50 protein-coding genes, 1 tRNA gene and 1 pseudogene (1 of these 52 running past the window's edge) are annotated in these 56,858 nt (G+C 58.1%); 20 read left to right on the top strand and 32 right to left on the bottom strand.

From position 1 onward, the window contains the following. The 4 genes from secD to queA all read right to left on the bottom strand — a co-directional run. A protein-coding gene (gene secD / locus AB7M32_RS09330; RefSeq protein ID WP_072408078.1) for a protein translocase subunit SecD crosses the window boundary here: on the bottom strand, window positions 1-1,771 show its 5' portion. Its footprint begins 98 nt before the window's first position; the window shows 1,771 of its 1,869 coding nt (coding positions 1-1,771); it begins with the start codon at window positions 1,769-1,771; the stop codon falls past the left edge of the window. A 65-nt stretch (window positions 1,772-1,836) separates the two neighbouring features. Beyond that, window positions 1,837-2,175 (bottom strand): preprotein translocase subunit YajC, encoded by a 339-nt coding sequence (gene yajC / locus AB7M32_RS09325; protein WP_007916913.1) that lies wholly within the window; start codon window positions 2,173-2,175, stop codon window positions 1,837-1,839. 43 nt (window positions 2,176-2,218) lie between these two features. Beyond that, window positions 2,219-3,334 (bottom strand): tRNA guanosine(34) transglycosylase Tgt, encoded by a 1,116-nt coding sequence (tgt, locus tag AB7M32_RS09320; RefSeq protein ID WP_161951757.1) that lies wholly within the window; start codon window positions 3,332-3,334, stop codon window positions 2,219-2,221. A 14-nt stretch (window positions 3,335-3,348) separates the two neighbouring features. Then, window positions 3,349-4,398, bottom strand: a complete 1,050-nt coding sequence (gene queA / locus AB7M32_RS09315) for a tRNA preQ1(34) S-adenosylmethionine ribosyltransferase-isomerase QueA (protein ID WP_454249737.1) — start codon at window positions 4,396-4,398, stop codon at window positions 3,349-3,351. Window positions 4,399-4,506: 108 nt separating this feature from the next. Here queA and AB7M32_RS09310 point away from each other — a divergent pair. The 3 genes from AB7M32_RS09310 to AB7M32_RS09300 all read left to right on the top strand — a co-directional run bounded on the left by AB7M32_RS09310 (window position 4,507) and on the right by AB7M32_RS09300 (window position 6,546). After that, window positions 4,507-4,591: transfer RNA gene (locus AB7M32_RS09310), tRNA-Leu, on the top strand. Window positions 4,592-4,879: 288 nt separating this feature from the next. After that, window positions 4,880-5,209 carry a hypothetical protein gene (locus AB7M32_RS09305; RefSeq protein WP_454249736.1) on the top strand — a complete coding sequence of 110 codons (330 nt, stop codon included), beginning with the start codon at window positions 4,880-4,882 and terminating at the stop codon, window positions 5,207-5,209. Window positions 5,210-5,292: 83 nt separating this feature from the next. Then, a complete protein-coding gene (locus AB7M32_RS09300; protein ID WP_454249735.1) occupies window positions 5,293-6,546 on the top strand; it encodes a hypothetical protein in 1,254 nt (417 codons plus the stop codon). A 54-nt stretch (window positions 6,547-6,600) separates the two neighbouring features. On the opposite strand, the pseudogene AB7M32_RS09295 reads toward AB7M32_RS09300, so the two are convergent. Then, a pseudogene (locus AB7M32_RS09295) lies at window positions 6,601-6,798 on the bottom strand (phosphotyrosine protein phosphatase); the annotation flags it as partial. Window positions 6,799-6,889: 91 nt separating this feature from the next. Here AB7M32_RS09295 and AB7M32_RS09290 point away from each other — a divergent pair. Continuing rightward, on the top strand, window positions 6,890-8,227 hold the full coding sequence (locus tag AB7M32_RS09290) for a hypothetical protein (RefSeq protein ID WP_454249734.1): 1,338 nt from the start codon (window positions 6,890-6,892) through the stop codon (window positions 8,225-8,227). A gap of 82 nt (window positions 8,228-8,309) precedes the next feature. Here AB7M32_RS09290 and AB7M32_RS09285 read toward each other — a convergent pair whose 3' ends face one another. After that, a complete protein-coding gene (locus AB7M32_RS09285) occupies window positions 8,310-8,636 on the bottom strand; it encodes a low molecular weight protein tyrosine phosphatase family protein (RefSeq protein ID WP_454249733.1) in 327 nt (108 codons plus the stop codon). Beyond that, the gene (locus AB7M32_RS09280; RefSeq protein ID WP_454249732.1) at window positions 8,633-8,827 is read right to left on the bottom strand and encodes a hypothetical protein; all 195 of its coding nucleotides are present in this window, start codon (window positions 8,825-8,827) and stop codon (window positions 8,633-8,635) included. The genes AB7M32_RS09285 and AB7M32_RS09280 overlap by 4 nt, the downstream gene beginning before the upstream one ends. Before the next feature lie 296 nt (window positions 8,828-9,123). On the opposite strand from AB7M32_RS09280, the gene AB7M32_RS09275 reads away from it, so the two are divergent. Further along, on the top strand, window positions 9,124-10,308 hold the full coding sequence (locus AB7M32_RS09275; protein ID WP_454249731.1) for a DUF262 domain-containing protein: 1,185 nt from the start codon (window positions 9,124-9,126) through the stop codon (window positions 10,306-10,308). Continuing rightward, the gene (locus AB7M32_RS09270) at window positions 10,305-11,762 is read left to right on the top strand and encodes an ATP-dependent nuclease (protein WP_454249730.1); all 1,458 of its coding nucleotides are present in this window, start codon (window positions 10,305-10,307) and stop codon (window positions 11,760-11,762) included. The genes AB7M32_RS09275 and AB7M32_RS09270 overlap by 4 nt, the downstream gene beginning before the upstream one ends. A gap of 109 nt (window positions 11,763-11,871) precedes the next feature. Here AB7M32_RS09270 and AB7M32_RS09265 read toward each other — a convergent pair whose 3' ends face one another. Beyond that, complete coding sequence (locus AB7M32_RS09265; RefSeq protein WP_454249729.1) at window positions 11,872-12,237, bottom strand: DUF6124 family protein; 366 nt, start codon at window positions 12,235-12,237, stop codon at window positions 11,872-11,874. 498 nt (window positions 12,238-12,735) lie between these two features. Continuing rightward, a complete protein-coding gene (locus AB7M32_RS09260; protein WP_063322864.1) occupies window positions 12,736-13,302 on the bottom strand; it encodes a helix-turn-helix domain-containing protein in 567 nt (188 codons plus the stop codon). A gap of 150 nt (window positions 13,303-13,452) precedes the next feature. On the opposite strand from AB7M32_RS09260, the gene AB7M32_RS09255 reads away from it, so the two are divergent. The 3 genes from AB7M32_RS09255 (at window position 13,453) to AB7M32_RS09245 (ending at window position 15,487) form a co-directional block, all read left to right on the top strand. Further along, a complete protein-coding gene (locus AB7M32_RS09255) occupies window positions 13,453-14,235 on the top strand; it encodes an aldolase (protein ID WP_053152480.1) in 783 nt (260 codons plus the stop codon). Between the two features lie 19 nt (window positions 14,236-14,254). Continuing rightward, a complete protein-coding gene (locus AB7M32_RS09250; protein WP_454249728.1) occupies window positions 14,255-15,142 on the top strand; it encodes a dihydrodipicolinate synthase family protein in 888 nt (295 codons plus the stop codon). Between the two features lie 84 nt (window positions 15,143-15,226). Then, window positions 15,227-15,487: a Rho-binding antiterminator gene (locus tag AB7M32_RS09245; protein WP_192261512.1), complete on the top strand. Its 261-nt coding sequence runs from the start codon at window positions 15,227-15,229 to the stop codon at window positions 15,485-15,487. A 119-nt stretch (window positions 15,488-15,606) separates the two neighbouring features. Here AB7M32_RS09245 and AB7M32_RS09240 read toward each other — a convergent pair whose 3' ends face one another. Continuing rightward, window positions 15,607-16,290 (bottom strand): hypothetical protein, encoded by a 684-nt coding sequence (locus AB7M32_RS09240; RefSeq protein ID WP_454249727.1) that lies wholly within the window; start codon window positions 16,288-16,290, stop codon window positions 15,607-15,609. Between the two features lie 208 nt (window positions 16,291-16,498). Here AB7M32_RS09240 and AB7M32_RS09235 point away from each other — a divergent pair, with 208 nt between their 5' ends. Further along, a complete protein-coding gene (locus AB7M32_RS09235) occupies window positions 16,499-16,726 on the top strand; it encodes a type II toxin-antitoxin system HicA family toxin (RefSeq protein WP_454249726.1) in 228 nt (75 codons plus the stop codon). Next, complete coding sequence (locus tag AB7M32_RS09230) at window positions 16,723-17,055, top strand: type II toxin-antitoxin system HicB family antitoxin (protein ID WP_072346904.1); 333 nt, start codon at window positions 16,723-16,725, stop codon at window positions 17,053-17,055. The genes AB7M32_RS09235 and AB7M32_RS09230 overlap by 4 nt, the downstream gene beginning before the upstream one ends. A 246-nt stretch (window positions 17,056-17,301) precedes the next feature. On the opposite strand, the gene AB7M32_RS09225 is transcribed toward AB7M32_RS09230, so the two are convergent. After that, window positions 17,302-17,526 (bottom strand): DUF6429 family protein, encoded by a 225-nt coding sequence (locus AB7M32_RS09225; RefSeq protein WP_454249725.1) that lies wholly within the window; start codon window positions 17,524-17,526, stop codon window positions 17,302-17,304. A 188-nt stretch (window positions 17,527-17,714) separates the two neighbouring features. On the opposite strand from AB7M32_RS09225, the gene AB7M32_RS09220 reads away from it, so the two are divergent. Further along, on the top strand, window positions 17,715-19,067 hold the full coding sequence (locus tag AB7M32_RS09220; RefSeq protein WP_454249724.1) for a PBS lyase: 1,353 nt from the start codon (window positions 17,715-17,717) through the stop codon (window positions 19,065-19,067). A 30-nt stretch (window positions 19,068-19,097) separates the two neighbouring features. On the opposite strand, the gene AB7M32_RS09215 is transcribed toward AB7M32_RS09220, so the two are convergent. The 4 genes from AB7M32_RS09215 to AB7M32_RS09200 form a co-directional block, all read right to left on the bottom strand. Beyond that, window positions 19,098-19,793 (bottom strand): hypothetical protein, encoded by a 696-nt coding sequence (locus AB7M32_RS09215; protein WP_072408049.1) that lies wholly within the window; start codon window positions 19,791-19,793, stop codon window positions 19,098-19,100. A 61-nt stretch (window positions 19,794-19,854) separates the two neighbouring features. Then, window positions 19,855-20,340, bottom strand: a complete 486-nt coding sequence (locus AB7M32_RS09210) for a hypothetical protein (protein ID WP_454249723.1) — start codon at window positions 20,338-20,340, stop codon at window positions 19,855-19,857. A 164-nt stretch (window positions 20,341-20,504) separates the two neighbouring features. Then, window positions 20,505-20,939, bottom strand: a complete 435-nt coding sequence (locus AB7M32_RS09205) for a GNAT family N-acetyltransferase (protein ID WP_454249722.1) — start codon at window positions 20,937-20,939, stop codon at window positions 20,505-20,507. Window positions 20,940-21,098: 159 nt separating this feature from the next. Next, on the bottom strand, window positions 21,099-21,464 hold the full coding sequence (locus AB7M32_RS09200) for a DUF6124 family protein (RefSeq protein WP_454249721.1): 366 nt from the start codon (window positions 21,462-21,464) through the stop codon (window positions 21,099-21,101). A gap of 721 nt (window positions 21,465-22,185) precedes the next feature. Between AB7M32_RS09200 and AB7M32_RS09195 the strand changes: the two genes are divergently transcribed. Continuing rightward, entirely contained in the window at window positions 22,186-23,475 is a 1,290-nt protein-coding gene (locus tag AB7M32_RS09195) for a colicin-like pore-forming protein (RefSeq protein ID WP_454249720.1), read from the top strand. Window positions 23,476-23,498: 23 nt separating this feature from the next. On the opposite strand, the gene AB7M32_RS09190 is transcribed toward AB7M32_RS09195, so the two are convergent. After that, window positions 23,499-23,933, bottom strand: coding sequence for a colicin E1 family microcin immunity protein (locus tag AB7M32_RS09190; RefSeq protein ID WP_454249719.1), 435 nt, complete (start codon window positions 23,931-23,933; stop codon window positions 23,499-23,501). Window positions 23,934-23,988: 55 nt separating this feature from the next. Beyond that, on the bottom strand, window positions 23,989-24,255 hold the full coding sequence (locus AB7M32_RS09185; RefSeq protein ID WP_454249718.1) for a DUF6124 family protein: 267 nt from the start codon (window positions 24,253-24,255) through the stop codon (window positions 23,989-23,991). A 492-nt stretch (window positions 24,256-24,747) separates the two neighbouring features. Between AB7M32_RS09185 and AB7M32_RS09180 the strand changes: the two genes are divergently transcribed. Continuing rightward, window positions 24,748-25,944, top strand: coding sequence for an S-type pyocin domain-containing protein (locus AB7M32_RS09180; protein WP_454249717.1), 1,197 nt, complete (start codon window positions 24,748-24,750; stop codon window positions 25,942-25,944). Window positions 25,945-25,956: 12 nt separating this feature from the next. After that, window positions 25,957-26,205, top strand: coding sequence for a pyocin S6 family toxin immunity protein (locus AB7M32_RS09175; protein ID WP_212803011.1), 249 nt, complete (start codon window positions 25,957-25,959; stop codon window positions 26,203-26,205). Window positions 26,206-26,311: 106 nt separating this feature from the next. Here the strand turns inward: AB7M32_RS09175 and AB7M32_RS09170 are convergent, their stop codons facing one another. Both AB7M32_RS09170 and AB7M32_RS09165 read right to left on the bottom strand, forming a co-directional pair. Further along, complete coding sequence (locus tag AB7M32_RS09170) at window positions 26,312-26,797, bottom strand: DUF2442 domain-containing protein (RefSeq protein ID WP_454249716.1); 486 nt, start codon at window positions 26,795-26,797, stop codon at window positions 26,312-26,314. 3 nt (window positions 26,798-26,800) lie between these two features. Next, window positions 26,801-26,995 (bottom strand): DUF4160 domain-containing protein, encoded by a 195-nt coding sequence (locus tag AB7M32_RS09165; RefSeq protein WP_454252118.1) that lies wholly within the window; start codon window positions 26,993-26,995, stop codon window positions 26,801-26,803. A gap of 341 nt (window positions 26,996-27,336) precedes the next feature. Here AB7M32_RS09165 and AB7M32_RS09160 point away from each other — a divergent pair, with 341 nt between their 5' ends. After that, window positions 27,337-28,422 (top strand): diguanylate cyclase domain-containing protein, encoded by a 1,086-nt coding sequence (locus AB7M32_RS09160; protein ID WP_454249715.1) that lies wholly within the window; start codon window positions 27,337-27,339, stop codon window positions 28,420-28,422. On the opposite strand, the gene AB7M32_RS09155 is transcribed toward AB7M32_RS09160, so the two are convergent. The 5 genes from AB7M32_RS09155 to AB7M32_RS09135 all read right to left on the bottom strand — a co-directional run bounded on the left by AB7M32_RS09155 (window position 28,406) and on the right by AB7M32_RS09135 (window position 43,861). Beyond that, window positions 28,406-30,757, bottom strand: a complete 2,352-nt coding sequence (locus AB7M32_RS09155; RefSeq protein ID WP_454249714.1) for a TonB-dependent receptor — start codon at window positions 30,755-30,757, stop codon at window positions 28,406-28,408. The two genes, AB7M32_RS09160 and AB7M32_RS09155, sit on opposite strands and share 17 nt — an antisense overlap. A 1-nt stretch (window position 30,758) precedes the next feature. Beyond that, complete coding sequence (locus tag AB7M32_RS09150) at window positions 30,759-33,158, bottom strand: hybrid sensor histidine kinase/response regulator (RefSeq protein WP_454249713.1); 2,400 nt, start codon at window positions 33,156-33,158, stop codon at window positions 30,759-30,761. Next, window positions 33,158-33,994 (bottom strand): response regulator transcription factor, encoded by an 837-nt coding sequence (locus AB7M32_RS09145; protein ID WP_454249712.1) that lies wholly within the window; start codon window positions 33,992-33,994, stop codon window positions 33,158-33,160. The genes AB7M32_RS09150 and AB7M32_RS09145 overlap by 1 nt, the downstream gene beginning before the upstream one ends. Window positions 33,995-34,465: 471 nt before the next feature. Beyond that, window positions 34,466-36,130, bottom strand: a complete 1,665-nt coding sequence (locus tag AB7M32_RS09140; protein WP_454249711.1) for a ShlB/FhaC/HecB family hemolysin secretion/activation protein — start codon at window positions 36,128-36,130, stop codon at window positions 34,466-34,468. Between the two features lie 96 nt (window positions 36,131-36,226). Next, complete coding sequence (locus tag AB7M32_RS09135; protein ID WP_454249710.1) at window positions 36,227-43,861, bottom strand: two-partner secretion domain-containing protein; 7,635 nt, start codon at window positions 43,859-43,861, stop codon at window positions 36,227-36,229. 1,094 nt (window positions 43,862-44,955) lie between these two features. Here AB7M32_RS09135 and AB7M32_RS09130 point away from each other — a divergent pair. After that, window positions 44,956-46,464, top strand: coding sequence for a hypothetical protein (locus AB7M32_RS09130; RefSeq protein ID WP_454252117.1), 1,509 nt, complete (start codon window positions 44,956-44,958; stop codon window positions 46,462-46,464). Between the two features lie 108 nt (window positions 46,465-46,572). On the opposite strand, the gene AB7M32_RS09125 is transcribed toward AB7M32_RS09130, so the two are convergent. After that, a complete protein-coding gene (locus tag AB7M32_RS09125) occupies window positions 46,573-47,118 on the bottom strand; it encodes a DUF4256 domain-containing protein (protein WP_454249709.1) in 546 nt (181 codons plus the stop codon). Window positions 47,119-47,442: 324 nt separating this feature from the next. Beyond that, window positions 47,443-48,603 carry a hypothetical protein gene (locus AB7M32_RS09120; RefSeq protein WP_454249708.1) on the bottom strand — a complete coding sequence of 387 codons (1,161 nt, stop codon included), beginning with the start codon at window positions 48,601-48,603 and terminating at the stop codon, window positions 47,443-47,445. A gap of 286 nt (window positions 48,604-48,889) precedes the next feature. Between AB7M32_RS09120 and AB7M32_RS09115 the strand changes: the two genes are divergently transcribed. Together AB7M32_RS09115 and AB7M32_RS09110 are read left to right on the top strand one after the other, a co-directional pair. Beyond that, window positions 48,890-49,306 (top strand): VOC family protein, encoded by a 417-nt coding sequence (locus AB7M32_RS09115; protein ID WP_454249707.1) that lies wholly within the window; start codon window positions 48,890-48,892, stop codon window positions 49,304-49,306. Between the two features lie 168 nt (window positions 49,307-49,474). After that, window positions 49,475-50,524, top strand: coding sequence for a hypothetical protein (locus AB7M32_RS09110; RefSeq protein WP_454249706.1), 1,050 nt, complete (start codon window positions 49,475-49,477; stop codon window positions 50,522-50,524). A gap of 206 nt (window positions 50,525-50,730) precedes the next feature. Here the strand turns inward: AB7M32_RS09110 and AB7M32_RS09105 are convergent, their stop codons facing one another. Then, the gene (locus AB7M32_RS09105; protein WP_454249705.1) at window positions 50,731-51,444 is read right to left on the bottom strand and encodes a FadR/GntR family transcriptional regulator; all 714 of its coding nucleotides are present in this window, start codon (window positions 51,442-51,444) and stop codon (window positions 50,731-50,733) included. 97 nt (window positions 51,445-51,541) lie between these two features. Between AB7M32_RS09105 and AB7M32_RS09100 the strand changes: the two genes are divergently transcribed. Then, on the top strand, window positions 51,542-52,285 hold the full coding sequence (locus AB7M32_RS09100) for a FadR/GntR family transcriptional regulator (protein ID WP_060739125.1): 744 nt from the start codon (window positions 51,542-51,544) through the stop codon (window positions 52,283-52,285). Window positions 52,286-52,412: 127 nt separating this feature from the next. On the opposite strand, the gene AB7M32_RS09095 is transcribed toward AB7M32_RS09100, so the two are convergent. The 5 genes from AB7M32_RS09095 to AB7M32_RS09075 all read right to left on the bottom strand — a co-directional run bounded on the left by AB7M32_RS09095 (window position 52,413) and on the right by AB7M32_RS09075 (window position 56,839). Beyond that, complete coding sequence (locus AB7M32_RS09095) at window positions 52,413-53,135, bottom strand: oligogalacturonate-specific porin KdgM family protein (RefSeq protein WP_454249704.1); 723 nt, start codon at window positions 53,133-53,135, stop codon at window positions 52,413-52,415. 130 nt (window positions 53,136-53,265) lie between these two features. Then, window positions 53,266-54,033 (bottom strand): ABC transporter ATP-binding protein, encoded by a 768-nt coding sequence (locus tag AB7M32_RS09090; protein ID WP_454249703.1) that lies wholly within the window; start codon window positions 54,031-54,033, stop codon window positions 53,266-53,268. Window positions 54,034-54,043: 10 nt separating this feature from the next. After that, a complete protein-coding gene (locus AB7M32_RS09085; protein ID WP_454249702.1) occupies window positions 54,044-54,883 on the bottom strand; it encodes an ABC transporter ATP-binding protein in 840 nt (279 codons plus the stop codon). Window positions 54,884-54,893: 10 nt separating this feature from the next. Next, on the bottom strand, window positions 54,894-55,802 hold the full coding sequence (locus tag AB7M32_RS09080; protein WP_207283640.1) for an ABC transporter permease: 909 nt from the start codon (window positions 55,800-55,802) through the stop codon (window positions 54,894-54,896). Continuing rightward, window positions 55,802-56,839: an ABC transporter permease gene (locus AB7M32_RS09075; RefSeq protein WP_454249701.1), complete on the bottom strand. Its 1,038-nt coding sequence runs from the start codon at window positions 56,837-56,839 to the stop codon at window positions 55,802-55,804. The genes AB7M32_RS09080 and AB7M32_RS09075 overlap by 1 nt, the downstream gene beginning before the upstream one ends. Between the last annotated feature and the right edge of the window lie 19 nt (window positions 56,840-56,858).

Here is a 56,858-nt window from a genome sequence, read left to right as displayed (position 1 = left end):
GGGACATGGTCACTGCGAAGCCCTTGACCGGGCCGGTGCCCATGGCGAAGAGAATCCCGCCCACCAGCAACGTGGTGAGGTTGGCGTCGAGGATCGCGGTGAATGCCCGGCCGAAGCCTTCGTTGATCGCACGTTGAATCGTCATGCCCGCGGCGATCTCTTCACGTATCCGCGAGAAGATCAGCACGTTGGCGTCCACCGCCATACCCATGGTCAGGACAATACCGGCAATACCCGGCAGGGTCAGCGTAGCCCCCAGGAGCGACATCAGCGCCAGCAGCATCACCATGTTCACCGCCAGAGCGACGGTGGCGATGATGCCGAAGAAGCGGTAGATGGCGATGATGAACAGCGAGACGAACAGCATGCCCCACAGGGATGCATCGATACCCTTGGTGATGTTGTCCGCACCCAGGCTCGGGCCGATGGTGCGTTCTTCAGCGAAGTACATCGGCGCGGCCAGGCCACCGGCACGCAGCAGCAGGGCCAGTTCCGAGGATTCACCCTGGCCGTTGAGGCCGGTGATGCGGAACTGGCTGCCCAGTGGCGACTGGATGGTCGCCAGGCTGATGATCTTCTTCTCTTCCTTGAAGGTCTGCACCGCGACGTCTTTCTCGACACCGTCGACCACTTGCTTGGTGTAGGTGGTGGTCGGCTTCTGCTCGATGAAGATCACCGCCATGCTGCGACCGACGTTGCTGCGCGTGGCGCGGCTCATCAGTTCGCCACCGTGGCCGTCGAGGCGAATGTTCACCTGCGGACGACCCTGCTCGTCGAAGCCCGCCTGGGCGTCGGTCACCTGGTCACCGGTGATGATCAGGCCACGCTCGATCTGCGCCGCCGGACGCCCGCCCTCACGGAACTCGAAGCTCTCGGAAGTGGCCTTGGACGCACCCGGCTCAGCGGCCAGGCGGAATTCCAGGTTGGCGGTCTTGCCGAGGATACGCTTGGCTTCGGCAGTGTCCTGCACGCCTGGCAGCTCAACCACGATGCGGTTGGCGCCCTGGCGCTGCACGATCGGCTCGGCCACACCCAGCTCGTTGACGCGGTTACGCACCGTGGTCAAGTTCTGCTTGATGGAGTACTCGCGGATTTCCGCCAGCTTGGCCGGGGTCATCGCCAGACGCAGCACCGCCTGACCATTGAGGTCGGCCGGCACAATGTCGAAATCGTTGAAGTTCTTGCGGATCAGCGCACGGGCCTGTTCGCGGGTATCTTCATCGCTGAAGCCCAGCTGGATGGCACCGTCGAGCTGCGGCAGGCTGCGATAACGCAGGCGCTCTTTACGCAGCAAGCTCTTGACGTCGCCTTCGTAGACTTTCATCCGCGCGTCGAGGGCTTTTTCCATGTCCACTTCCAGCAGGAAGTGCACACCGCCGGACAAGTCCAGGCCCAGCTTCATCGGGTGCGCGCCAAGCTTGCGCAACCATTGCGGCGTAGTCTGCGCCAGGTTCAGGGCTACGACGTAATCGTCGCCCATGGCCTTGCGCACCACGTCCTTGGCCGGCAGCTGGTCTTCCGCCTTGGTCAGGCGCAACAGGCCGCCCTTGCCGTTTTCGGCGATGGACGCAGCCTTGACCTCGATATTGGCCGCCTTGAGCGCAGCGCTCGCACGGTCCAGATCGGCCTGGGTGACCTGCAGCGCAGTGCTTGCGCCACTGACCTGAATGGCCGGGTCATCCGGGTATAGATTGGGAGCGGAATAAATCAGACCGACCGCCAGCACCGCCAGGATCAGTACATATTTCCACAGAGGGTATTTGTTCAGCATCACGCCGCCCGCTTATGACGCGGGGCGCCTTGCGCGCCCCGTCGATTGAATAGAAGTTTGAAACTTTAGATCGCTTTCAGCGTGCCTTTTGGCAGCGTGGCCGCGATGGCGCCCTTCTGGAACTTCATTTCAACAGTGTCGGACACTTCCAGTACCACGAAGTCATCAGCCACTTTGGTGATCTTGCCAGCGATACCGCCGGTAGTGACCACTTCATCGCCCTTCTGCAAGCTGCTCAGCAGGTTCTTCTGCTCTTTGGCGCGCTTGGCCTGTGGACGCCAGATCATCAGGTAGAAGATGACCAGGAAGCCGACCAGGAAAATCCACTCGAAACCGCCACCCATAGGGCCGGCAGCAGCAGGTGCAGCGGCATCAGCCATGGCGTTAGAGATAAAAAAGCTCATTTAGCACTCCAGTTGCAAGTATTGAATCTAGGGATCGGAAAACTCAGTCCAAAGGCGGAACAGGCAACCCGCGCTTGGCATAGAAGGCCTCGACAAAGGCGGCCAATGTACCCTGTTGGATAGCCTCGCGCAAACCAGCCATAAGCACCTGATAATGGCGCAAATTGTGGATGGTATTGAGCATACTCCCGAGCATTTCGCCGCACTTGTCCAAATGATGCAGATAAGCGCGGGAGAAGTTCTGGCACGTATAGCAATCGCACGTCGGATCCAGCGGCGAATCATCATGGCGATGGAACGCGTTACGGATCTTCAGCACACCGGTGTCGATGAACAGATGCCCATTGCGGGCATTACGGGTTGGCATCACGCAATCGAACATGTCCACCCCGCGGCGCACACCCTCAACCAGATCTTCCGGTTTGCCAACGCCCATAAGGTAACGAGGTTTGTCAGCGGGCATTTCGCCCGGCAGGTAATCGAGCACCTTGATCATCTCGTGTTTCGGCTCACCCACCGACAAACCGCCAATCGCCAGGCCGTCGAAGCCGATCTTGTCCAGGCCTTCGAGGGAACGCATGCGCAGGTCGCGGTGCATGCCGCCCTGGACGATGCCGAACAACGCCGCGGTGTTTTCGCCATGGGCATTCTTCGAACGCTGGGCCCAGCGCAACGACAGCTCCATGGACACCCGCGCCACGTCTTCATCGGCCGGGTACGGCGTGCATTCGTCGAAGATCATCACGATGTCCGAGCCCAGGTCGCGCTGCACCTGCATCGACTCTTCCGGCCCCATGAACACCTTGGAACCGTCCACTGGAGAGGCGAAGGTCACGCCCTCCTCCTTGATCTTGCGCATCGCGCCCAGGCTGAACACCTGGAAACCACCGGAGTCGGTCAGGATCGGGCCTTTCCACTGCATGAAATCGTGCAGGTCGCCGTGGGCCTTGATCACCTCCATGCCCGGGCGCAGCCACAGGTGGAAGGTATTGCCGAGGATGATTTCCGCGCCAATCGCCTCGATGTCCCGTGGCAGCATGCCCTTGACCGTGCCGTAGGTGCCCACCGGCATGAACGCCGGGGTTTCCACGGTTCCGCGGGGGAAGGTCAGACGACCGCGACGAGCCTTGCCATCGGTGGCGAGCAACTCGAAGGACATGCGACAGGTGCGACTCATACTGTTTCCTCGGGTCCGCGTGGCGCGGGGTTACGGGTGATGAACATCGCATCACCGTAGCTGAAAAAGCGGTATCCATGCTCGACGGCGGCCTTGTAGGCGGCCATGGCTTCGGGATAACCGGCGAACGCCGAAACCAGCATCAACAACGTGGATTCGGGCAAATGAAAGTTGGTGACCAGGGCATCGACCACATGGAACGGTCGGCCCGGGTAGATAAAGATATCGGTGTCGCCACTGAACGGCTTGAGCGCGCCATCGCGAGCAGCGCTTTCCAGGGACCGCACGCTGGTGGTCCCCACCGCCACCACCCGCCCACCGCGAGCGCGACAGGCCGCCACGGCATCGACCACGTCCTGGCTCACTTCCAGCCATTCGTTGTGCATGTGGTGGTCTTCGATACGCTCGACCCGCACCGGCTGGAACGTGCCCGCGCCAACGTGCAACGTCACGAACGCGGTCTCCACGCCCTTGGCGGCAATCGCCTCCAGCAACGGCTGATCGAAATGCAACCCCGCCGTCGGCGCCGCCACCGCCCCCAGGCGCTCGGCGTACACAGTCTGATAACGCTCGCGGTCCGAACCTTCGTCCGGGCGGTCTATATAAGGAGGCAACGGCATGTGCCCGACACGGTCGAGCAGCGGCAACACCTCTTCGGCAAATTCCAGCTCGAACAACGCATCGTGCCGCGCCACCATCACCGCCTCGCCGCCACCGTCGATGAGGATCGACGAACCCGGTTTGGGCGACTTGCTGGAGCGCACATGGGCCAGCACACGATGACTGTCCAGCACCCGCTCCACCAGAATCTCCAGCTTGCCGCCGGAGGCCTTCTGGCCAAACAACCGCGCCGGAATCACCCGGGTATTGTTGAACACCATCAAATCGCCCGGGCGCAAATGCTCAAGCAAATCAGTGAATTGACGGTGAGCCATGGCACCGCTGACCCCATCCAGGGTCAACAGTCGACTGGCGCGACGCTCGGCCAGAGGGTGGCGAGCGATCAGCGAATCCGGGAGTTCGAAGGTAAAGTCAGCAACACGCATGATGGGGTTCGTCTAGCAGGGCCGGAAAGTCTAGCGGAAATATCAAAAATTCACCATGAAACGTGATTGACCAACGGTAGGCACCTCTCTATACTTCGCCGCCATTGAGCCCTGATGGCGGAATTGGTAGACGCGGCGGATTCAAAATCCGTTTTCGAAAGGAGTGGGAGTTCGAGTCTCCCTCGGGGCACCATCTTAAAGAAAGACCTTGAAATTCAAGGTCTTTTTTTTCGTCTGCAGGAAAGTCACCCGATCCATTTGTGGCGAGGGGATTTATCCCCGCTGGGTCGCGAAGCGGCCCCAACGACCAAACCTCTGGCAAGGAAGAATCTGTGGCCAGTAGAAACCCATGGCGAGGGAGCTTGCTCCCGCTTGAGCGCAAAGCGCTCACAAAAATGTCACAGCCCCCACCGATGCTCCGCCTTGCGACGCCCAGTTGATCCACCGCCCCTCCTCACCCGCTGACAAAGGATTTCACCCCATGGAATTGCTGCTGGAAACGGTCGCTCTTTACTCGCTGAAGCTGGCTTATGAGACGGAGGGGCATAGTCCGATTTTGCGGGATGATCCGTTGATGGGCGGGTGTGATCGGGAGGTTTTTGGGTTGTTGGTGCGGCGGGAGGATTTGGTTGGGATTCATGCGACGCTACAGCAGTGTTTGGGGCGGGCGCTGGAGGCAGTTGGGGGCGAGGAGACCGTCCTGGGGCTGGAGTTGCAACGGTTGGCAGAGGATTTCAGGGCTGCGCCAATGATGGAGGAGCTTAAGGCCCCGCTCGTGGCACTTCGGGATTATTTAAAAGAGATCCAATGACCGATCAAGTTGAGCAAGAGCGAATAACACCTAACACTTAAGTCGATACACCCCATAAAACATCATGATTAAAGGAATTAAGCATGAGCACATCCGAGACCACAGCAGTATCCGACAGCGAATCAAAACTTAAAAATTATGCACTTAACGTTCTAAATGAGGGCAAATGGTGGTTAGTACCTGCGGCCACGCTATTTTCAATACTCCTACTTTGCAAATATTTGTGGGTTATCGGCCACCCCGAGCTACTACTTGAATCCATCGGAAGCATACCCAATCTTTTAGTCTGGCTAATTTTTGTAGTGTTTGGACTACTAATCATATTGCTTTTAACAGTCATCCCTTCGCTTAGCTTTTCACTTTGCATGAGCATAGTCACATCCAGCCGCGAGAATGAAATAATTCTGGCCAGGCGTTTTGTGCCCATTGTTTTATTAGGTTTCGCCCTGCTGGCAGGAATGCTGTTGGCCTCTGCATTCGACATCATCTTCGAACCGTGGAAAGTTTTCCTATTGGTCGTCACTTTATCAACAGCGCTAGCAGCATGGGTACTTGTGGGCAACCAAGACAAAAGAATTCGGTTTGTAAGTCTTGGATTCGGACCAATCAAGCCATGGAGACGTTTTTTTGCCGCCGCCGCAAAAGTTTTGGCTGCTGGAGTTTTCCTGGGCTTTACTGCAATGACAGGAGTTTTTCCAGCACAGCTCGCGCTTGGGGCTTGGCGAGGAGCCGAGTCTGGTTTGGAGGCGACGGTGGTTATCGGATATTGCTTGGCCTTCATGTTAATTTCAATGTTCCCGGTTATGGCCTTTTATACACTACAGGGAACTACGACAAATCGATTGTTTAAAGCCACCGGGGCACTAGGATTGGTATTTATCCTAACCACCTTCTTATTGCCACCGGTCCTCGACCTTTGGGCGTTCGCCGCTGGAAACCTAATGAGGCTTCGGGACAGCCGCCCTCTACCGTATTTGGTAGATAAAGCTGATTATCCATTCGCAACCTTCGATTCAAAGCTGTGGGAGACATCGCCTATCGCTAATGACGAAAAGTTCTATACGATTCAAGCCTTCAAGCAATACCGCTTTGGCGACATCCTATTATTATGCCCGGCCCGATATGCCAATCTGTCTCTGAAACGCTTACCAACATACTATGATGAGTGCCTGACTACGGCCGCTTCCAAAGTCAAACCAGCTTCGCCACGAATGAAAGCCATTACCTCACCCCGTCCTCTGGACGACGAAAGAAGCTGTGCATCCGTACGGTCACCTACACGCCCGCCACTGAAAACTAACGAAAGCAGAACGTGCCTGTTTCAACACCCCCTCTAAGAACGAGACAAGCAGCCAACGCTCAGCTGTAAGGAAGTGACGCCTCAATCGAACCTACGGAGTTAGGTAGAACGTCACTTCACTTTCAAGCACGTCCACCAGCTCAGGATCCATGAAGCGATAGTCATCGGAAATATCCAGAACATGCAGCCGCTTGTGCTCAAGCAGCCGAGCGTACCCTGCCCGTAGACGATGCTCGTGCTTGCGCTCCATCACAAAAATGACATCGGCCCAACGGATATCCGCTGGGCCGCCTCGGATAGACTCACCCATAATCTGGCCGTTTTTCCCGCTCTCCTCCACGTAACCACGGAATGGCAAAAAAATTGAAGGACTCAGATTGATGTCAATTTCAATAGGGGATTTTTTCTACCCTTACGTAAAATTTCTCCACGGCGCTGCCTACAACCTGCACCAGATCCTGGAAGGCCTTGGCGTCGTATCATCGACCTTCACCGGGCGTAACGACGCCGGGCAAATCATCGGAACTTACTGGTCGCCCGATGAAGCCATGGTGATCACGCTGGGCTATCTGATGATGCTGTCACTGCTGCTGATCCCCTTGCTGGCAGCAACGGCCTTTACCATGAGCAAGAAGCGAGGCGTGTTCATCTTCTTCGCGCTCCTGTTCCTACCCGGTGTGTTGAACTGCTTGGGCCTTTTCCCAACCATCAATTACCTGCCCATCCGCTACACCATCAATGGCGTTGGGAAGCTGGGCAGCGAAGTCGGACTGATTCCCCTGTTGATGCTTTGCGCCCTCACCGGATGGGGTGTCATGGTCCTTGTTTATGACAACCTCAACCTCACCGAACGCTTCCGACAGCTATACGATCACTTCTGGTTTCCGCTGGCATTGGTCGCAGCGGTGTTCTTCGTGGCGGACAACGGCGCCAATGAAGACGCCGCATTGCTGAAGGAGGCGACAGCGAGCATCCAGGACGCCAGCGCGTTCCTGTTGGGCCAGATCAGGCGCTACGATGATTACTGTAAGGCCAATGGCCTGGGTAACCTGAGGTCGTGCCAGTGGAGCAGCGATTCACAGTGGACCTTCACTCACATCAAGGAAGGTGAAGCCAGCTACTTCATAGATTTCGCACCGAACGAGTCCAAGGGGTTCTACGCCGCGACTAGAAGAACCCTAAGCGATGAAGATGTGATCGCCATCCGCAAAGAGATCAACGACTACAACCAACGGTTGTGCCCCGTGAAGCACTTTTCCAACGGTATGGCGCGCTCATCGCCCCTCTCCAGCACCTGCGAGTACGTTCCCCGTGGCTATTGCTCGGTCAACCCTGATGGTCCGCCGGGACTTGTAGATAAAAATATCAGCAGCCACACCGTAGCCTTGGCGAGCGAATGCATCATTCCCTGGCTCACCGGTGCCAAGCCTTCTTTGAAGCAATTGTCGGCGCTAGTCAGCCAACATGACAAAGCCAAGAATCAGCGTTGGCTGTATTTCCTTGCTGTCGCTGTGGCGGTCGGAGCGAAGGTGGCGTTGGCGACTACCAAGCTGTGTTTGATTGATGCACGACCTGCGACTGATAGGCGTCGAGTTCTTAGGGCAGCACGGCATCGCTTGGGTCAGTGCCTCCGTGTGATGAAGCGCCTGCTGGTCGGTTTTGGCCAATCTGCATGGGTCGCTGCAAGCCGCGTATCCAAGCTGCTCAAACGGGGATAGCACGGCAGGATCAACCTTCTACCGGTGATCGTTTCGCCTAGCCATTGAGAAAGGAGCGGCTCGTGAAGATTGCCCTAAATGCTCAAATACACAGGCACGCCGTTACCTCTCGCTCAAGCATGTCCACCAGCTCCGGGTCCATGAAGCGATAGTCATCGGGAATATCCAGAACATGCAGCTGCTTGTGCTCAAGCAGCCGAGCGTACTCTGCCCGTAGACGATGCTCGTGCTTGCGCTCCATCACAAAAATGACATCGGCCCAACGGATATCCGCTGGGCCGATAGGTTTGCGTGCGTTCGGGCTGGTGCCCGCCGAACGAGTGCTGAAACCAGGACGTCGCCGCCAGATCGCCTCCCCGGTAGGGCTGCGCCATTGGTTACGACTGCAAACGAACAGGAGATTAGTCACTCTTGATCCAACAGTTGGCGGGTGGTGCGGATGGGATAGCTCATACCGAGCTGACACGCCCGGTGCAGCTTGTCCGCACGGGTGTACATCAGCTTCCAGTTCTTTTCTGGTTTGGAGCCCTGCGGGCTGACCGCTCCGCGTCCATTGTGCTTGTGGGATTGCGCGCGTCTCCAGCTACGGGTTCTTTCCATATTGTTTCTTCGTGAGTACCGGGTTCAGCAGCCGCGGTAATACGAGGTGGCGGGATGGTAAGCGTGAATTGGGGTTGTGGCGAGAGTGGGCGGGGTTGGATAGCTGTGGTTGTGGGGCCGTAATGGCTATCGATTTGGCAAAGAAAATAACCCCCCTTTTCCTATCTATTGGAGCCTAGGAACGAGTACCCCAAGTGCCATCGACAAATAAACTTCCAGCTAGCCTTTTGCCACTAAGAAAATTTTGGTAGCGTGGATCGCCTCTTTACCCCCATGCTGAAAATAAAGGACTAGAAATGCATTTAACTCCATCGGACCCAGATATCGCGACCCTATATCGAAAAATTCGTGCAGATAGGCTCGACCTTCAACCCAACTTCCAAAGGGGCGAAGTTTGGGGTAAAGGAAAAAAACAGCGATTAGTCGATAGCGTTTTAAGAGGTTGGCATATCCCCCCTATACACGTTATTCAGGTGCCTAACAGCGAGCGCCAGGAAGTACTCGATGGCCAGCAACGTTTAGCCGCGATAAGAGACTTCATGCAAGACGGTTTCCCTATAAATGGTGAGCAAGAGCCACTGGAGAAATTCATAGCGGAGCTTGATGGATTATTTTGGAGCGACTTAAGTGAAGAAATCAGAGGAAAATTCGAAGACTTCACCATTAGAGTTCTTACCATCTCAGATTATAAACCACGCGAACCGGGCGAACTTTTCTACCGCTTAAATCAACCTACAAACTTAACATCTGCCGAACAACGAAATGCTTACTTTGGCGAAGCACGTCAACAAATAAAAAATCTCACCGAGCACATGGAGGAAGGAGGTTTTAGTCGAGAGCTAATGGGCTTCTCTAACTCTCGCATGGCGTATGACGACATACTTGCAAAATTCCTACTAACTCTCGAAAGCAAAACCCTGACAAAAAAAATAACTGCCAACACCGTAACGAGCAGGTATAGAGAATCCACTGGTTTTTCCGAGGAAATAACATCAAGAGCTGTGGAATGTCTTAGACTGCTTTTTGAATGCCTGGAAAACCGCAACAGCGCCAGCAAGTTAAACAAGGCCACAATTTCATCGTGGTTAATATTTATTTACAAGGCGCTAAATGAAAACATCAACGTAGACACCGTTATTAGTTTTTACGACCAATTCGAAACCTTGCGAGAAAACCATGAAGGAGTAATTGGGAAAGAGCTAATACCTAATGGCATAACGCAGACCTTTTTAGTAAAGACTATTCAAATTTATCAAGACCGCGCTAGTTCTCGCGTAGCCGATACCAGCTCGGTAATATTACGAGACATAATATTATGGGGCGCATACGCCCTATTCCACCAGGCCACAACTCCGCAAAATAGCGACTTATCGCAATTAAACTTACAATTCCACTATCTCAGCTCTCAAAAGGATATTAGTTTTAGTGAGGCATCCCTATCCAAAATCGCTAAAGATCTGCGTTGGGGGGACGTGCTGTGACGACACTGAAGGAAGCAAAAATAAATGACTACTGGAAGGATCTCTCGCGACGCCACTACGGGGTTAGTCTAAACCATTTAAAATTCATTGAACATGAAGTATTTGACAATCTGGAAATCCAACTTTCCGGTGGCATAAATATATTTATAGGGAGGAACGGAGTAGGAAAAAGCAATTTAGTGAGATTAATTTATAACTGCTTAATTGCTGAAGGGAGCAATCGAGCCCCGTTCGATACTCCAATGATAAACAAGGCAAAAATTGAATTAGCTCTGGAAGTCAATAAGAAGCCGTTAATAAAAGCCCTAGAACCGGCCGCATCTGTTCCCATAGAGCAAGCGTCTCTCGGCGCTACATCTTTCATGTTTGATCCGTGCACATTAATACCTCTATTCCAACAGATGCTATTAGAACAAAGTAACATCCTAGAACTACTAGAACAGCACGGTCAAAACATTGCTTCTGAAGAAGACTTAAAAACCCTAAATTACCTAACAGGCAATGAATATACAAAAGTTACCGTAACCAATATTGAAGAAGAGTTTTCTGATTATCCAGCATTCCCCTATTTTTGCGTTGAATCTGCAGGAGTAACTTACAATAGTTCAGCGATGGGAATGGGAGAGCTTTCACTATTTTATTTTTGGTGGCTCATTGGCTACATCGATAGAGTTGAGGGTTGTAAGATCCTTATTATTGAAGAGCCTGAAAGCTTTTTGCCTCCTGCGAGTCAAGACCGTTTAGCAAACCTCATTGCCATGACCTGCGCTAAACAAGGCACTAGCTTAGTCCTATCTACGCACTCCGAACACATTTTGCGCCGCATGCCAACCTCCCGCATGCATCTTGTCTTACGCACTGAAGATGGAGTACGTACTTACCCAGTTTCAGGCGGAATCATCACCCACATGGATAGCTTGGGTCTAGTAACTCCTAAAATCGGTATGATTTTCCTAGAGGATGTCGGTGGAATACTTTTTGCGAAAGCTTTATTCAATAAGGCTGAAGACCTCTCTGTTGACAGTTTCTACTATCACAAATCTGGATCAGAAAGTGAAATTACCACCGACCTAAAACGCTTGACCTTCCCTCATAAAGGCTGGAATTTCGTAGGGCTATATGATGGTGACTGTCGCGAGAAAACGCTGCCCACTAATGGTGAAAAGTACTTTTTCCTGCCTGGTGATAAAGCTCCTGATGAAATAATGATGGGTTATTTTAAGTCCAAACCATCTAAAATAATTGCCACATCATTAATGACTTCCGAACCGCGAATTGTACAGGCAAAAACAGTAGCTGCTGGCAAAGACTTTCACGACTATTTTCACTCCGTTAGCGCTACACTAGGAATAGATTTCAATCGCTTATTTTCATCAGTCTGTGAAATGTGGATCGATGACAACCCCCAGCTCCTGACTGCTTTTATCAAGAAAGCCAAGCAATCGCTTCAGTAATAGATTGAATCAATAAAATTCACGTTTAGATTATAGGCAGATTCACTTACCAGTTCGACAAGTGAATCTGCCCTTTTACAGATGTTCTTGAAAGGTTGGGCTCACCCACCTATCTCCCCTCAACAATATCCAAAGCCCGATTCGCCAACAGCTCACTCACCTCAATCACCTGCAAAATCCCCAACGCAACCCGCCGCCTCGAACCATCCAAATCAAACGCCAAATCATTGATCATGGCATTAGCCGAAGCCAGATTCTCACTGAGATTCGCAAGCAAACACTCAGAATCCACACCCGGATCAATCCGAAAAATGGAGTCCGACTTGTCAGATGTTTCGTTCTTAGGCTTAGGCTTCAGGTAGTAATCCAACGCTCGTGTGGCAGCGTCGTCGATTTTCTTGTTGCGGGCAGACTGAGCACGGGATGTGGGTTCGTCTGAATCTGTAACTGGAGGGTTCGGTGTAATTTTGACCATGGTCTTAACTCTCTGGTTGAGGCCACGACCCGTTCGCTGCTAAACGAATTGGGAGGCAGCTGTACGCAGGTTAGCAGACCGACGAGTTAAGAAATCGGCGCGTCCGAGGACGCCCTGCGCACAGCCACCATCAAGTGCAGGAATGGGGATTCCTGTCTGATGACGCGTTGTGCGACTTAACTCAGCGAGCTGCTAAACCCGATCACTGACAATCAGTGACAGGTCCAAAACTACCGACGCAACCCCAGGCGCACAAGCCGGCGGATTCTGGCGTAGTTGTAGGCAAAGGCGCAAGGCGCTGTGGCTTGGCGGGCCTTCGTCGCCGTTGTCTGTCGGTCTGTACTGACAGACGCCGCTCGACTGGTCTGAGCAGAGGTCCGATGCCGTTCAATTGAGGCTGTCGGAAGAGCTGTGGCGAGGCGTTCATAGGAGGGGGCTGCTGCGCAGCCCAGCGGGAGCAAGCTCCCTCGCCACGTTGGTTACCTGCGATTGGAGCCACTAGGCGCCCTCGCCCTTCTCCGACGACTCATCGCTGTGCACCACCACCAGCAACTGCGCCTGCACATCCCCCACCGAACGCAGCCGATGGGGTTTCTGCGCATTGAAATGCAGGGCATCGCCGCGGTTCAGCAGCACGCGCTCGTTCATGAAGTCCACTTCCACCTGGCCCTCGTGCACGAACAGGAACTCCTCTCCGGTGTGTTCCTTGAACGCGTGATGGGCCGTGAATTCGGCGGCCGGGTAGAGGATGAAGGGCAGCAGGCTGCGCTCGGACACTTGATGGGCCAGTACCGCGTATTCGGAGCTGCCGCTGCTTGCCGCGAGGGATTGGCGGTCTTCGCTGCGCACCAGGCTGTAGCTGTCGAGGGAGACGTTTTCTTCGGAGAATAGCTCCTCAACTTTCACGCTCAGGGCCTTGGCGAGCTTGAGCGCCGTGGCGATGGAGGGCGTGCTCAAGCCCCGTTCCACCTTGGACAGGTAGCTCTTGGTCATCCCGGTTTTTTCGGCCAGGACGTCCAGTGTCATGCCGAGTTTTTTCCTGAGCAATTTCAAGCGAATGGACATAGGTAACCAACATTTCCAGAGAAACGGACAATCTGCGATTGCAAATGACACTTTGTGTCATATAGTCTATTTAGTGTCATTAGCACCTTCCTTTCACAGCTTCCATGACGCGGATCAAGAACGGTCAAAGAACGAATCAGGAGAACGGATATGAGCAAGACACTGGCGACGCCCAAGGACCAGTTGGTCCAGCATGCTGTTAACCAGATGCAGAAAACACTGCCGGATAATACGTGGACTGTACGACAAAAGCTGGCCCTGACCTGCCGCATCCTGTTCGAGAACGGTCACGACTCAGGGCTGGCGGGGCAGATTACCGCGCGCGGGCCGCAACCGGGCACCTATTACACCCAGCAATTGGGCCTGGGCTTCGATGAAATCACCGCCGGTAACCTGTTGCTGGTCAATGAAGACCTCGAGGTGCTGGAGGGCCATGGCATGCCCAACCCGGCCAACCGCTTTCACACTTGGGTCTACCGCGCCCGGCCGGATGTGAATTGCATCATTCACACCCACCCGACCCACATCGCCGCGTTGTCGATGCTGGAAGTGCCGCTGCAGATTTCTCACATGGACCTCTGTCCACTGTACGACGACTGCGCCTTTCTGGAGGGCTGGCCGGGGGTGCCGGTGGGCAACGAGGAAGGCGAATTGATCGCCGGTGCCTTGGGTGATAAGCGCGCGATCCTGCTTTCCCACCACGGCCAGTTGTCCACCGGCGCCACCGTGGAAGAAGCCTGCAACATCGCCCAACTGATCGAACGCGCCGCGAAGCTGCAATTGCTGGCCATGGCCGCCGGCGAGGTGAAACCGATCCTGCCTCACCTGGGCCGCGAAGCCCACGACTGGATCGCCCGCCCCAAGCGCCACGCGGCCGCCTTCAACTACTACGCCCGGCAGACCCTGCGCCAACACGCCGATTGCTTGAACTGAACCCACCAGGAGCGAAGCCATGTCTACCCCCAACATCCACGGCATCATCGGCTACACCATCACGCCCTTCTCCACCGACGGCCAGGGCTTGGACCTGGACGCACTGGGCCGGTCCATCGACCGTCTAATCGACAGCGGCGTGCATGCCATCGCGCCCCTGGGCAGCACCGGTGAAGGCGCCTATCTGAGCGACGCCGAGTGGGACCAGGTCAGCGAGTTCAGCATCGCCCGCGTCGCCGGCCGGGTGCCGACCGTGGTCAGCGTGTCTGACCTGACCACCGCCAAGGCGGTACGCCGCGCACGTTTTGCCCAGGCGAAGGGCGCCGATGTGGTGATGGTGTTGCCGGCCTCGTACTGGAAACTGAGCGAGGCGGAAATCCTCGCGCACTACCAGGCCATCGGCACCAGCATCGACCTGCCCATCATGCTCTACAACAACCCCGCCACCAGCGGCATCGACATGTCGGTGGAGCTGATCCTGCGGATTTTCAACACGGTGGATAACGTCACCATGGTCAAGGAAAGCACTGGCGACATTCAGCGCATGCACAAGCTGCAGTTGCTGGGTGAAGGCCAGGTGCCGTTCTACAACGGTTGCAACCCACTGGCGCTGGAGGCCTTCGCGGCCGGCGCCAAGGGCTGGTGCACTGCCGCGCCGAACCTGATCCCGCAGCTCAACCTCGACCTGTACGCCGCTGTCCTGGCCAACGACCTGAGCCAGGCCCGGGCGTTGTTCTATCGTCAATTGCCGCTGCTGGACTTCATCCTCAAGGGCGGTTTGCCCGCCACCATCAAGGCCGGTTTGCGAACTCTTGGCCTGGAGGTTGGCGACCCACGGCTGCCGGTTTTTCCACTGGATGACGCCCGTAACGAGCAACTGCAGACTATGTTGAAGCAACTGCTCTGATTCGCGAAGAGCGCTGAGTTCTAATCTTGCGACGGACAGGTAGCGCCCTAACCTGTCCGCTCGCTCCCTTGGGGGTCACTTGAGATGAAGACCTATCAACCGTTGAACTGCGACCTGCATGATTACTTGGAGATCGCCTGCCTGTATGGCTACACGCTGGACATCGAACTGACTGACGGCCAACGCCTGACCGCCCGTGCGATCACCACGCGCACCGCCACCACGCGGGAGGAGTTTCTTGATGTGGAAACTGCGGAAGGTCGCCGAGAGATTCGCCTTGATCAGTTGCTGGCGATTACGCCGCAGGATGACAACGCCAGGTTTGGTCGGGTTGTGCTGGCGTAGCGGAGTCTGCCGGGAGGGGAGGTTTTGGGGCTGCTGCGCAGCCCAGCGGGAGCAAGCTCCCTCGCCACGGGGGAACTGCCTGCCGTCCCCTTTTGATAAGGGCCGGGGGGCTTTGGTCGTCAGGACGGAGGATAGGCCTCGTTGAACGCCCCGGCAAAATCTTCCGCTTTCGAAAAGAGCAGCATCTCCACGTCACCGATCTCCACATCCAGTTTTCGGGAGACGTTCACCAGCAACTCGATGTAGGTCGGGTAGACATCGGTCGTTGCAATTCGAATCCAGCCCTGTTCACGCGCCTGGGTTTTCAAGCGGGGCCAGCAGGCATTGAGGTGGGTGTTTCGACCCGCCAAATGCGGAAACCACCAGCGTTGCTCATCGCTGTGAAGTATCTGTAGAACGTTCAGGGAAAATGCAACCCGCGCATCGAAGATGGCGTGTTCGGTTGGATTCGAGAATGCCGCCACCTTCGACCATGAGGCGATGCCGTTGTGCTTGTCCGGCACCCGCCCCTGTGACACGGTCTGAACGTAGCCTTGCATCGTTGCGAGCTTATTTCCCCCAATACCTCCCCACACACGCACCGCGTAGTTTGCGAGGGCCATTCGTTGTTCGGGCGACGTGGTCCATTCCTGAGCGACATGTCGCTTCAGGGCGCGCGCTTTTTCGTACCAGTTCGAGCCATCGATCTCCCATTTGAATGAGTCGTGGACGAGAGCGGTATCGAACGTCCAGGTATAGGTCTGGGGAAGTGATGGCAAGTGCTGTGTGGCGTAAGACAGCAGCGTATTTTCGAGAGACTGCATAGACGAGACCACGTATTGGACGAGGTCGAGATATTAAATGACTCCCGGTCGAGCAGCGAGTTTTCCAGCTTCGCGTGTAGAGAGAAGCCACGGCACTAAAGAGCACGGGGGACAAAATGCTGAGAGTGGCAACGCGCCGAGCGGGCTAGAGAGTGTTATCTTTTTTTGGTAGCACTCAGATGCATGAAAAACAGACACCGGAAAACCCTTGAAGCGTTCACGCACGCCAACGAGTGCGGCGACAGTGTTTGCTGACATTGAAGCCTTGGTCGTTCATCTGGGTGGCCAAGTGCTGGAGCGTGAAGGTTCTCGGGTCAAGCTGATCCTAGGGGAGGCTCAATGGCGTTGCCATCGGCCACACCCTGGGAAAGAAGCCAAGAAATATCAGGTAGAAGAGGCTCGCGAATTTCTCCAGCGGGCAGGAGTTGAGCTATGAACAGCATGACTTATAAGGGCTACACAGCCCGAATTGAGTTCGATGAGCGTGACGACATCTTCGTCGGTCGAATTCTGGGTGTGCGTGACATCATCAGTTTTCACGCCGATTCCGTGACCGAGCTACGAGCGGAGTTTGCCAGTGCTGTTGAGGATTACCTGGCGGACTGTGCCGAGCAAGGCGTCAGCCCTGAGAAGCCTGCCTCCGGCAAGGTGATGCTACGCATTCGTCCTGAAGTGCACGCTGCCGCTACCATTGCAGCCCAAACCGCCGGCAAAAGCCTGAACCAGTGGGCTGATGAGGTGTTTGAGCGCGCAGCGCACGTCTGACGTTAGATACACGGGGTGATTGAAAAAAGGTCTTGCTGAGCAAGACCTTTTTCTTGTTGTTGAGCGCCGCCGGCCCGCTATCTCACCTCGACAATATCCAACGCCCGATTCGCCAACGGTTCATTCGCCACATGCCGCCACGAACCATCCAGATCGAACCAGATCACTGATCACTGATCACTGATCACTGATCACTGCATTATGCCGTGGCTTTCCAGCATCACGGGGCGCCGCGCACCCTCAAGTCTATTTTCCAAACAACCGCTCGGCAAGCTGCCGACCTCGCTCTAGCCCTTCAGCCGTCAACCAGATCGATTTGTTCCTGTTTACTGGATCGCTGATGAGACCTTGTTCATGCAATCGGTTCATGACTTCGAAGTCGAAACCTTTCCAGGCATTGCCATCGTCGGAACTGAAGGCTGCCAACAAGGCAAGCACAGCTTCTTCTATCAATTTGTCGTCGTAATTCATGGTCGCTGCTCCGCTCGTGTTTAACCGTTAGCGCTGAATTATGCACAGCGCTCTCTAAACCCCATCCAGTTAAAGATAAGCAGTGAGTTTAGCTATCCGGAACGAAGTAGAGCTGGATCGGTTGAGGATCTGGCTGCGCCGCTGTCGTCGGCTTATGCTGGTGGCATTTTCATACAAAGGACTGGAACGTGAGCGCAATACAATCATGGCTGGACAGGTTGAAAAACAAGCAAACGCCCACTTCCACTTGGGCCGATCACCGGCGCAACGAAGCGTTGGAAGTGCTCGCGAGCGTAGGGACTGACACTACGTGGATAGAACTCAGTTGCCATTACAACGGTTTCGTGCGGGAAATCGCGGTTAGAGAGCTGTGCAGTCATCCGTCCCCTGAAGCCTTAGTGGCCTTGATAGACCGGCTGAATGATTGGGTTCCGCAAATTCGCGATTTAGCCACGGCAGGCCTGGAACACTACCTGTCGCCCTCCCATCTCCAAGCATTGCTGTTTGCAGTGGAGCCCCTCATTGCTCTAGCGGCGCGGCGCAGAGCCGACCATGGCAAGACGCTCCATGCCGCACGTGCTGCTTTGCAGTCGCCTGTTATCCGAGACGAGGTCCACGCAAATTTCCTGACGCGACAGGGTAAAGCGGCCCGCTATTTGTTCGAGCTTTTGCTTGAGAGTGATCCTGCCCCTGAAGCGCTTCTACGCAGTGCCCTCGCCCATCGTGAAGTGACCGTACGCTTGATGGCTGTGCCTGCCTGTCAGGCATTGCCGGTCGTCCAAACTCGGCTATTGCTGATCGAAGCCCTGTCTCAACCCGGTGCCAAATTCCGCGTTTGCGTGCTACGTGCGCTGCTTCCTTTGCTTGACGATCCGAGGCCTGTTTTATGTGAGGCGTTGCTCGACGCGTCACCCTCGATTCGTAACCTGGCGCGCTGGGCCGCGCCAAGCAGCAAAGTCGACGCCGCTGCGGTCCTGTCTGACCGGCTGAAGCAGGATTTGCCCATCCGAAAGCGCGACTGGCTGGGGGTACTTGGCCTTGCAGCGGAACTCAGCATCGAACTGGAGCCGCAGTGGCTAAAGGAAGCGCTGCATTCCACTTATTCAACGGTGAGGCATGCCGCTGTCATCGCAGCCCCCGATAGCCAACTGCCCGAACTGTTCAGAGCGCTTGATGACCCATCAGATAAGGTTTTTACCGCAGCAATCGCTCGTCTGAACAAACAACCATGGGCTTTGGTGAAGGCCGGGCTGGATGCCAAGTTAGACCGGGATTGGCATGACCTTTCGGCAATGCGCCGAAGCGCAATACTCCATCTGCGGCCGCTATGGCAGCAGGCTGCTTACTTACTGGCTCGGCTGGACGCAGAACCGGCGTTGCAAGCCTTTTGGCTGCGCCAGTTGAATATGTGGTGTGATCGCCAATATCAGATGGTCGATCCCATCACGTCAAAGGCTGAGCGAGCAGAGCTCACGGAGCGACTCCGAGCGCTGGCTGTGCGCGGTCTTATCGATAGCAATAACGTTGCCCGGGTTGTTTAAGGAACCTAAGAATCCGGTTTGCCTGAACCTTTATTGCTTCAGATCTTCTATCAGCTTACCTACAGCCAAATCAGACACCCGGGAAAACGCCGCCCGCAGCGCTTCAGGATCGGTGGCGTACTGCTCAGGGGTGTAAGCGAGGGTGTTGTTTTCATTGAATGGCGAAATGGTATTGAAGTTGCGCCAAACCGAAGTACCGCTACGTTTCATGAATCCGTTGACGCCGATGACTGGGTAAAGCACGGAGCTGTAGTTTTTCAGGCTAAGCCCCCACTGCATGACCATGATTTCAACGTCGGCGTCCGCTCTCTCGCCTTCCGCCACGATGATGAACAGCCCTTCTTGCTTGATACGCCTCTCGAAGCTTTCACGCACCAGTTTGCCCACATCGATACCGTGGGCTTGCATGTTGTTCAGAATCGCCTGGGAAATATCCGCCGTCGCGCCGTCGGCCGCCTTGGTGCCCGCAACCGAACCGGCGCCCGCCAATGCGCTCGTGCCGGCGTTCGATGCCCCGGCGGCCATGCCAGTCGCTGCGCCTGCTCCGGCACCCAGGCCTGCACCCCACGCTTGCGTCATGCTCGTGTACTTGAAGTTTTCTACCGCAAAGTACACAGGAAGGATCTTGATCGTTTTGATCTGGTGGCGATCCTCAACACTCAAAGACTTGGTTACACAGCCGGAAAGCAGAACGAGCGAAAGCAACGCGAGCATCAACTTTTTCATGGGTGGGGAAACCGATTACCTGGATGAATGGGGGCTCTGGGCGCCATGACCGACAACCGTTTCAATAGAAGCGGTCTTCTTCCTTCATGCGATAAATCCTTCCGAAGGTTACGAAGGAAATCCCGAGGAATACCAATGTCAGCACGACTCCGCCAGCCATGATGAAAAAGCCGGAGCGATACGTGTGAAGCTCGGTGGCGATACTGCTGATTTGCGGAAACCAACGTGAGTAGAGCAGCGGAACGTCGCCCCCTACCTCGTACTGATCATGTTCGTTATAGCGTTGGTCCCCGTATTCGTCTTCATGAACTTGTTGATCACTGTCGACATACCGGTAGTGAATGATGATGCCGTTAGCATTCATCGGGATGCTTTCCAGTTGCGTCACGGTGCCTTTTACCTCGACAGCGCTCCACCGGATCGCCCCATAAATGGACCCGGAGTGTTTCGCCAGGGAGGCCAGGAACAGCAGCACACAGCACGCAACGGTAAGCAGGACTATTCGGTTATAGAGTTGATCTTTTTCAGCTTCACGTGGGTAAAACATGCTCCGGTCCTTCGTATGAAATTCGTCCGCAACTTATCGGCGTGTGATCCGGCAACTTGAGTTGACCTTTCCTGTCCGGAGGCAAGCGCCTTGGCTACCTCACCTCAACAATATCCATTGTTTGGAGTAACAGGACTAAACCGCCCTCACAGGCCAGGTACCGCTCACACGTTCTCATTATCCGATCGGGTAAACGAATACCGATCGATATCAGACCTGAGCTGCCAGCCTTGGCTATGCCAATAGTTGGCCGCTGTTAGATTGGTCTTGAACACGTCGAGATGACATTTAAGTATTCCGTGTTTCTCAAGACTCGAAAGGCAGTGCTCGACCAACGCGTTTGCTATGCCTTGTCGCCGATACTGGGGAAGAACAACCAAATGCTGCAGATAACCTCTGCGGCCGTCGTGTCCACACATGACGCAACCGCAGAGGACGGCTCCGACTTCAGCCACGAAGCTCATCCCGGGATTTCGTTCCAAGTATTTCGCGGTCGATTCACGAGAGTCAGCGTCACGGAAGGAGACGCCTGGACTACGCCTCATGAGGTCGATCACTGCATCGTAATCGTCCATGGTCATGACACGGATATTGAACATTGATTGAGCCTTGCTGTGTTACCTGGCTGGCCCAGCAGACTAGCAGAAGCCGCTTGGAGGGTGCTGCGCCGATTCGCGTGGGGATCGCCCATGCAGCGCTTTGTCCAAGGAAAGGTCCAGCTGTGCGAGACCTTTCCTGTATTGAGGCGAACGCCTCGGCTACCTCACCTCAACAATATCCAACGCCCGATTCGCCAACAGCTCACTCACCTCGATCACCTGCAAAATCCCCAACGCCACATGCCGCCGAGACCCATCCAGATCGAACGCCAAATCGCTGATCATGGCATTCGCCGACGCCAGATTCTCACTGAGGTTCGCCAGCAAACACTCAGAATAAACCCCAGGGTCAATCCGTAAAATGGAGTCGGACTTGTCAGACGTTTCGCCCTTAGGCTTGGGCTTCAGGTAGTAATCCAGGGCACGAGTGGCCGCTTCGTCGAGCTTTTTGTTGCGAGCCGATTGGGCACGTGATGTGGGTTCGTCTGTATCTGTAACTGGAGGATTCGGTGTAGTTTTGACCATAGCCTTAGCTCTCTTTGGGTTGGGCTACGTCACGCTCGCGACTAAACGATTGGGAGGCAGCTGTACGCAGGTTAGTCGACCGACGAGCTAAGAAATCGGCGCGCCCGGAGGCGCCCTGCGCACAGCCACCATCGAGTGCAGGGATGGGGATACCTGACTGATGGACGCTTGAGCGACTTAGCAACGACGGGCGACTAAACCCGATCACTGATGAGCAGTGACAGGTCCCAAACTACCGACGCAACCCAAGGCGCACAAGCCGGCGGATTCTGGCGTAGTTGTAGGCAAAGGCGCAAGGTAGCGTGGGCTGGCAAGTTCTGGCTACCAACGACTGACAGTCAAGGCTGACGTTCAAACAATGATGCATGTCCTCCCTTGGCCAACACGCTGCATAAGAGCAGCTTGATTCTCTGCTCACGAAGGTTGGAGATTGTGCAACGAATCAAACACAAGGAAATCTTCGCTAACACATACCACGCCGAACAGGCCCACCGCCATTATATATTCAACCTAAGAATAGAATCACTTTCAACCATGATGCGAGGTGACCAATAGTCACACCATAAATAATATAAAACAACTTCCTGAGCGGCACATTAAATGGATAATTTTCCGGTCTCGACGTAGGCCTTTACGCCCCTTTATCTATTTACACTCCCTCTGCAAGCCCTATCAACTTAAACACTGAACCGACAGTGAGTCACTCATTAAAGGATTAAACATGACATCAATAGATCTTCCAGCCATACATATAACAACATATGAATGGGACCCGATTGCAAGCCCCTTTGGCTCTGGGGATGGATTTGGGTCCAGCACATTTGATCGCGAAGGTCCAACAAAGGACGGTATATTTGGCAGAGGCCCTCAAGGAGCCCTTTATAATTGGGCACTTGCAAATTATGACGCCATAACTAAAAAAATACAACAAAGCTACTCTGAAAAACATAAAAACCTAAAAAAAGCATTAGAATCCGAACTAAATTCCGTTCGCACCAGCAACAATTTCATCGCTCTACCTCCAAACGAATCCATCATTCGAGAGATAGGATTACGCGATGCACTCATTAAGCACAAAGCGACCAAACTAGCCCACCAGACCAATTCGGCCAATACTTTTTACGGGTCATCCCCACTCAACAAAACACCGATCGACCTTGCAAGTCGATATCGCGCCCGGCAACTACTCAATACAGTTAAAGCGGTTTGGTCAAATTCGTACACCGCGGCCTTTAATGCAAAATTACTATCTGAAGAAATTTCTCTTCTAACTGAACAATCTACTGTTCTCAATAGAGAGCTAAAAGCTGTTGAGGCTCGTATTGCTACGGCCAAAGCTGCCGCAGCAAAAGCAGCGGCCGACAAGGCTGCTGCAGAGGCTGCTGCAAAAACCATCGCCGATAAAGCAGCGGCCGACGCGAAAGCCGATGCTGACAAAGCGAAGGCAGACAAGCAAATCGAAGCAGACAACATCAAGGACGATATTCTTTTCGTCACTAATTTTTATAAAGAAGTAACGGAAAAATTTGGCGAGAAGACCTCGGCCCTAGCTAAAGAGTTAGCTGAGAGCGCTAAAAGCAATAAAATTAAAACCGCTGACGAAGCAATACTCACGTTCAACAAATACAAAGACTCAATTCACAAAAAAATCGGAAAACAAGATCGGGAGGCTATCGCCAGGGCGATAGACTCTTTAGACAAAGAGACGCTAGCGAAGAACCTTTCCCGTTTCAGCAAAGGACTGGGCGGGGTTTCGAAAGGCGTTGACCTTGCAGAATTGCTAGTAGAATTTGTAAAGGCGGCGGACAATGGCAATTGGAAGCCATTCCTGATCAAACTGGAAGTCATTAGTTTAGGCGCAGCTGCAACCTTCATAGTTGCCGCAATATTTGGGATCGCAGCCACAACACCAATTAGCATACTTATCTTTGCTGCATTAATGGCAGCAACAAGCGCTTATATTGACGAAAAGCTAATAGAGAAAATCAACAAGGATGTTTTAGGCACATAGACATATTCTTATGGGCGTTATTTTTAATGACGCCCCTGCAGTAAAAAACGCACAGCAAACATAAATGAAAAAGGCACAGCAAAAATGTAGCAAAATGCATAATATATAACATAAACGTTATTCTTGGCTGTACCTTCCTTAAAAAAACCGCTATACCAAAATTCTTTCGAAGTAAAACTTAACGCTATTTCCTCTAGGAATTTTTTCGAAAACGGATAAAGCACTGCGCTTACACCATAGAATACAATTTCTTTGGAGAGCGCGCGCCCCCCCGTACCAGGTAGACCATACCAAGCACATACACAAACACAGAACATAACCACACCCCAAATGAGATTGACAACATAGTATTGTTTATCCATAAATCCGAAAGCCCTCTCCTTGATAGTTTTACCACTAACACCACTGCAACTTCTTTGGTCATTATTTAACTTCTGTTCAACATACCTCTCAAACATGAAGGGCTTTGCTGGACAAAGCCCTTCCATCTAGGAGGCGCGTAGCGCTGCTGCCCTATCTCACCTCAACAATATCCAACGCCCGGTTCGCCAACAATTCACTCACCTCGAGATTCGCAAGCAAACACTCAGAATCAACCCCAGGGTCAATCCGTAAAATGGAGTCGGACTTGTCAGACGTTTCGCCCTTAGGCTTGGGCTTCAGGTAGTAATCCAGGGCACGAGTGGCCGCTTCGTCGAGCTTTTTGTTGCGAGCCGATTGGGCACGTGATGTGGGTTCGTCTGTATCTGTAACTGGAGGATTCGGGGTAATTTTGACCATAGCCTTAGCTCTCTTTGGGTTGGGCTACGTCCCGCTCGCGACTAAACGATTGGGAGGCAGCTGTACGCAGGTTAGTCGACCGACGAGCTAAGAAATCGGCGCGCCCGAGGGCGCCCTGCGCACAGCCACCATCGAGTGCAGGGATGGGGATACCTGACTGATGGACGCTTGAGCGACTTAGCAACGACGGGCGACTAAACCCGATCACTGATGAGCAGTGACAGGTCCCAAACTACCGACGCAGCCCCAGGCGAACAAGCCGGCGGATTCTGGCGTAGTTGTAGGCAAAGGCGCAAGGCGATGTCGGCTGGCGAGTTGCGGCCGCCCAATGACTGACAGCCCCATCTGACGCTTCAGATTGCTCCGCCCCTCAACATCCAGCCCTACCTGTATTGAGGAAACCGGAACGACCACTTCAAGAAACCTCCTACATCGCGCCCCTCTCTTCCCACGTTAGCGTCTGTCCCGCACTCACTGGACGAGACTCACCACGTGGCGACACGCCAAAAAGACATCCCCCAGGTTCGCAACCCGCCCGGCGGTGACGGGCATCACCTCACTTATCGGGACATGAGCGCCAGTGAACTGGCCGAGCGCGACGCCCTACAGCAGGCTTATGAAGCCATGCTTGCCCGCCAGGCAGCCTACGAACAAATGCGCTGGGCCACGGTGGATAGCAAGCCGTTATCCAGCGTGACCGGAAGCGTGTTTGCCAAGAGCTGCAAGCTCCCCAACGGCATCATCGATTACAGCAACCCCAACGGCTACGTCCCGGCGGATCTGGTCAAGCAGTACGGCGATCTCATGTGGCTCGGGGGCAGGAGCACCGACCCATCCGGCGCAATCCCCCTCAAGCGGATCGGCACCGGCACGGTACCCGTTACCTTAGGCAGGCTCGCGCTGGGCGGTTCGGCAACCTCTACGGCTGCCGCTGCCGGCGGCACCGTTGGGGCAGCCCTGCTGACCGGCATCGTCGCCCTACTCTGGCCGTCCAATCTGGGCGACAGCGCGCTGTACAGCGAAGACCAGTTACGCGACCTCAAGCAGGCCCGCAGCCGCATGCGCCTGAGCATCGAGCAGCAGGCCGATGGCAGACTCAAGGGCTATGGCTTCTACACCGGCCAGAACCGCGATTGGGAAATGGTCGATGTTGTCCAATTCACCCCGCGGGCCGATCAATTCGTCGCCGACCTGGGTGATGGCATCGAACTGATCTGGACCCCGGCCACCGACCCGTCCGACACCCTCGGCATCCCTGCCCTGGAAGCGGCGCCACAGGCACCTAACATCTGGATCTATCCGCCGACGCCGGTGGCCGACAACATCATCGTCGACCCGATCTATCCGCCGGAGTACAGGGATTTCATTCTGGTGTTTCCGGCGGATTCGGGGGTTCGGCCGGTTTATGTGGTTTTGAGTGTTCCGGGGGATCATAAGTATTACGAAGCTCCGATACTGCTACCGGCCTTCCCCGATGCCGTCAGGGTAAAATCAAAATCGTCCGTACAAGGCGGGGGCAAAAAAAGAAGACGTTGGGTGGATAAGAAGGGACGTATTTATGAATGGGATTCCAAAAGTAATGCCGTAGAAAAGTACGACAAGCTAGGAAACCATCTGGGTGAGTACGACCATTTGACAGGCCGTCAAACAAAACCTGCCAAACCCGGCAGGACAACCCCAAGACAATAAAAGAGGAACACCATGCCATTCTTCTCAATAACAGGCTTCTACCCAGACGACAAAAAGGACGATTCATTACAGTTCGAAACTCACATAAAAGATGCCGAACAAAAGGAGGCATTGGCCCAAATAACTGAAGCCAAGCCATTCAACGAAATTGGCCCAGGAGAGCTGGAGATAACAGAAAAACAGCTAAGAAAAATAGAAAAAATTCTAGATATAAAATTTCCTACCGGGCTTGAATATTACATCGGAACTTGTGCCGACTAGTCCTTGGTCGAGGAAGCGTCGCTGCGCCCCTCGGACCTTAGCTGGTCAAAGATAAGACGGTCTAGCTATCCGACGGGGGCTGTGCAGCCAAAGGGGTCTAGTCTCATCAAGCTATTTGAGACGTCTTTTGGCCCTTGGCCTTTGTCGCTCTCTTGCCTTTGTGCTCAAACTCCCATCCCTTACAAGCCAGGGCCACATGCTTAGGAATCATTGAAGTCCCGCTGCTGTAAGCGGTGATAGTGCGACGGGTAAAGCCCAACTCCTGTGCGGCGGTCGTCAACGAGAGTTTGTTGGCAGTCATCCAGCGCTTGAATGCCTGGGTCGGCATCACCTCACCGGCTTGCTCCAGCGCCAACCGATACAAGGTGACCGCCGCCAGTTCCAAGTCATCACCCCAGCTCACATCGAAGCCCCATTCGCCCACTTGGGCGGTGCCGAACAACGACAGGACCTCCAAGGGCTTGAGTACCGGGAATTGTCGGATGTGTTCCTGCAGGTCAACGTCGTAGCGCTTACCGTTGGCAAACTCCACCTGCAAGGCATGTTTGCCGGGGACAGGCTTCACGCTGCTGATTCTGGCTTTGCTGATCATGGGTCAGCTCCTCCGATTCTGTTCATTCCACACACGCTGCAGGTCAGCGGTGTGCTTTGCCGCCCACGCCAAGGCGGCTTTCAGGGACTTAGGGTTGGCCCCTCTGCCAAGCACCTGGAGCCCGTCGATCTCCACCAGTGATTCACCATCGGGCGTTTGCACATGAAAATGCGGCGGCGCGTGATCGTCCGGGTAGATTTTTATTTCCAGTTACGGTCGCTGTATACGGTAGCCATGCCAGACATGCTAGGGAATTTTTTTCCCTAGCACAAGGTCAGCCATCAGATGCTGAGCACGCCCCCTTTTCCCGCCGAAGCGCGGCTGGTCTGAGAAGGCTTGAGCAAATAAAAGCGCAAGGCGACGTCGGCTCGTGAGTCTGGCCGTCCAACGGGTATGACAGACCCGGCATAAAAATCTTTCCACTCCATCCCTCCCCGCAAAGCCCCCATCCGCTCCAGCAAAGCCCCTCACAAATCCCTACCTCGATAATGCCTTCTTTCCACACCCCCTAGCGCTGCAACCGAGCACCGTGTGCCCCCATGAACCTACGCACCTTCATCCGTCGCTACTGCCTGGATTCCAGGCTCGCCACGAATGCCCTGACCCGCCTGCACCAAGCGTTTTCCTCCCTGGCCCGCTATCTGGCGCAACAAGGCTTCGACGACAAGTCCTGGCCGGCCACCCGCGACGAAGGTGCCCTGGACCGGCGTCTCGACACCGTGCGCCCGGAACTGGCCGCAACGGTGTTCAGCCACGCTCGGGAGGGGGTCATCCTGGTTGACCCGTACGGTCGGGTCATCGCTGTGAACGAGGCCTTCACCCGCCTGACCGGTTACGGGCAAGAAGAGATAAAGGGTCGGGAGTTGAACTCCCATCGCATGGTGCGTCGGCTCGCGGCATTTTATGCGCCGATGAAGAATGCGCTGGATTTCCATGGGCATTGGTCCGGTGAAATTCAAAGCAATCACAAGGATGGCCGCGAGATGACGTCGCGCATCAGCATCAGTGCGGTGCATGACCGGCATGGCAATGTTCAGCACTATGTGGCGTTGTTCAGCGACATGACGCAGATGAAGCAGCGTCTGCAGTTACTGGAGCGTGACGCTCGGCATGACGCGCTCACGCAACTGCCCAATCGGTTGCTGTTGACCGAACGGATGCGCCAGGCCCTGGGCAAGGCCGCTCTCTATCAGCAGAAAGTGGCCATCGCGTTTATCGACCTCGATGGGTTCAAGGCGCTCAACGACAGCTATGGGCATGACTGGGGTGATCGGGTGTTGCAGATTGTCGCGACACGGATCAATGCGACGTTGCGTGAAGGCGATACGTTGGCGCGCCTCGGTGGCGATGAATTCGTGGCGGGGCTGGTGGATTTGCAGGCGGTGGAGGACAGCGAGCCGTTGCTCAAGCGGATGCTGGCGGCGGCCAATGCGCCGATCTTGATTGGCGCGCAAACGGTGGAGATTGCCGCCAGTATCGGCGTGGCGTTTTTTCCGGAACATGGACAGGAGGTCGATGGGCTGATCAGCAAGGCGGACCAGGCGATGTACCTGTCGAAAAAGGCCGGCGGCAATCGTCTGGCGTTTTGTCCGACGCGGTTTATTTCGCTCAATAGCGAAGCCTGACGGTGGTGCCGAGGGTTCGTTCGCTGCCGGTCATGACGCCATAGTCACCGGCGCCGAGCAGTGAATACACGGCGGTGATGTAGTTGCGGTCGAAGACGTTGCGCACCCAGCCTTCCACTTCCCAGGCACGGTCCTGGCTGCGCAGGCCCAGGCGCAAATTGGTCAGGCCGTAGCTGGGTTGATAGCTGCCTTCGCCGCCTTCGAGGGTGCCGAAGTAGCCGGTGCGGAAGCTGTAGTCGATACCGCTGAAGGCTTCCAGCCCATAGGGCAGTGGATGGGTGTGGTCGAGGCCGCTGCTGAGGTTCCATTCCGGCGCGTTGTAGAGGCGGTCGCCGCTGAGGTCGCAGGTCCATTGGCCCGAGGCCGGTGGGCACGGGGCGTTGGGGAAGCTGCGGTAGCGCGCATCGCTCCAGGCCAGGCCCAGGCGCCCGGTGAGTCGGGGGGTGAGTTGCCAGGCGGAATCCAGCTCGATGCCGCGCAGGCGGACCTTGCCGACGTTGATCAGGTTGTCCCGCAGCGGTGGCGCGAACATGGATGTCGGCGGGCTGTAGGTGAGCGCCTGGTAGTTGTCGACGTCGGTCTGGTAGACGGCGAGGTCGAGCAATGCGCGCTCGTCCCAGAAACGCGTCTTCATGCCCAGCTCCAGGGACGTGGCCCGCTCCGGCTCGAAGGTGGGCGCGGTGAACGGGCCGACCACGTCGAAGTTGATGCCGCCGGCCTTGTAGCCCCGCGACCAACTGACGTAGCCCATCACCCCATCGCTGAAGCGGTAGCTGGCGCTGAGGAGGCTGGAGACGTTGTTTTCCTTTATCGAATCCTCGCGGTAATAACTACCCCCCAGGGCAATGTCGCGCAGCAACAGTCCACCGGACTGGAACACCGCTGGCAACCCCGTCAGCGGGGCGAGGTTGCTGACGTCGCGGGAGATCCAGCCGTCCTTGCGCTCCTGGCTGTAACGCAGGCCGCCGGTGAGTTCCAGCGGGTCGATCGGGCGCCAGGAGAGCTGGCCGAAAATGGCTCGGCTGTCGCCCTTCTGCTCGCCGTCATAGCGTTGCCGGGCGCCGTCCAGCAGCATCGCCGGCACCTGCTTCGGATCGGTGAAGGTGATGCCGTAGAGCTTGCGCAAGGCTTCCAACTGATCGCCGACGAACCAGGGCGCGGCGTCCTTGCCGAATTCGGCGTCGATCTCGCGGTCGAGCTGTTGGCGCAGGTAATACAGCCCGGCCACATAGTCGACGGAAGAACCGACCGTGCCGGACAGGCGCCATTCCTGGCTGAACTGCCGGTGGCCCAGCTCGGTTTCAGACTCGGCCACGGACAGCGCGGTGCTGTCGCTGTCGCGGGTGGCGCGGTAGTCCCAGTCGCGGTAGGCGGTGATGCTGGTCAGGCGCATCGCCTCGTCGAGCTCCCAGTTCAACTCCAGTGAGACACCGTTCTGCAGGGTTTGCGGACGACCCGGCGCGTCGATGCGTGCCTCGCGCTTGTAAGGGTCGGGCTCCGACAACGGATAGCCGAGGAACTGGGCGCGCTTGCGGGTCTGCTGGCTGTAGTGATTAGCCAGCAGGACGTTGCCGGCCTCGTTTTGCTCTGCATAGTCGGCGATCAGGCGGGCGCTGAAGTCCGGGGTCGGCGTCCACAGCAATTGCCCGCGCAAGCCATGGCTGTCGGCGTCGCCGAGGCGGGCGCCGTCTTGCAGGTTTTCCACGGCGCCATCGGTGGAACTGTCGAAGATATTGAGTCGGCCGGCGAGCACGTCGTCCTGCAACGGCCCGGAAACCGTGCCGCGATATTCTCGCAGGCCGCGCTCGCCGTAGCTGGCTTCGAGGTTGGCTTCGGGCTGAAAGGTTGGCTGGCGAGTGATGATGTTCAGCGCGCCCGCCGTGGTGTTCTTGCCGAACAAGGTGCCTTGCGGCCCGCGCAGCACTTCGATGCGCTCGATGTCCATCAACTCGGTGAAGGCCATGCCCTGGCGCGCCTGGTAAACGCCGTCGACGTAGGTGCCGACGCTGCCTTCCAGGCCATCGTTGTAGGCCGTCGCGCCGAAGCCGCGCAGGCCGAAGCCGGCATAACGGGCGTCGTGACCGGACACCACCAGGCCGGGCACGCGCTGTTGGATGTCTTGCAGGCGGTGCAGGCCGGCCTCGTCCAGTTGCTCGCCGTAGAGGACGTTGATCGGGATCGGCACGTCTTGCGGGTCTTCCTCGCGGCGGCGAGCGGTGACGGTGGTTGCGTCGAGCGTGAGGGCGCTGGGCGCCGTTTGTTCGGCCTGGGCCGACACCCAGGGCAACGTCGAAAGGCTGCCGAGTAAGAGCAGCCGATAACCCAGACCCGGCATGCTAGAACTCCCGAGCCATCGTGCGATGCACCGTGTCCGTGCAAGCCAGTGTTTTCACCCACGCCAGCAATTCACGGCTGTCGGCGGGCTTGAGCAGGACCGCGTCGAAGGCCAGGTCGTCTGGATAGTCCTGCGGCCTGCGTGGCGGCACCGCCGAATAGAGCATCACCGGCAGATGGCGCCAACGCTCGCGCACGTGGCGCAGCAGCGCCCAACCGTCCATGCCGGGCATCATCTGGTCGCTGATCAGCAGGTCGATTGGCTGCTGCGCCAGGCAGGCCAAGGCGTCTTGACCGTTCGTTGCGATGCTGACATCGAAACCGTAACCGGCCAGCAAGTCGTAGAGCCATTCGCTGTTCTGCTCGACGTCGTCCACCAGCAGAACATGTTTGCCCTGGCCATCAAACGGCGTGGCGTTGTTGTCGACGATGCCGTTTTCCAGGTCGTGCTCGTCGGTGCATGTCAATTGCAGACGGAAACTGAAGTGGCTGCCCTGCCCGGTGGCTTGGGGTTCGAGGCGGCTGTCCATGCGCTCCAGCAGTTGGGTGACGATGGACAGGCCCAGCCCGCTGCCTTCGTAGCGCTGGGCATTGCGGCCGCGGCGGAACGGTTGCAGCAGTTGTTCGAATTCTTGCGGGTCGATGCCGATGCCCGTGTCGATCACGCTGAAGCGCAGTTCCACGGCATTGGCGGTCGCGCCCGGCGCCCAATCCACTTCGAAGCGGATCTGGCCGTTGCGGGTGAATTTGGCCGCGTTCGCCAGAAGGTTCATGAGCACCTGCCGAAGGCGTTTGAAGTCGGCCTCCACCAGTGGCGGCAAGTCATCGGCCAGCACCGCCTCGAAGGTGTTGCCCTGGCGTGCGGCGAGAAAGCCCGCTTCGTCTGCAATCTCGTTGAGGAATCCGTACAGGTAGCCCGGCGCGAGGGTCAGTTGCATTTGCTCCAGCTCGCCACGGGAGAACTCGAGCATCTCGTCGATCAGCTCCAGTTGCTGGCGGGCGTTGCGCTCAATGGTCGCCTGATAGTCACGGTTGGGCCCGGCGTGCAGCAGACGCGCATAGTCGATGATGCGCACCAGCGGCGAGCGCAGGTCGTGGCTGATGCGCGCCATCAACGCGCTGCGGGCCGCCAGGGAGTCGCGCAACTGCGACGTGCGCAGGGCCACGGTGCTTTCCAGGCGTTCGTGCTCGGCCTGGCGTTGTTGTTCGAGGGTGGCCAGGGCATGTTTTTCGCGGTTGCGGCTGCGGGCCACTTCCATGATCAGCGTGCACACCAGCAACGCCACGCCCGCCAGCGTAGACGATAGGCTGTATTTGCTTTCCGGCGACTGCCAGGGCAACTGTTCTTGCGGGAAAAACATCCGCATCAGCAATTGTGCGAACAAGAGCCCCGGCACCAGCCACGCCATCCAGCTGTAAGTGAGCCTTCTGCGCCAAGCCATGAATAACGTGGCGAGCAACACGCCATAGAAACTGAACAGGGCAACCTGGACCCAGTACGCGCCTTGGACCGGATCGACCTTCAGCCACCAGAGTCGGCCGAGGACACAACCCACCAGCGGTACCCAATAGCTCCAGCCAATGATTTTTGGCAGCCGGGACACCTGCAACAGCACGCGAAAATAGGCCAGGAACAGGACGAACGAGAGCGCGCTGGCGAGGGTCAGCAATTCGCGCATCCAGCCCAGGGCGGTGGGCCAGTAGATCAGGTAGCCGTTGACGATGCAGGTCAGCAGGATATAGCTGAGCACCGCGCCCGCGTTCACGGTGAGCAGTCGCGAACGCAGGATCCAGCCGACGATCAGGCCGAAGGGGACGACCAGCAGGACAATACCGAGGGCGAGTCCGTCGCTGAGGTAAGTCCGTTGCTGACTGCGCAGCAGCGCCGGTTCGGACCACAGTTCCGGTTCCAGCAACATCTGAAAATGGCTCGTCACACGGACGAACACCGTGACGCTCTCCCCCGCCGCCAACGACACCGGGAACGCCGGTTGACGCGCCGCCGGCTGGGGCCATTCGGCCAAGGGATAGGCGCCACCGGCGTGGGCATCACGCCAGCGCCCGGCTGAAGATTGAAAGACGCGGATGTCGTCCAAGCGCGGCGCCCCGACCACCAGCAAGCGCGAACACGCCGCATCGCTGGAATTGGTGAGTTGCCATTTCAACCAGAAGGCGGAGCGGCTGTGGCCTTGGCTCGGCCAGCTCGGGGTTGCGGGGTTGAAACGGGCGTCGGGCAGTCGGGCGACTTCTTCGAGACTCAAGCGGGCTTGGGTGTCTTCGAAAATCTGCGCCGCAGGCATCAGGTCTAGACGGTCAGCCCGGCACAGTTCCACGGGCGCGGCGTGTAGCAGGCCAGCGGACAACAAGGCAATCGTCAGCACCAGAAACCGTAGGAGCCGCATCAGGCGCGCCCGACCGACTCTGCATCAACGAAGCCCAGGGTTTGCTGGCGAAACTGGCTGGGGGTCATGCCGATTCGCTGTCGAAACGCCGTGGTGAAGTTGCAGGCATTGCGAAAGCCCACCACTTCGGCGACGTCCTGCACGCTCATGGCGCTTTCGGAGAGCAGTTCCTGGCCGCGCCGCAATCGCGCGTCGCGAATGTAGGCAAACACGGTCATCCCCAGGTGTTCGCGAAAAATGGCGGAGAGGCGCTTTTCATGAGTGCCGACCTTTTGCGCGAGCATGCCCAGGGACGGTATGTCGTCCAGCTGGTTTTCGATCAGTCGCATCGCCGCGCGCAGCACGATTTCATCGCCTTGCGGTTCCGGATCGGCCGGGTTGTCCGCAATGGCCGGTGGCGCTCGCCAGGTCAATTGCAGATGGATCCTGATGCGTGCCAGGACCTCTTCCGGGGCACAGGATTTGGGGATGTAGTCCACCGCGCCCACGGTCAACCCTTCCAACCGCTCCAACGACGTATTGGCCGACGACAGAAACAGGATCGGGGTATGCCGGGTGGCCGGTGCCTCGCGTAATAACCGGCACAGGCTGAAACCGTCCATTTGCGGCATGTGCACATCCAGGACGATCAGGTCCGGGCGCAGGGCAAGGGCGCGTTGATAGCCTTGGTAGGCATCGCTGGCCAGGGAAATGCGCCAGGGCTGGGCTTTCAACAGAATGAGCGTGGCGCGAATGTCTTCGGGGACATCGTCGATCAGCAGAATATGTGGCAACGGCTCGGACGCCGCCACGCCTGCCGCCGTCAATACCTGCCTTTCGTATCGTCCGTTGTCCATTCGCCAGGTCTCTTCTTGTGTTTAGCCAGGTCGCTGTCACGCAATTGCCAGGCGAGGAAGCACGTATCGGGCCGGCAACAAACCGATATAGCGGCAGATCGAGCGAGAACTGAAGCTATCAAATTTTTAACGGGCGTTAAACGGTCGTCCCCTCGTGGCGCCTACCGATACGGGGCGTTACGGGCGGGGCGCAGGGGCGTGTGGCGAGGGATATAGAACGAGAGGAGGCCATGCCTGGAAAAAGCCCAGGCGCGGTGGCCAACGGGGTTGATGCAATTCACTAAACCGTGGCGAGGGGATTTATCCCCGTTGGGCTGCGTAGCAGCCCTCAAATCAAGCACCTCGGTGTGCCAGGAAGATTGAGTTTGCTGCTTTGGGGCTGCTTAGCAGCCCAACGGGGATAAATCCCCTCGCCACAGGTTTTTGAACGGCTTGAATGAACAGTAATGCCTTCAGGTAGCCTTGAAACGTTTAGAACGAGTAACCGATCTGCGCGAGCAGTTGCGGGTTTTCCTGGCGTGTATCGCTCTGCGCTTCGCCGCCGGAGTGGCGCCAGGCGACCGTTGCGTCGAACGAGAGTTGGCCATATTGAGCGCGCAAGCCCACACCGCCGCCGGAGATGCTGCGGGTGTTTTCCCCATCGGCCCACTCGTTATGGTTGATGCGCACCTTGCCGGCGTCCCAGAACAGGTAGGGCGTGAGCTTGTCGATCGGGTAACGAAGCTCGATCTGGGTCAGCATGCCTTCGTCGCCCGAGGCTTCGCTTTGCGGATAAGCCCGCACGCCGTCGATGCCGCCGAGGCTGAAATCTTCGGACGAGTCCAGGTTGTCGCTGCTCCATTGCCCAAGGACACGGGCGAAGAGCGTGAAGTTGGCCGGCAGCGCTTGCAGGCGCGCGAGGTCGACGTTCACTTTGCTGAACTGGCCCTCGGTCTGGGCGGTCTGGCGGTCGCCCTCGCGCAGGGCCGAATCCAGCTTCAGGTCACCATAGGTCAGCGTCGCGCCGCCGTAGGTGATGCCGCCGCCGAATACGGTGTCCCTCACGTCAAATTGCAAACTGATGGGCAGCGTGTCACTGCTTTTTTCAAAGCTGAGGCCCAGCACTTCGTACTTATCCTCGAGTTCCTTGTGCTGGTATTGCCCAGCCAACATGAGGTTCGCCTGGTTGCTGCGCAGGAGCGGGTAGCTCAAGCCGATGCTGCTGACCTCAGCGGTACCGGTGGCCCCCAGGTCGGCGAATTCCGCACCCAGGTCGTAAGCGCTCTGGGCGTAACCCACGTTGCCGCGCAGGCCAGAGGTGCCCAATGGCATCGAGTAGCCGAGGCTGCCGAAATACAGGTCTTCATCGGTGGCCATCACCGCGGCGCTGAGCCGGTCGCCCAACATCAGCGGGCTGTTCCAGTCGCCTTGTACCGTCAGGCGATTGCGCCCCGAATAACGATTGCCATGGTTGTCCAGGGTGGCCTTGCCCTCGAAGGCCTCGGTCTTGCTCACTTTGGCATCGAGATCGCCCGTGCCGAGTGCCTCACCCGGCCGGATCACCGGACGAACAGCCACGCCCGGCAAGTCCGAGAGCACCAATATGCTGCGCTCCAGCCGGTCACGCTCGATCACGTCGCCCGGTTGCAAGTCGTCCAGGAACGGCTGCGCCTGCGCGGCCAGTTTCGCATCGTCGTTGGTGGCGGTGACTTTCCCATAACGGCCCTCGATCACCGCGATGGTCAGTTCGCCGTTGGCCATGCGTTGGGCTGGCAAATAGGCACGTGCAAACGGGTAACCCTGTTCACGGTAGTAAAGCGTGACCTGCCGGGCCACTTCCCGCAGCTCGTCCAGGTCATGAGCCCGACCGATAGCCGGGGCGACGACGCGTTGCAGGCTGGCTTCGTCGATGCGCGTGTTGTCGGTGAAGTGAACGGCGTTGAGTTGGACCTTGGCGCCGCCGACTTTTTCCTGCGCCGGTTGTGGTGCGTCTATATCCAGGCGAATGCTTTGCGGAAGCTCCTGCTGCGGAATCGGCAGTTCTTGCAGGATACGGCCGGCGTCGGGGATCGGGCGAGCCGGCAGGGTCGCCGCCCAGGCCGGGGAAGTGGACAACAACGCCAGACCGGCCGCGCAGGACATCAGTTTGTTATGCATGGGATCAATCTCGAATAATTCGGGTTGCCGGAGCCCATGACCACGTCCGGGGACGTGGCCAAGGGTTCCTTCAAATGAAAAGGTGGATGTCAGGGATCAGGGACGCATGGCCAGGCTCGGCAAGCGCACGCCGCCGCGCACGACGAACACGGTCTGCGGTGGGTAGGCCGCACAGGCGCCGCCTTCGGATACGCCGCCATCGGAGCAGACGTTCCCGGCCAGTTCCCGCTCGCTGGCGGTGTCCTCGGCCTGGGCAACCGAATCGCTGTCGCCAGTATTGCCGTTGGCACGAGTGCCGCCCTGGTCCACCAGCAACAGACCGCCGTCTTCGACCCCGTAGTCAGACCAATTAGCCGGTTTCGGCTGGGCTGGGTTGAGCTCCGGTGCATGGGGCGAACTCACCTCTGCGCCGACGCGTGTGGCATCGGCGACGCTCTGCCGGACGGCGTCGTAATCAACCGACGGCGTCACGGTGAGATTGGCGTTGGCCGGACTGCTCACGATGAGGTAACCGAGGTCAGCCAGCCCGCCAATGTTGATCAGGTGCGAACCCGGGCCTTGAGTGCCTACCGAATACAGTGGGTTGCCGAGCATCGGCTTGGTGTCGCCATTCCACAGGCCGTTGGCGTCGTAACCGGCGATACCGCCGCCGTTGAACGTGGTTTGGCCATCGAACACCTTGGTCTGGGTGGTCGCGCCGTTAGTGGACACCACCAGGACGGGCTGCTCGCGGTAAACGGCATGAACGCCCGTGTTGCCCAGGGCCCTGCCGAAATTGCTCTGTTGCTCGTCACTGTTGTAGCGGAAATTGCCGCTGCCACTGCCGACCACATCCACCATGCCGGTGCTGCCAGCGAGGCTACCGGTGTAGATCACCGCCCGGCCGCCGGCGCCGGTAGACACCTTCACGCCCGCGTCGGCCTTCACGTCACCGCCCGCAGCCACACCCGCCGAAGCGGATTGACCGGCGTTGAGCACGACCGCATCGGAGGCATTGCTGGTGGTGCTGACGTTCTCGGTCAGGGTGATATTGCCGGTGGTTGTCACAACCTGGACTTTGCCGGTGTTGCCGATACCGACGATCTGATCCAGCCGGGTGCCGTCCAGTGCCGTCTCGGTCAGCGTGCCGACGGTGACGTCGGCCCGATTGACGAAGCTGACATCCTTCGCTCGGCTGGCGATATCGCCGACCCAGTTGCTGGCGTTGCGCAGATCGAAATTCCCGCCCTTGAGCGCCAGGCCATCGGCGGTGATATTGCCGTTGGCATCCTGGGTGGTCTTGCCGCTGATGTTCAGGAACACGTTGCCGCGGGTGGTCAGTCCTTCGTTGATCGCCAAGTCACCTTGGGTGCCGATGCTGACGTCGCCGGTGTTGTTCACCCCGGTGGTGACCTTGACCACGTTGCCGTTGCCGTCGGTTTCAGTCAGCGTGCCGACCTTCAGGTTGCCGGTGTTGTTGAAGGCGACCTTGCCCGCCTCGCTGGCAATATCACCCACCACGTTGCCACGGTTGCGCAACTCGAAGTCGCCACCGTTGAGGGCCAGGCCGTCGGCGGTGATATTGCCGTTGCCATCCTGAGTAGTCTTGCCGCCGATGTTCAGGAACACATTGCCGCTGGTGGTCAGCCCTTCGTTGATCGCCAAGTCACCTTGGGTGCCGATGCTGACGTCGCCAGTGTTGTTCACCCCGGTGGTGACCTTGACCACGTTGCCGTTGCCGTCGGTTTCAGTCAGCGTGCCGACCTTCAGGTTGCCGGTGTTGTTGAAGGCGACCTTGCCCGCCGCGCTGGCGATGTCACCCACCACGTTGCCACGGTTGCGCAACTCGAAGTCGCCACCGTTGAGGGCCAGGCCATCAGCGGTAATATTGCCGTTGGCATCCTGGGTGGTCTTGCCGTTGATGTTCAGGAACACGTTGCCGCTGGTAGCCAGCCCTTCGTTGATCGCCAAGTCACCTTGGGTGCCGATGCTGACGTCGCCAGTGTTATTCACACCAGTGGTGACCTTCACCACATTGCCGTTGCCGTCGGTTTCAGTCAGCGTGCCGACCTTCAGGTTACCGGTGTTGTTGAAAGCGACCTTGCCCGCCTCGCTGGCGATGTCACCCACCACGTTGCCACGGTTGCGCAATTCGAAGTCGCCGCCGTTGAGGGCCAGGCCATCGGCGGTGATGTTGCCGTTGGCGTCCTGGGTGGTCTTGCCGCCGATGTTCAGGAACACATTGCCGCGGGTGGCCAGTGCCTCGTTGATCGCCAAGTCACCTTGGGTGCCGATGCTGACGTCACCAGTGTTATTCACACCAGTGGTGACCTTGACCACGTTACCGTTGCCATCGGTTTCCGTCAGCGTGCCGACCTTCAGGTTGCCGGTGTTGTTGAAAGCGACCTTGCCCGCCTCGCTGGCGATGTCACCCACCACGTTGCCATTGTTGCGCAACTCGAAGTCGCCACCGTTGAGGGCCAGGCCGTCGGCGGTGATATTGCCGTTGCCATCCTGAGTGGTCTTGCCGCCGATGTTCAGGAACACATTGCCGCTGGTGGTCAGCCCTTCGTTGATCGCCAAGTCACCTTGGGTGCCGATGCTGACGTCGCCGGTGTTGTTCACACCAGTGGTGACCTTGACCACATTGCCGTTGCCGTCGGTTTCAGTCAGCGTGCCGACCTTCAGGTTGCCGGTGTTGTTGAAGGCGACCTTGCCTGCCTCGCTGGCGATGTCACCCACCACGTTGCCACGGTTGCGCAACTCGAAGTCGCCGCCATTGAGGGCCAGGCCGTCGGCGGTGATATTGCCGTTGCCATCCTGGGTGGTCTTGCCACTGATGTTCAGGAACACGTTGCCGCTGGTAGCCAGCCCTTCGTTGATCGCCAAGTCACCTTGGGTGCCGATGCTGACGTCGCCGGTGTTGTTCACACCAGTGGTGACCTTCACCACATTGCCGTTGCCGTCGGTTTCGGTCAGCGTGCCGACTTTCAGGTTACCGGTGTTGTTGAAAGCAACCTTGCCCGCCGCGCTGGCGATGTCGCCCACCACGTTGCCATTGTTGCGCAACTCGAAGTCGCCACCGTTGAGGGCCAGGCCATCGGCGGTGATATTGCCGTTGGCATCCTGGGTGGTCTTGCCATCGACGTTGAGGAACACGTTGCCGCTGGTGGCCAGCCCTTCGTTGATCGCCAAGTCACCTTGGGTGCCGATGCTGACGTCGCCGGTGTTGTTCACACCAGTGGTGACCTTCACCACGTTGCCGTTGCCGTCGGTTTCAGTCAGCGTGCCGACTTTCAGGTTACCGGTGTTGTTGAAAGCGACCTTGCCCGCCTCGCTGGCGATGTCACCCACCACGTTGCCGTTGTTGCGCAACTCGAAGTCGCCACCGTTGAGGGCCAGGCCGTCGGCGGTGATGTTGCCGTTGGCATTCTGGGTGGTCTTGCCGTCGACATTGAGGAACACATTGCCGCTGGTGGTCAGCCCTTCGTTGATCGCCAAGTCACCTTGAGTGCCGATGCTGACGTCGCCAGTGTTGTTCACCCCGGTGATGGTGGTCTGCGTGCCGTCGGCATGGGTCGCGGTCAGCGAACCCACCTTGAGGTCTGCGCTGTTGTTGAACTGGACCTTGCCCGCCGCGCTGGCGATATCACCAATCACGTTGCCGGTATTGCCCAGCGCGTAATTGCCGCCCAGCAGCACCAGGCCGCTGGCATCCAGCTTGGCCCCGGCGTCGCCGGACTGGGTGGTGTTGCCCGCCACTTCCAGGGTAATGATGTCGTCGGCACGGGTCTGGCCCTGGCTGGCATCGTCTCGAGGGCCGTTTTCTATGGTGATGCCTTTTACCAACGTCAGGTCGTGATCGGTTTTCAGGGTGACCGCCTCATCGGAGGTAATCCCCACGGTACCGTCCACGGTACCCACCGTCAGGTTGCCGTTGCCGGCAAATGCCAGGCTGCCGACATCGGCGGCGATGACACCCACGTCATGCCCGCCCTTGCCCAGCTGGAAGTCACCGTCTCCGCGCAAGGCCAATTCGTCTGCGGTAATGGTCGCGCCAGTGCTCTGAGTCGCACCTTGGCCCGCGTCGACGCTCAACATCAGCCCCTTGCCGGTCGTGCCGTCTTCGTCGGTGCCTTCGGGATCCTTGAGCATCAGATCGCCCAGCAGGTCCAGGACGCCGTTGGCGGCCAGGGCCAGATCGTCCTTGAACGTCGCGCCTTCATCATCGACGGTGATGTTGCGGGTCTTGTCGTTGCCGATGACGACCTTGTCGAAGCCATCCTGGATATTGGCCAGGTCAGCGCCGGACAGCACCAACGGATCGTTAGGCCCGGTCACCTCTGGATCATCGCTACCACCCACATGGATATCCAGGCCTGGGGTCTTCTGCTGCAGGGTGAGACTGCCGCTACCGGAAACGCTCGCGGCGAGATCGATTTCGTCGACGGTCAGGCTTGTATCGCCTTGGGTGAGCAGGGCCTGGCCGACCGTGAGCGTGTCCGCGACAAGGTTCAGGTCGCCGGTCTGGGTCATGCCGGCGACCGGCACGCCTTGCGGGTTTGTCGGGGTCTGGCTATCGGGAATGGTTACAACGCCGACGGTCAGGTCATCGACATCGGCAAAGCTGACCGTGCCGGTGTCGCTGGCAATGGTGTTGACGTCGTTGGCCGCGTTGTCGAGGTCATGGGTGGCGCCATCGCCCAGCAATACCAGGCCATCGGCGACAAGGGCACCACCGGCGGTCTGGTCGACCTTGCCGCCGTTGCTCTGCAACACCAGGACGGGGGCCGGCTTGTTGTCATCGTTACCGGTGCCCGGGGCGTCTGCCACGGTCAATTGGTCGTTGATGTGGATATTGCCGGTGCCGGCATTGAGGGCGAGGTTGTCGTTGATGCGGGTCGCTTCGATGATGTTGATGTCACCAGTCATGTCCGCGCCGCCAATGTTGACGGAAGTGAACCCGTCGCCCAATGCGCTGATGTCGGTGCCGGTCAGTTCCAACGAACCGGGGGCATCGCCAGTGCTGCCGCCCACTGCGATGTTTTTGCTCGGTGTGTTGGTCTCAAGGGCGATGCTCCCATTGCCGGTGACACTGCCGGCGCCGCCGTTGAAGTTGATGTCGTCCGCCTTGATGGCCAGGTTGTTGTCGGTGCTGTTGAGGCTGCCGTTGAATGTGATGGAACTGCCTTGCAGGCCCTTGCTGCCCGAGGTGTCGGTCTTGATGTTGTCAACGTACAGCGAGCCGCCGACCTGCTTGCCGGCGGTCTGGTCGAAACTGCCCGAGACAAACACGAATTTGTACGTGCCGGCCTTGTCAGCCGTTGCCGTGTGGCTTTGCCAATTCACCGCACCCGTGCCGTTACCCGTTTCATTCAAGATGATCTGGTATTCGCCGGTATTGACGTTCAACAGGTAGCCGAAGACATCGTAGGTATCGCCACCCGCGACCGGTTTGTAATCGAAGCTGACCTTTTCCCCGGCGGCCAGGGAGACCGTGCCCTCGCTCACGACCGAAGGGCCACGCATGATGCAGCCGGCGGGTGCGTTGAGGCAGTTGGAGGTATTCTCGGTCCCCAGCAGCAGCGCGGCGCCGCCGTCCTTGCCTTGGCCAGCGGCGGCGACCGGAGTGAGGGGTTTGTAATTCATGTTGCCCTGGTCGCCAGGGGAAACGCTCGGCGCATTGCCGTTCGTGGGCGAGGTCGTCGGCAACGTCGGGTCATTGGGCGACACCACGCCATCCACCACGGTGACGCCCGTGAAGAACTGGTCGATGGAGGTCTTCCACCCGACCAGGCCATTTTCGAAGTCGGCGTTCAGGAATTGTGAAGTGCCCAGCTCAACGGCGCCGGTGTAGACCTGCTCGCCGCGGGTGAAGACTTTTGCGCCGTTGATAAACGTCTTGCCGGCGCCACTGGTGGTCGCATACAGGGCGCCCAGCGCGCTGTTGCCGCCGACCATGTCGCTGAAGATGATCGAGCCCGAACCGGCATCGACGCGCAGTTGGCGGTTGTTGGCAACCGCATCGGAGTCCACCACGCCGGCAAAGACGATATTGCCGCCGTTGCTCTTCAAACTGACGTCGGTGTTGAGCGCGATTTTGCCGTTGAGAATCAACGCCAGGCTGTTGCCATTGCCAGCGCCGCTGGCATCGATGTCACCGTTGAGGAAGATATTGCCGAAGACATAACGGCCTGTTGCGCCGTCGTCGTGTCCCGACTGCAACGTCAGCGTCCGGTCACCGCTGACGCTCTGCGGGGTGTAGTCGCCGTTCCAGTGGATGGTGTTGTCGGCCTTGATTGCCACATCGGTGCCGCCGGCCAGGGCGGTGTCGATCGCGTCGAAACCGACCGTGGCGGCTTGGCCGTTGGCGCCGCCCGTCAACCCTCCATTACCCGGCCCCACCGTCACACTGTCCGGGTCGAGCAACCACAAGCCACCCTTGCCGTCCTTGGCCGAAGCATCGGCGGCTTTGCTCACCGCCAACTTGGCACCGCTGGTCTCGATCTTGCCGCCGTCGCCGCCCTTGGCACCGCCGGTGGCTTTCAGCGTGCCATCTACCCGCGTCACACTGCCCGGTTTCTTGGTATCCGACCAGGCCACCACGGTACCGCCCTTGCCATTATCGGTCGCCGATGCATCGAGCACGGCACCGGCGGCGATGGTGGTCTGGCTGGCCTGCTTGATCGCTGGGTCCTTGCCTTGCCAGCTACCGCCCACATAAATGTCGCCGCCGCCCTTGGCGCCGGTGGCGTCGAGCTCAGCGCCGCCGTTGATCGCGACACGCTCGCCGGTCACGACAATCTTACCGCCCTTGCCGGTGTCGGAGGACACATCGATACGCCCGGCGACTTGCACACCGCCCTGATCACCCATCAGCGTTACCACGCCGTTTTCACCGACATCCAGGGAACGGGCTTCGATCAAACCGGTGTTGTTGATGACGGTGCTCGCCAGGGTTTCCGCCGCACGGGCGGTCAGCAGGATCCGGCCGGCATCGGCACGAATGGCGCCGCCGTTTTCAATCAGCGCTTGAAGCGCACCTTCTTTCACTTCCAACTGCACCGGCCCGCCCAAGTCGAGCGTCACGACACTGCCGGCGCCCAGCAGCACATTGCCCTTGTTCGCGGTGATGTTGCCTTCGTTGACGATTTTTGCGGCGATCAGGGCAATGGTGCCGCCTTGCGCGGCATTGATGTTGCCCTGGTTGACCACCGAGGCGGCGCTGTTGCCACTGAAACGGTAGTTGCCCGCGAGGAAGTCTTCCGTGGTCATGTTGAGCGTGGACGCGACCAGGCCGCCTACATCAACCTGTGCACCGGGGGTAAACAGGACGCCGTTGGGGTTGACCAGGAATACCTGGCCGTTGGCTTTCAGTGCGCCCTGAATCACCGACACATCCGAGCCCAACACGCGGTTCAATGCGACAGACGCTGCGCCGGGCTGGATGAACTCGACGGTGTTGCCTTTACCGATGGAGAAGCTCTGCCAGTCAATGGCGAGCTTATCGCTACCCTGATGAATGGCCATGTTGTTGCCGTTCTGATGAACGCTGCCGTTACCCGCCACGATATTGCCGCCCGACGGTAACGCTCCCGCCGTGGCAACCGAAGCGAAGACACCGCCGCCCACGCCAATGACCAGGCTGAGGGATCTGCGGCTTTTGTCTTTGCCTTGGCTTTTGACCAACTCTGATGCCACCTGCCACGCGCCCAACACAGCATTCCAGACTACTCGGTAAGCTCGGTTCATTTTTGTTCACTCATCCTTAATACGGCTGGCCGCGCCACGATGATCAGGCGGTTCGCAATCAACAAATCAAATGGAAAACCGCATCCGGACGGATTACGGCTCGAAATCCCAAAGTGCTCCGTTCCATCATGTCTGCGGTAAGCGGGGTGATACCTTTGCTGGAGCACCCAGGGCTTTTGATTGAGGGGATTGAGTGAATTTTTTTTGATCTGGAGGGTGTTCGACACTGGAATACCTGTGGGAGCGAGCCTGCTCGCGATAGCGGTAAACCAGACACCATTGATGTTGCCTGACCCGGCCCTATCGCGAGCAAGCTCGTTCCCACATCGAAGTTGTGGCGAACGCAGCATTTGCGCACGCCCCGATCAAAACTGTGGGAGCGAGCTTGCTCGCGATAGCGGTAAACCAGCCGCCATTGATGTCGCCTGACCCGGCCCTATCGCGAGCAAGCTCGCTCCCACATCGAAGTTGTGGCGAACGCAGCATTTGCGCACGCCCCGATCAAAACTGTGGGAGCGAGCTTGCTCGCGATAGCGGTAAACCAGCCGCCATTGATGTCGCCTGACCCGGCCCTATCGCGAGCAAGCTCGCTCCCACATCGAAGTTGTGGCGAACGCAGCATTTGCGCACGCCCCGATCAAAACTGTGGGAGCAAGCTTGCTCGCGATAGCGGTAAGCCAGACGCCATTGATGTTGCCTGACCCGGCCCTATCGCGAGCAAGCTCATTCCCACATCGAAGTTGTGGCGAACGCAGTATTTGCGCACGCCCCGATCAAAACTGTGGGAGCGAGCTTGCTCGCGATAGCGGTAAACCAGACACCATTGATGTCGCCTGACCCGGCCCTATCGCGAGCAAGCTCGCTCCCACATCGAAGTTGTGGCGAACGCAGCATTTGCGCACGCCCCGATCAAAACTGTGGGAGCAAGCTTGCTCGCGATAGCGGTAAACCAGACACCATTGATGTCGCCTGACCCGGCCCTATCGCGAGCAAGCTCGCTCCCACAGTGGCCTGTGCCCGGCCATCATCGCTTTGGGGCTTTGGCGGTGTGCAGCTAAGATGGCCGCAGAGAAACCACAGGGAAGACAGGCGTGATGCAATCGCAATTCGATCCGTTGGTTCATATCGATTGGAAAACACCGGGTGGCGACTTGCTCGGGCTGTTGCAGCATTACTATCCCGACATCGGTGTGTTTGCCGGCCCGGGGTTCGAGGCGTTGTTGGATGAGTTGTCCAACGAGATGCCCGAGGTCTGTTTCGAGGCGCTGGTGCCGGTGTTGGCGGGTCAGGGTTATGACTTGTGGAACCTGGATGCCGGTGGCGACGATTATCGGCCGGTGATTGTCCCGGTCGCTCAGCGCGAGGCCTTTGCCCGGCACTGGCAGGGCCAGCGCGGCGAGCCGAGGTTCACGGCGAGTTTGATCGAGCCGCCCAAGCCTGCCGCCATCGAACGCAAACCGGCCAAACCCAAGCGCAGCAAGGTGAAGTGGCTGCAGGAAGTCCATGACTATCCCGGCGCCACCTATGTGCATGAATACAACTACCGCAACGGTTGGGCCGCCATCACCGAGCAGGACGACGACCAGTGGTTGTGCTTTCTGATCGATTACAACCAATGGCCGCCCGCCGAGCAGGACATGCTCGAACACCGGGCCGATGGCGTGGACGGCGCGGACCTTCAGCTCATCGATGCCGATGCCCGGCGCAGCCTGTGGAAACGTCAGGTCATACGCGGCGATTACAGTGCGGACGACCGCTACCAATACGAAATTCGTCAAGGCGATGAGATCGCGGCGTTCGGGCCTGCCGAGATGCAATGGCCGGAGTTTGAGCAGCCCTGCGTGGTGGTGGGCTCGGAGATATTCGAACGTCAACGTATCTACGAACCCGAGCATTTGACGCGGGTCTGGCGGATCACGGCGGACAGCAGCGAAGTGATTTTCGAGTACGCGGATGAACTGACGATCCTGCCCATCGGCCCTCGCCGTTTGCTGTTCATGCAGCACAACGGGCCGAAGTGCTGGGTCTGGAATCAAGACCCGCCGCACCAGGCCATCGTCGCCCGAGCGATGCCCGCCGAGGGCTATAAACTCAGGACGTCGACGGCTTACCTCGGGGGTGACGAGATCCTGCTGTTCAGCGAAGGCGCGCGGCAGAACGTTGAGCATTCGGGTTATCAGGAGACGGTGCTGTTGGCGTGGCGCTTCAACTTCATGACCGGTGCCAAGACCAAGGCGACGCTGGACGGTTTCGGCAGTGAACTGCGCCAGGACACGCGCTTGCTCGTCACTCAACCTAAGCAAGTCATTACGTTGCGCACCTTTCATGGGCAGCTTCATGTTGCCCGGGGGCATGGGAATTGGTGGGTGTGGAATTACCGCGCCAATACGTTTGGGTCGCAGACGCTGGCGTGGTTTTGGAATCAGGACAGTCACGAGGTGGTGAAGCTGTCGACCAAGGACATCCCGCGAATCAACCCAGACATCCGTTATGTACCGGCACAGGATCGCTATCTGGCGTTCGAGACGGCGTTTGTGGCGCGGCTGCCGGCATTCAGCGAGATGGTTGAGGCCAAGGGGAGTGAGATATTGGTTTTCCAGTGACGGATCTCTGCAGCCTTCAGAAAAACACAGCGGTTCTTCAAACGTACGCATTCATCGTGGCGAGGGAGCAAGCTCCCTCGCCACGGGGTTAGCGGTGATGTTGAGGGCTTAAACCCGCAGCAACCCGCGAAACCCTCGCGCCGCGTAGTACGACTGCACGCCATTGTGGTAGATGAACACCCGGCCATACCGGTAATCGCCAAAAATCGCCCCATCGAGCGAGCGAAGCTCTGGAGGGGTTGCCAGCCAGCTGGACGTCTTGGCATCGAACTCACCGAGGGTTTGCAGGGCTCGGTATTGGTCTTCCGTCAGTAGGGCGATGCCCATCGCTTCGGCCATTTCGATGGCACTGCCTTTGGGCTTGTTCTCCTTGCGCGCTTCCAGCGCCGCGCGGTCGTAGCAAAGGCTCCGGCGACCGGTCGGACTTTCTTTGGCGCAATCGCAGAAGGTGACAGCGTCGGTCTTCGGGTCGACGCCGATTACGTCTGGCTCGCCGCCGGTGGCTTCCATGGCCTGGAGGGTCTTCAGGGCCCTGGGATTGTTTTCCAATCTTGATTGGACGTCGACCCAGACGATGTCTGGATGATGTTGGGGGTTTTGTTCAAAGCGGGTTTTCAGGGTTTGAATGAGGTTGTCTTGTTCTTGTTTTTTCATGGTTTGGGCGTCCGCTGGTGATCGGTCGTCCAATGATAGTGACTCCAACGCTGCAAGTTGGAGTCACTGTCGGTCGCCGCGCTCAGATCCCTCTGGCAGAATCGCGTCGCGAACCAGATCAGAGTTAAAGGAATAACCTGATGTTCACATAAAAAACCAAGCAGCGCCGACACGGCCCTGTCGGGCGTGGTCAATCCCGGCAGACTCGTGTTTTTTGCACGGTATCAGAAGGCCTGATAGCGTGCGGAATTTCTGTGGCAATCAACGCCTGCGGGAAGGCTGGATCAAGGTCCGGACGCAGTCTTCTGAAAGGTTTGCTCGCCCTTACGCTTGCTCGGCCATAACGACCGCATCAGGCAATATCACGACATCACTGCGTTGGGTGAGGATGCAGGCATGTGAATGTTGCGGCCATTCGCCCAGTCGTTTGCCACTCAAACCGCTGGGGCAAAGCAGCAGGACGTCACCAAGCGAGAAGAGCGGAAAGGCTTTCACAACCGGAAGCTCCCGGCTCACCTCCACCTCTCCCCAGCTCGCCAGATCAAAGTCTTTGGCCTCGAAGTTCTTCAACAACCGATATTTGACCGGGTTCGTCTCGCGCACGCCCATCATCCCGGCGGCCTTGAACACTACGGTAGAACTTGCGCCCGGATACATGGCGACAACGGCCAAGGTCACCAACAATGCCGATCCGACCGACAATAGTCCCCGCGTGACGATGTGTTTTTTGCTCACAAAAAAGATCAGGGCCGGCAAGAACAAGAGGACCACCGCGACCATGGAAATGATCATCAGTGTCATGATGGCTTCCGGGGTGTCTTTGCCGGTGTAGGACTTCAGCAAGATCAACATCGGGTAGACGGCAGCGAAAACGGCAACCATCAAAACGAGGTAGGCAAACAGGAACACGCCAGCCTGATGCCACCAAACCCCAAGCCCTTTCAAGTTATTGAAGAGGGACACCAATTCCAGGGCCATTCGGAATTTTTTCGATTTCAACGACATCCCCATGACAGCGCTCACTCCGAGAACAATCACGCCAGCGACGATGAGATGGTCGACCTTGGGTCCTTGAAACGCAAAGGCGACGATGATCAACGACCCCACCACCGCAGCCCAGAAAAAGAACCTGGCAACCGTTGGCCTGAGATTCGGCGTTTGGTTGAACATAGACACGGCTAATGCGTAAAACATCGTGGTGACGCCCATCACCACCATATAAAGAAACAGGACAAAGGCAACCATCCCCATCCACGGAAGCAATGCGGAGAGCTGCTTATCGAACACCAAGGGCAGCAGATCGATACGGTCGATCGCCTTTGCATAGGTCATCAGGATGCCAAAGCTGATCACCGCACTGAGTAAGGCCCCCAGGCTGCCTATCAGGCCCCAATGCTCCGCCATCAACTTGAGGGCCGCGTAGATATCCCGTTGGAATGAGGCAGGTTTCTGTTTCTCGTCCGTTGTGCCGACTTTTTGCTCCATTACCCTATCCTTTCCATTCCACACCGAACAATGAGGAGAAGCACCGATGGGTGCGCACGTCTCCGGAATGAGCCTATCGACTGCATGTCGATGAACTTTAGCCATCAGGATGCCGGGCGTGGGAAGAGCCGGTTCGCGATGCGGCCGGTCTAACCTGTGTTGAATGTGCTGGCGTCATCGCGAGCAAGCTCGCTCCCACAGGGGAATTGCTGTTGCAATAACATCCAGCATGAATGGCTAAGGTGAAGTAACCCGTAGCGTCCATCACTGAGCACATGAGGCCTGTATGAAGAACTTCACGATTCAACGCATCGACCACATCGTCCTGCGCGTAAAGGACCTCGAGCGCAGCCTCGCTTTCTACACATCGGTGCTCGGTTGCGAGCTGAAGAAGCGCCGGGACGATCTAGGCATGCTTCACCTGGGCACCGGTGTTTCAATGATTGACCTGGTTGCCGTGGACGGGCCCCTCGGTCGCCAGGGTGGACCGGCGGCCGGAAAGCAGGGGCACAACGTCGATCACTTGTGCCTGCGCATCGAGCCGTTTGATGAACCGGCCCTTCTCGCGCATTTTACGTCAGCTGGCCTGACGGTTGAGAAAGCGCAGATGCGCTACGGCGCAGAGGGAAAAGGCTGGTCGATCTACTGCTTCGATCCGGACGGCAACCAGATCGAGTTGAAGGGCCCGGCGCTGGAGCCCTGAGCTTTATCCCTGTGCGGACTTGCTCGCGAAAGTGGCCTGTCTGGATTGGTGATGTTGACTGTGCCGGCGTCATCGCGAGCAAGCTCGCTCCCACAGGAGGTCGGTGGTGGACGCAATAGTGGCACTTCAGTAGCATTCACCCCTTTATCGATCCTTCAAGGATGACTCATGCTCGCCCTGCCTCGCCGTCTTGTCCCGTTGTCAGCATTGTCCGCGTTGTTTGTATTGCTCGGCGGTTGCAGCGTCAACGGCAGTTACCCCGACGCCATCGAACCGGACGCCGCCAAGTTGCGGTTCGTCGCCAATACCAGCAACGCCACGCTGGACTATTTCGATGCCGCCCATTGCGACGGGCAAACCACGGGCATTCTCAATAATCTGCTATTGAGCGATACCGCACGGCGGGTGGGGATGAGTGTTCCAGCGCCCAAGGATGCCAAGGGCTACCTGGAGGTCAAGCTCAAGCCCGGCGAGCAGATTTACCTGCGCACCAACATGAACAGCGGTTATGCCGTGTGCGGCAAGGGCTTCAACTTTACCCCCGAGGCCAATGCCGAATACGAGGTGACCTTCAAGTCCGAGAAGAACCTCTGCCTGACTCAGTTGCAACGCTTGCAACGGGTCGACGGCAAGGACGTGCGCACACCGATCCCGATCCTGAAAAAAGATTTTCCCGCCTGCGCCGGCCGCAACGCGCTGTTTCCCCAAACCTACCCGGACACGCCCCATCGCCTGGAGCTGATGAACCGGGTCATCGAGAAAAGCCTGGTCGTCACCGTGAAAACCGATCCGACCAAGGAAAAAGTCGAGACTTATTCGCCAGAGAAACTCGACACTTTGATCAGCGAACGCAAGGCCAAGCTCGGCTTCGACCTGCCGTCTGACTACTGGACGCTGTACCGGGAAAACCTGAAGACATTTGGCGATGACATGGCGCAGAACAAGGCGCGTTCGCTGGAACGCTTCAAGGACGAATACCAGGCACGCCTGCGGCAGGTAAAGGATGAGCAGTTGGAACAATGGGCGTTGCCCAAAGCCGCCAATGCCAAGCCGGAGAAAGCCGAGATCGATCTGGACGTCGCGATGATGGTGGAGTACTTCCGGATCGGGAATGGGGTGACGGTCGAAGCGGTGGGTCATCACTTGGAGAGGATGGCGCAAATGGATGAGCGCTACGGGGTTTGTGCAAGATTTGCGGAGTGCTGGAAGCGTAACTAGCAGGAACAGCCTGGCTGTAACGCCGTCATCGCGAGCAAGCTCGCTCCCACAGGAGGGCGGTGGTGGACGCAGCATTTGCAAACACCCGAGATCAAAAAACTGTGGGAGCGAGCTTGCTCGCGATGGCGGTGTGTCAGCCACATCAATGTTGACTGATCCACCGCTATCGCGAGCAAGCTCGCTCCCACAGGGTTCTGCGGTGGAGGTTATTGCGCCGTCAACTCGCCCCCCCCTCGAACCCGCTGCTGCATATTGATCAAATGCAACCGCATCGACGCCCGCGCCGCTTGCGCATCATGGCGCGCCAACGCCGCGTAGATCTGCTCACGCTCACGCACCACCAACGCCCGATTTTCATCCGTCACCGCCGGCCCGGCCTGTTGCACGACGGCTATCAACGTATTGCCCACATGGGCCATGGCGTCGATGAAAAAGCTGTTGCCGGTGCACTGGGCGATCTGCAGATGAAATTCAAAATCGACCCGGGCGCTTTCGTCATCCGTTGAGTCAAAAGCATTCGCCGCGTCGAGCGCTTCACGCATCGCCTGCAACTGCTCCGGTGTGGCCCGTTGTGCGGCGATGCCGGCGGCTTCCACTTCCAGGCTCAGGCGCAGTTCGATGACGGCCAGCGCATCGTAGGCGCCGCCCTTGACGTGTTTGCTGCCTTGGAAATCCCCCGGGCGAGCGGTGTCCACCACGAAGGTGCCGATGCCGTGACGGGTTTCCACCAACCCTTCGGCCTGGAGCCGCGACATGGCTTCACGGACCACCGTCCGGCTGACGCCGCGTTCCTTGATGATGACTTGTTCGGTGGGTAACTTGCTGCCCGCGGGCAGTTCGCCGGCCAATATCTGCTGCGTCAGGTCGACCACCAGTTGTTGAGTCATGCTCAGGCGTCGATCGGGTGTGACACGGTCCATTGCACCTATCCATTAAAGCCAGACGATCGCGGCATTATAGCCGCGACCTTGCGCTAAAACTCACTATAATGCCCGCTGATCACCCAAGAGCAAGCCGATGACGGATCAAGCGTTATCTCCACTGAACAAGCCACGCCGCCTCGCCGAAACACTGGTCGATCGCTTTGCCCAGCGCATGCGCGACGGCACCCTCAAGTGTGGCGAAAAGCTTCCCACCGAAGTGCATATCATGGAGGCCGAAGGGGTCAGTCGTTCGGTGGTACGCGAAGCGCTGTCGCGCTTGCAGGCGGCGGGGCTGGTGGAGACGCGCCATGGCGTCGGCACCTTTGTCCTCGACATGCCGGCGCCGGAGGGCTTCACCTTGGGGCCGGCGACGATTGCCACGTTGTCGGATGTACTCAACCTGCTGGAGTTTCGTCTGAGCCTGGAAGTCCAGGCCGCGGGCATGGCCGCGCAACGCGCAACCCCCGAAGCCCTGGCCGAACTGGCCCAGGCGCTGGAGGCGTTGCTGCAAGGGCCGGAAAAATCCGGTACCACCATCAATGCCGATTTCCAGTTCCATCTGAAAATCGCCAAGGCCGCCGGCAATTACTACCTGATCGATATCATGAAGCACCTGGGCACGAAGCTGATCCCGCGTACCCGCATGAACTCCGCCTATTCCGGGCAAAGTGACCGCAGTGCTTATCTTCAGGGGATCAACGCCGAACACCAGCAGATCTTCGACGCCATCGCCAGCGGCAATGTCGACGCGGCGCGGGCGGCCATGTACCTGCATTTGAGCAACAGCCGCATGCGCCTGTGTGAAACGCAACAGCGCCAGGCGTTCTACAACGAGTAAACCCTGCCCTCCCCTGTGGGAGCGAGCTTGCTCGCGATGGCGGTGTGTCAGCCACATTAATGTTGACTGATCCGCCGCTATCGCGAGCAAGCTCGCTCCCACAAGTTGAACCCGGTGTTCCAACAACTTAGAAAAAATTGTATTGAATACCGACCCGCAGCCGCAGTTGGCGATCACTGTCGACCGAGTTGACTTTGATATCCCCAACTTCAAAGAACGGCGCCCAGCGTTTGTCCCACTTGTACTTGACCACGGCATTCTGTTCATAGTCGTCGGTGCCGCCGTTATAACGAACGTAGTTGGCATCGAAGTAGGTCAATTGATACTCGTAGGCCCACGGTCCTTGGTTTGCATAGTTGACGTAGACGTCGTAGCGATGAATCTTCTGATCGTCCTGGCCGTTGTCCGGTACGTCATGATCGACCTTGTCTCGGTCGAGCTTGGACGAGTCATAACGGTAGCGTCCGGCGATGCTCAGCTCCTTGGTGATCTTGTAGCCCAGGCGCATGCCCAGTTTGTAGGTAGTGGACTCCTCGTCACTTTCCATGGCGAACGAGGGCGTGAGCGTCCAGCGATCATTGAGCTTGTGCTGGTAGTTGACGGTGAATTCATGGCCGCTGCCAACGGTGTTGTCGAAGGCAACGTCTTCGCGATCACCGGCGGTCTTGTATTTGAGTTCACCCTCCAGCCCCACGCCGTTTTCCAGCCGCATGCCAAACTTGGCGCGGTCGGCGTGCATGCGGGTTTTTTCCGCATACTGGTGGCGTACGTTGATATAGCCGGTATCGGCCATGGCAACGACTGAAGTGAACAAGGAAGCGAGGGACAGCACGACGAGTGTCTTTTTCATGTTTTTTATTCTTGTTAGTTGAGTCATTAGTTGGGTTGAACGACAAATCGCAGGCGAGCGCGAGCGCGGCATTGAAACCTGCGGTTCAACGTCTTCTACGGGTTAAAACACGTGCAACGAACGAGTTACCTCAAACAGCGATAGGTATTCGCTGTATGTCCCGACTGGCTTGCACCAGCAAGCGGGTGTACGCATGGGTGGCGCCATCACTCGCCAGCAGATGACTGTCGAGCGTCTCCACCACCCGGCCCTGCTGCATCACCGCCAGCCGATCACACAAATGCGCTACCACCGCCAGATCATGGGTGACCATCAGGTAGGTCAGCCCTTCCTGGCGACGCAAGTCGGCCAGCAGGTTGAGGATTTCCGCCTGCACCGAGACGTCCAGCGCCGAGGTCGGCTCGTCCAGCAACAGCACCCGGGGCCGCAGGATCAATGCACGGGCGATCGCCACCCGTTGGCGCTGCCCTCCGGACAACTGGTGCGGATAACGGAAGCGAAAGCTGTCGTTCAAGCCGACCTTACGCAGGATCTCGCTGACCTTCTGCCTCCGCCCATCGATGCCATGGATGCGCAGCGGTTCCTGCAACGCGGCGTCGATGGTGTAGCGCGGATGCAACGAGGCATACGGGTCCTGGAACACCATCTGCACCGTGCGGTAGTGGTTCAGCGGCAGGTTGCGCGTCACGGCCTGGCCGGCGACCCGCAGTTGTCCGCTCCAATGCTGGTACTGCCCGGCCAGGCAGCGCAGCACGGTGGTCTTGCCCGAACCGGACTCCCCCACCAGGCCGAATGCCTCGCCTTCTGCGACGCTCAAATCGACGTTGTGCAATACCGCGTTCAGTGCCGCGCCGGTGCCGAAACTGAGGTTCAGGCCGGCGATTTCAATCATGCTCATGACAGGCTCCTCAAGCGTTCAACCAGAGTGGGTCACGCTGCAACACCGGCAGCGTGGCGCGTGGATGGTCCAGGCTGGGCAGTGCGGCCAACAGGCCACGGGTGTACGGATGGGTGGCTTGGTCGAGGTCGGCGGCGGCAATCGACTCGACCACGCGGCCGGCGTACATCACCAGCACGCGGTCGCAGAAACTCCGCACCAGGTTCAGGTCGTGGCTGATGAAGATCAGCCCCAGGTCACGCTCGCTGACCAACTCTTCCAGCACATTGAGCACCTGGCGACGCACCGACACGTCCAGTGCCGAGGTGGGCTCGTCGGCGATGATTACCTGGGGATCGGTGATCACCATCATGGCGATCATGATCCGCTGGCCCATGCCGCCCGAGACCTCGTGGGGGTACAGGTCGTAGACCCGCCGGGGATCGCGAATGTGCACTTTGGCGAGCATGTCCAGGGCCCGTTCGCGCGCTTCGCGATGGGGCACCCTGTGATGGGCCAGGTACGCCTCGGCGATTTGTTCGCCGACCCGCACCACCGGGTTCAGTGAGTATTTCGGGTCTTGCATGATCATCGACATGCGCGCGCCACGAATCGCCTGGATCTGCTTTTCGCTGGCGGCCAACAGGTCGATATCGGCGAAGCGCAAGGTCTTGGCGGTGACCCGCGCCGTCGGCGGATGCAGACGCAGAAGACTGCGGCCAACGGTGGATTTGCCCGAGCCGGACTCGCCGACAATGGCGAGTTTTTCTCGCCCCAACGTGAACGACACATCACGCACTGCCTGCGAGGTTTTGCCGGCGTTGCGAAACTCCACGCACAAGTCCTGTACCGCAAGTTTTATCTCAGTCATGGGCTGTTCCTCAGGATTGGCTGCGTGGGTCGAGGACGTCGCGCAAGCCGTCGCCCAACAGGTTGAAGGCCAGGCTGACCAGCATGATCGCCGCACCGGGCGCCGCCACCAGCCACCAGCTTTCGAGCATGTAGCGCCGCCCGGTGGAGATCATCGCGCCCCACTCCGGCAGCGGTGCCTGGGCGCCAAGGCCGAGAAAGCCCAGGGCGGCGGCGGTGAGGATGATGCTCGCCATGTTCATGGTCAGGCGGATGATCACCGACGACAGGCACATCGGGATGATGTGGCGCAGGATGATACGGGTGCTCGACGCGCCCTGAAGCTGCACCGCGACGACGAAGTCCGCGTTGCGCAGCGGCAGTGTTTCGGCGCGGGCGAGCCGGGCAATCGGCGGCCAGGCCGTGAGTGCGATGGCGATTACCGCATGCTCCAATCCCGGGCCGAGGGCGGCGATGAACGCCAGCGCCAGGACCAGGCTGGGGAACGAGATGAAGATGTCGGTGATGCGCATGAACAGGCTGTCGACCCAACCGCCGAAGTAGCCGGAAACCGTGCCGACCAACAGGCCGATGGGGCCGACGATCACCGTCACCAGCAAGACGATGTACAAGGTGATGCGCGAGCCATACACGAGCCGGGCGAATACATCGCGACCGTATTCGTCGGTGCCGAACCAGTGCACGCCGCTGGGTGCCTGCAAGGCCCCGGCGAGGTTCTGCAACAGCGGATCGTGGCCGGCGATCCACGGCGCGAAGACCGCGACCAGGATCAGGGTCGCGACGACGATCAGGCCGGCGAAGGTCATCGGGTTACGCAGCAAAAATCGCAGCAGGCGCACGGTGCTGGCGACCAGCGCTGCCGTACTCGAAGCGGGCAGCGCGGCACTGCCGGCTGCGCTGGAAGCAAGGGGCAGGTTCATTAGCGAGTCCTCGGGTCGAAGATCTTGTACAGCGCATCGCTGATCAGGTTCAGCGTCACGAAGATGAGGCCGATCAGCAGGACGCAGGCCATCACCGCGTTCATGTCGCCGAGCAGCAAACTGCTGGTCAGGTACTGGCCGAAGCCCGGCCAGGCGAACACGGTTTCGATCAGCACCGCACCTTCCAGCAGGCCGCCATAAGCCAGGGCGACGATGGTCAGCAACTGCACGCGAATGTTGCCAAAGGCATGGCCCCAGACGATGCGGCGCTGGGACAAGCCCTTGACCCGGGCGGTGATGATGTACTCCTGGGACAGTTGTTCGAGCATGAAGCTGCGGGTCATGCGGCTGATGTAGGCGATCGAGTTGAAGCTGAGGATCACCGCCGGCAACAGGATGTGCCGCAGTGCACTGCGAAAGGCCTCCCAGTCGCCGGACCAGGCGGTATCGATCAACAACAATCCTGTGTGTTTCGGGATCAGCCCGTCATAGGCCAGGCCGATCCGCCCGACGCCGCCAGCCCAACCCAGCCAGGCATAGAACACCAGGAAGGCCATCATGCCGATCCAGAAAATCGGCGTGGAGTAACCGAACAGCGTGATCAGCCGCGCGACATGGTCACCGGCACGGCCCTGATGGGTCGCCGCGTAGACCCCCAGCGGCAAGCCCGCCAACACGCCGAACAGGATGGCCAGGGTCGCCAGTTCCAACGTCGCCGGGAAGACCCGGGCGATGTCGGTGATGACCGGGTTGCCGGTCAGCAAGGCCATGCCGAAGTCACCGTGCAGCAAGTCGCCGAGGTAGATCGCGAACTGGGTCCACAACGGCTTGTCCAGGCCCAGTTCTTTGTACACCTGGGCATAGGCCGAGGCGTCGGCGTCCGGGCCGACGATGGCCAGCACCGGATCCAGGGGCATCACTCGCCCGATGAAAAAGGTCAGTAGCAGCAACCCCAGCAGCGTCACCGCCACCGAGCCGCCGCGCCGAGTCGCCGAAGCGGCCCGGGTGGTCCAGATTGAAAAGGATGCAGTCGACATGTTCATTCCTGCCTTGGCC

Source organism: Pseudomonas sp. R151218B TE3479 (genome assembly GCF_053629195.1).
Note: the sequence above shows the minus strand (reverse complement) of the source record. Positions and strands in the feature narration are given on the sequence as shown.

What these genes read in the sequence shown, in the direction of transcription:
- yajC (WP_007916913.1), bottom strand. Translation starts at nt 2,175, where the DNA reads ATGAGCTTTTTTATCTCTAACGCCATGGCTGATGCCGCTGCACCTGCT.
- tgt (WP_161951757.1), bottom strand. Translation starts at nt 3,334, where the DNA reads ATGTCCTTCGAGTTGCTCGCCACCGATGGCAAGGCTCGTCGCGGTCGT.
- queA (WP_454249737.1), bottom strand. Translation starts at nt 4,398, where the DNA reads ATGCGTGTTGCTGACTTTACCTTCGAACTCCCGGATTCGCTGATCGCT.
- AB7M32_RS09305 (WP_454249736.1), top strand. Translation starts at nt 4,880, where the DNA reads ATGGAATTGCTGCTGGAAACGGTCGCTCTTTACTCGCTGAAGCTGGCT.
- AB7M32_RS09300 (WP_454249735.1), top strand. Translation starts at nt 5,293, where the DNA reads ATGAGCACATCCGAGACCACAGCAGTATCCGACAGCGAATCAAAACTT.
- AB7M32_RS09290 (WP_454249734.1), top strand. Translation starts at nt 6,890, where the DNA reads ATGTCAATTTCAATAGGGGATTTTTTCTACCCTTACGTAAAATTTCTC.
- AB7M32_RS09280 (WP_454249732.1), bottom strand. Translation starts at nt 8,827, where the DNA reads ATGGAAAGAACCCGTAGCTGGAGACGCGCGCAATCCCACAAGCACAAT.
- AB7M32_RS09275 (WP_454249731.1), top strand. Translation starts at nt 9,124, where the DNA reads ATGCATTTAACTCCATCGGACCCAGATATCGCGACCCTATATCGAAAA.
- AB7M32_RS09265 (WP_454249729.1), bottom strand. Translation starts at nt 12,237, where the DNA reads ATGGTCAAAATTACACCGAACCCTCCAGTTACAGATTCAGACGAACCC.
- AB7M32_RS09260 (WP_063322864.1), bottom strand. Translation starts at nt 13,302, where the DNA reads ATGTCCATTCGCTTGAAATTGCTCAGGAAAAAACTCGGCATGACACTG.
- AB7M32_RS09255 (WP_053152480.1), top strand. Translation starts at nt 13,453, where the DNA reads ATGAGCAAGACACTGGCGACGCCCAAGGACCAGTTGGTCCAGCATGCT.
- AB7M32_RS09250 (WP_454249728.1), top strand. Translation starts at nt 14,255, where the DNA reads ATGTCTACCCCCAACATCCACGGCATCATCGGCTACACCATCACGCCC.
- AB7M32_RS09245 (WP_192261512.1), top strand. Translation starts at nt 15,227, where the DNA reads ATGAAGACCTATCAACCGTTGAACTGCGACCTGCATGATTACTTGGAG.
- AB7M32_RS09240 (WP_454249727.1), bottom strand. Translation starts at nt 16,290, where the DNA reads ATGCAGTCTCTCGAAAATACGCTGCTGTCTTACGCCACACAGCACTTG.
- AB7M32_RS09230 (WP_072346904.1), top strand. Translation starts at nt 16,723, where the DNA reads ATGAACAGCATGACTTATAAGGGCTACACAGCCCGAATTGAGTTCGAT.
- AB7M32_RS09225 (WP_454249725.1), bottom strand. Translation starts at nt 17,526, where the DNA reads ATGAATTACGACGACAAATTGATAGAAGAAGCTGTGCTTGCCTTGTTG.
- AB7M32_RS09215 (WP_072408049.1), bottom strand. Translation starts at nt 19,793, where the DNA reads ATGAAAAAGTTGATGCTCGCGTTGCTTTCGCTCGTTCTGCTTTCCGGC.
- AB7M32_RS09210 (WP_454249723.1), bottom strand. Translation starts at nt 20,340, where the DNA reads ATGTTTTACCCACGTGAAGCTGAAAAAGATCAACTCTATAACCGAATA.
- AB7M32_RS09205 (WP_454249722.1), bottom strand. Translation starts at nt 20,939, where the DNA reads ATGTTCAATATCCGTGTCATGACCATGGACGATTACGATGCAGTGATC.
- AB7M32_RS09200 (WP_454249721.1), bottom strand. Translation starts at nt 21,464, where the DNA reads ATGGTCAAAACTACACCGAATCCTCCAGTTACAGATACAGACGAACCC.
- AB7M32_RS09195 (WP_454249720.1), top strand. Translation starts at nt 22,186, where the DNA reads ATGACATCAATAGATCTTCCAGCCATACATATAACAACATATGAATGG.
- AB7M32_RS09190 (WP_454249719.1), bottom strand. Translation starts at nt 23,933, where the DNA reads ATGTTTGAGAGGTATGTTGAACAGAAGTTAAATAATGACCAAAGAAGT.
- AB7M32_RS09185 (WP_454249718.1), bottom strand. Translation starts at nt 24,255, where the DNA reads ATGGTCAAAATTACCCCGAATCCTCCAGTTACAGATACAGACGAACCC.
- AB7M32_RS09175 (WP_212803011.1), top strand. Translation starts at nt 25,957, where the DNA reads ATGCCATTCTTCTCAATAACAGGCTTCTACCCAGACGACAAAAAGGAC.
- AB7M32_RS09170 (WP_454249716.1), bottom strand. Translation starts at nt 26,797, where the DNA reads ATGATCAGCAAAGCCAGAATCAGCAGCGTGAAGCCTGTCCCCGGCAAA.
- AB7M32_RS09160 (WP_454249715.1), top strand. Translation starts at nt 27,337, where the DNA reads ATGAACCTACGCACCTTCATCCGTCGCTACTGCCTGGATTCCAGGCTC.
- AB7M32_RS09155 (WP_454249714.1), bottom strand. Translation starts at nt 30,757, where the DNA reads ATGCCGGGTCTGGGTTATCGGCTGCTCTTACTCGGCAGCCTTTCGACG.
- AB7M32_RS09150 (WP_454249713.1), bottom strand. Translation starts at nt 33,158, where the DNA reads ATGCGGCTCCTACGGTTTCTGGTGCTGACGATTGCCTTGTTGTCCGCT.
- AB7M32_RS09145 (WP_454249712.1), bottom strand. Translation starts at nt 33,994, where the DNA reads ATGGACAACGGACGATACGAAAGGCAGGTATTGACGGCGGCAGGCGTG.
- AB7M32_RS09140 (WP_454249711.1), bottom strand. Translation starts at nt 36,130, where the DNA reads ATGCATAACAAACTGATGTCCTGCGCGGCCGGTCTGGCGTTGTTGTCC.
- AB7M32_RS09135 (WP_454249710.1), bottom strand. Translation starts at nt 43,861, where the DNA reads ATGAACCGAGCTTACCGAGTAGTCTGGAATGCTGTGTTGGGCGCGTGG.
- AB7M32_RS09130 (WP_454252117.1), top strand. Translation starts at nt 44,956, where the DNA reads ATGCAATCGCAATTCGATCCGTTGGTTCATATCGATTGGAAAACACCG.
- AB7M32_RS09125 (WP_454249709.1), bottom strand. Translation starts at nt 47,118, where the DNA reads ATGAAAAAACAAGAACAAGACAACCTCATTCAAACCCTGAAAACCCGC.
- AB7M32_RS09120 (WP_454249708.1), bottom strand. Translation starts at nt 48,603, where the DNA reads ATGGAGCAAAAAGTCGGCACAACGGACGAGAAACAGAAACCTGCCTCA.
- AB7M32_RS09115 (WP_454249707.1), top strand. Translation starts at nt 48,890, where the DNA reads ATGAAGAACTTCACGATTCAACGCATCGACCACATCGTCCTGCGCGTA.
- AB7M32_RS09110 (WP_454249706.1), top strand. Translation starts at nt 49,475, where the DNA reads ATGCTCGCCCTGCCTCGCCGTCTTGTCCCGTTGTCAGCATTGTCCGCG.
- AB7M32_RS09105 (WP_454249705.1), bottom strand. Translation starts at nt 51,444, where the DNA reads ATGGACCGTGTCACACCCGATCGACGCCTGAGCATGACTCAACAACTG.
- AB7M32_RS09100 (WP_060739125.1), top strand. Translation starts at nt 51,542, where the DNA reads ATGACGGATCAAGCGTTATCTCCACTGAACAAGCCACGCCGCCTCGCC.
- AB7M32_RS09095 (WP_454249704.1), bottom strand. Translation starts at nt 53,135, where the DNA reads ATGAAAAAGACACTCGTCGTGCTGTCCCTCGCTTCCTTGTTCACTTCA.
- AB7M32_RS09090 (WP_454249703.1), bottom strand. Translation starts at nt 54,033, where the DNA reads ATGAGCATGATTGAAATCGCCGGCCTGAACCTCAGTTTCGGCACCGGC.
- AB7M32_RS09085 (WP_454249702.1), bottom strand. Translation starts at nt 54,883, where the DNA reads ATGACTGAGATAAAACTTGCGGTACAGGACTTGTGCGTGGAGTTTCGC.
- AB7M32_RS09080 (WP_207283640.1), bottom strand. Translation starts at nt 55,802, where the DNA reads ATGAACCTGCCCCTTGCTTCCAGCGCAGCCGGCAGTGCCGCGCTGCCC.
- AB7M32_RS09075 (WP_454249701.1), bottom strand. Translation starts at nt 56,839, where the DNA reads ATGTCGACTGCATCCTTTTCAATCTGGACCACCCGGGCCGCTTCGGCG.